Raw genomic sequence first — 57671 nt, forward strand, 5'->3', positions numbered from 1 at the left:
CTCCCACCCGCCGCGCGCCGCGGGGCCCCCCCCCCCCCCCCCACTCCCCCACATCCTCCCCTGTCTCCGCGGCGGGGCGCCCCCGGCCGGGGGGTGGCCGCACGCGCACGCCCCCCCACGCCGGTTGCGTACTGTCCTCGCCGACCGAATCGAGCTCTAGCGGTGGCTCGCGTCCGGCACCGTGGGCGGGCACGGCGCGCCGGGTGCGGTGGCCAGCTCGAAATGCCACCACTCGTTGTCGAAGGTGCGGCAGAGGCCCCAGCGGTTGCCGTTGGCCTCCAGCCACTGCGCACCCTGCTGGGGGCCGACGTCGACGGCATGGCCGGAGACGTGGGTGGACTCTTCGGGCGGGAGGACCCAGCGGCGGGCTTCTTCGGGGGTGCCGTAGGTGGCGAGGCCGTCTTGCCAGAGCCATTGCTGCTGCTCGTAGGTGCGGTAGCCGGAGGTGATCGACAGTGGTACGCCCTCGGCGTGGGCCTGTTGTTCAGCGAGGGTGTAGGCGGCGGCCAGCGGCGGGGCGAGGCCTTCGGTGCCCGCGGCGGATTGGAACTGTTCGAGGGTGTCGGCGTTGGCGGTTCCGAGGCCTAGGGCTGTTACGGCTGCGGCGGCTGTGATCGTGATCAGGATCCGGACGGCCGCGCGGCCGAGCACAGTGTTCATGGACGGAATCCTATCGAGCGGGCCGGTCGCTACTTCCGCCCGCGGTCGCCCGCCACTGCGCGATCGTCGCGCCGATCGCGGTCTGCGGGGGCTCGTCGTAGAGCCATTCGCGGGCGAGTTGGTGCCAGTTGGCGGTGACGCGCAGTTGGCCCAGGGTGGCGAAGGTGAACAGGTCGGCGCGGCGGGAGAACACGTGTTCGGGCGGCAGGAGTTGTTTGTGCATGCCCTGGAAGTCCGACGAGCGCGGGTCGGCGGCGAGAAGCAGTGCGCCGGTGGCGAATTCGGGGGTGATGGTGACTTCTTCGTCGAGCAGGTGCCAGCCGGTCACCGCCCAGACGTAGGCCATGCACTCTTCGACGGTGACCTGCGCGTCCGGGTCGATGATGCCGCGCCCGACCCACGCGTTGTACAGATCCTCGGCCCTCCCTTCGGCGGCCGCCCGCAGGCAGGAACGCTCGAATTCGACGTGGGCAGCGTCCATTTCGTTGTAGAGACCGAAATCGACGAAGGCCAGTTTGCCGTCGGCGGCCAGCAGCACATTGCCCGGGTGGGGGTCGCCGCAGAACTCGTTGTCGGTGAACAGCGAACCGAGGTAGAAGCGGTATATCAGCTCGCCGTAGTGGTCACGCTCGGCGGCGGACAGTGTCTGGAGATGCGAAAAGGGTTGTCCGTCAACATATTCGGTGACCAGCACGTTGTGCGTGCAGTATTCCCCGATGCTGTCGGGCACGGTGATGAGGGGATGGCCGCGATAACGCTGGGCGACGCGATGCTGGGTGCGGGCCTCGCGTTCGTAGTCCAGTTCGCTGCGCAGATTGTCGGCGACTTCGTCGAACACGCCGGTGTCGGCGAGGCTGGGCAGCATGGATTTGCCCATCTTGCTGAGGAATTCGAGGTTGCCGATGTCGGCGTGCACGGCGCGCTCGACCCCCGGATACTTCACTTTGACCGCGACCACGCGCCCGTCGTGCAGTCGCGCCCGATGCACCTGGCCGATCGACGCGGCCGCGATCGACGTTTCGTCGAATTCGACGAAGGTGCGCGCAAGGGGCCCGAGATCGTCCTCGATCACCTTCCGCATGGTCGGAAACGGCATCGCCGGCGCCCGGTCCTGCAGCGCCGCCAACTGCTGACGGAACTGCTCCCGATGCGCTTCGGGCACGAAGTTCAGGTCGAGCACCGAGGCCATCTGCCCCAGCTTCATCGCCGACCCCTTCATGCTCCCCAGCACCGCGACGATCTGCTGCGCTTTCATCATCGCCGACCGCTCGGCCAACACCTGCCGCGCCTCGTCGGTCCGCCCGATCATCGTCAACCGCCGCCCAACCCCCCGAACGGCCTGCCCCGCCGCGTACTGCCCCAACTTGGCACTGCGCGTCACCCGCCCCCGCGGAACCCCACCGGCAGCCATCCACACCCCTATCCAGCCCTGTACACCGTATGTCGCGCGTCACATTACACCCGGACGGTAGATGCCGCCGAGACGGCGAACCCCGGTGCCTGCCGAAGCTGACACCGGGGTTCGGGAGCTGAAACGACTACGCGCGTTCCTTGGAGCGGGTGCGGACGCGCAGGGCGAGGGGCTTGGCGGTTTCGGCGAAGAAGTCGTTGCCTTTGTCGTCGACGACGATGAAGGCGGGGAAGTCTTCTACGTCGATTTTCCAGACGGCTTCCATGCCCAGTTCGGCGTATTCCAGGACCTCGACGTTTTTGATGCAGTCCAGGGCCAGGCGTGCGGCGGGGCCGCCGATGGAGCCGAGGTAGAAGCCGCCGTGTTCGTGGCAGGCCTTGGTGACCTGGGCGGAGCGGTTGCCCTTGGCGAGCATGACCATGGAGCCGCCCGCGGCTTGGAACTGGTCGACGTAGGAGTCCATGCGGCCCGCGGTGGTGGGACCGAAGGAGCCGGATGCGTAACCCTCGGGAGTCTTCGCCGGGCCGGCGTAGTAGACGGCCATGTCGCGCAGGTACTCCGGCATGGGTTCGCCTGCGTCGAGGCGTTCCTTGATCTTGGCGTGGGCGATGTCGCGGGCCACGACCAGGGGGCCGGTCAACGAAAGACGGGTCTTCACCGGGTATTTGGACAGTTCGGCGCGGATCTCGTCCATCGGACGGTTGAGGTCGATCTTGACCACGTCGCCGCCGAGGATGTCGGCGGTCTGCTCCGGAAGGTACTGGGCCGGTTCGGTTTCCAGCTGTTCCAGGAAGATGCCGTCCTTGGTGATCTTGGCCAGGGCCTGACGGTCCGCGGAGCAGGAGACCGCGATCGCGACGGGGCAGGACGCACCGTGGCGGGGCAGCCGGACCACGCGCACGTCGTGGCAGAAGTATTTTCCGCCGAACTGCGCGCCGATGCCGAACTCGCGGGTGAGCTGGAAGACCTCTTCCTCGAGCTCGACGTCACGGAAGGCGTGACCGGTGATCGAACCCTCGGTCGGCAGGTTGTCCAGGTAGTGCGCGGACGCGTATTTCGCTGTCTTCAAGGCGAATTCGGCACTGGTGCCGCCGATGACCACCGCGAGGTGGTACGGCGGGCAGGCCGCGGTGCCCAGCGAACGGATCTTCTCGTCGAGGAACTCGAGCATGCGCTCGGGGTTCAGGACGGCCTTGGTTTCCTGGTACAGGAACGACTTGTTGGCCGAACCGCCGCCCTTGGCCATGAACAGGAACTTGTACACCGGGTTGTCGGCGTCGCCCTCGGTCGAGTACAGCTCGATCTGGGCGGGCAGGTTGGTGCCGGTGTTCTTCTCGTCCCACATGGTGATCGGGGCGAGCTGGGAGTAGCGCAGGTTCAGCTTGGTGTAGGCGTCGAAGATGCCGCGGCTGAGCCATTCGGCGTCGTCGACCCCGGTGAGCACGCCTTCGCTCTTCTTGCCCATCACGATCGCGGTGCCGGTGTCCTGGCACATCGGCAGCACGCCACCGGCGGAGATGTTGAGGTTCTTGAGCAGATCAAGCGCCACGAAGCGGTCGTTACCCGAGGATTCGGGATCGTCGATGATCTTGCGCAGCTGCCGCAGGTGCGCGGGGCGCAGGTAGTGGCTGATGTCGTGGATCGCCGTCTCGGTCAGCAGCCGCAGCGCCTCGGGCTCCACCTGCAGGAAGGTGCGCCCGTTGTGTTCGAAGGTGCTGACTCCCTCGCTGGTGAGCAGGCGGTAGGGGGTCTCGTCCGCGCCGATGGGCAGCAGATCGGAATAGCGGAATTCCGGGGCGGTCACGGATCGCACTCCTTCGGGCAGGGCGGGCACCGCGACGTCGCGGAGCACCAGGCAGGGCTGGTCACAAAGCAGTCCGCAGCCTATCGACCCGTGCACACAGAGCCGGTTGTTAGGCAACCCTATTTTCGCGATCGTCCCCGCAAAACCGCTAGCTCAACCATTATCGAGGTTGCACGTTCAACACAAACGGTGCTACCCATTCTCCCAACGGTGGTGGGCGTGCACCGTTCAATCCGAAGCCTGCACCTTCAGAATCTGGAGCTCGATCGTGACCGATCCACAGTGGCTCGATGATGTCGAAATGCGTGCCTGGCTGGGCTATGTCCGGACCCGCGACTTGATCGCCGCGGCGATCGGACGCGATGCGGGCCGCGCGGCCAACCTGAGCTACATCGAATACTCCGTGCTGGTCCACCTGGCCGACGCGCCGGGCCAGCGCCTGACCTTCGCCGATCTGGCCTGCGCGCTCGAGTGGTCGCAGAGCCGACTGTCGCACCAGATCACCCGCATGCAGAAGCGCGGTCTGGTCTCCCGCGAGACGATGCCGCACGACCAGCGCCGCACCGTGGCCAAACTGACCAGCGCCGGCGGCCAGGTGCTCACCACGGCCGCGCCCGCGCATGTGCGCAGTGTGCGCAGGCACATGATCGATGTGCTGGACCGCGATCAGCTCGCCGCCCTGGCCGAGATCTACGACACGCTGGTGGATCACCATCGCAGCGCGCCAAGGGAATTCAGCCCGCGCGGCTCGGAAGAGCCGGCGGCAGAGGTGTCTTGAACCACGGGAACAGGTCTCGAGCAGCGCCGGGTGTGGTTTTCTACACGCCACGGTCGCGGCCCCCACCGGCGCGACCCGCTCTCTTCTCGCCCGTGTGACAGGATTTTCATGAAGGAATTATCGCCGACGAGCGCAGCTGCGAAAGCTGGGCCGACCGACGGAAGACGGGTCGCCACAGCCAGTTTCATCGGCACCGCGATCGAGTTCTACGACTACTACATCTACGGCACCGCCGCGGCGCTGGTGCTGAACAAGATGTTCTTCCCGACCCTGTCACCGATCGCCGGAACGCTCGCCGCCCTGGCGACTTTCGCTATCGGGTTCATCGCCAGGCCGGTCGGCGCGATCATCTTCGGCCACTACGGCGACCGCATCGGACGCAAACGCACCCTGGTGGTGTCGCTGCTGCTCATGGGCCTGTCCACGGCGTGCATCGGATTGCTGCCGGGTTTCGACGCGATCGGGGTGGCGGCGCCGATTCTGCTGGTCACGCTGCGCGTGCTGCAGGGCATCGGTCTCGGCGGTGAGTGGGGTGGCGCGGCGCTGTTGTCGACCGAGCACGCCCCGGCGAACAAGCGCGGCCTGTTCGCCTCCGCGGCCCAAATGGGTTCGCCGGTGGGCTATTTCGTCGCCACGGCCTCGTTCTGGGCTTTGTCGGCGTGGCTGCCCGACAGCGTGTTCGAGTCGTGGGGGTGGCGCATTCCGTTCCTGTTCTCGTTCGTGCTGGTCGCGGTCGGCTTGCGCATTCGGTTGAAGGTGGCGGAGACTCCCGCTTTCGCCGAATACGTCAGCGCGCAAGAGGCGACGAAGGTGCCGCTGATGACGGTGGTGCGCCGCTACCCGAAGCAGCTGCTGCTGGGCGCGGGCGCCATGGTGGTCATCTACGTGATGTTCTATACCGCCGCCACCTACTGCCTGACCTACACCACGAAAACCCTGGGCATTCCCCGCAATTCGATGCTGGGCCTGACCTTGATCGCGGTGGTGGTGCTCGGTGTGAGCACCTTCCTGGTGGCCCGCCAGTCCGATATCACCGGTCGGCGCAAGCTCATGCTGGGCGGCGCGGCGTTCGGTGTGGTGTGGGGCATGGTGTTGTTCCCGCTGTTGGACACCAAGAACCTGGTGTTGATCGCGATCGCGCTGTCGGGTGCGCTGCTGTGCATGGGCATCGTGTACGGGCCGATCGGGGCGTTTCTGCCCGAGCTGTTCCCCACCGAGGCACGGTATTCCGGTGCCGGACTGGCCTACAACCTGGGCGGTGTGCTCGGCGGTGGCATCGCGCCGCTGCTGGTGGCCAAGATCAGTGAGAGCGCTGGCACCCTGGCGGTCGGGTTGTTCCTCAGCAGCATGGCGTTGATTTCACTGCTGTGCATCATGGCCCTGCCCGAAACCCGGGATCGGAACCTGCAGGACGTCTGAGACGGACCCGCCCGGTGCACGTTCGCACCGGGCGGGTTCGTTCTAGGACCCGCCGCTGCCACCGGAAGAGTCCGGACGGGACTTACCCAGACCACCGCGAGAGATGGTGCCGCCCTTGGTGGGTGCGCCACGGTCGAAGATCTCTCCGCTGGTCGGGCGCAGGAAACTGCCCGCGGCCAACGCGACCGCGACACCGATCGCCGGGTACACGAACGTGTCGGTGTGCTGGTACCAGAAGCGGGTGAACCGAGTATCGGAGCTGTCGCATTGCGCGTCGGCTACCCGGACGTTGGTCGTCTTGTCCACGCACACCGCGACCGACGCCGTTGCCTTGGCCGACGTCGTGGTGGTCGGCCGGGGCGTGGTGGTGGACGTGGGGGCCTTGGCGGTGGTCGTGAGTGTGGCCGAGGCCGCGCGCGGCGCCGGTTTCGGTGTCGCGGTGCCACATCCGGCCGAGACCAACGCCACCGCCACGACAGCGGGCAAGGTGTAGGACACGCTGCGCGACATCATGATCCGACTACGCGAATCCGCTGATTCCGAAACCACATTCACGAAATGCCCCCTTCGACGGTGATGACCAACCGTCGATATTAACCAGCCGCACCCTCGCTGACGAGGGTTCCGTCAATGCTGAAATCCCGGTTGCCAGAATGGTTTTGCCCCGATGGCACCCCCAGTGCCCGTTCGAAACCGGCCGGGATCACGATGTCGTCGCGGGTCAGGTCGGTAATCGAGGTCTTGCGCAGACCCAGCAGGGCGGAGTCGATGCCGCCGCGCATGATGTCGAGAACATTTTCGACGCCGGCCTGGCCGTTGGCGGCAAGACCCCACAGGTAGGCGCGGCCGATCAGCACCGCGCGCGCACCCAGTGCTACGGCCTTCACGACATCGCTGCCGCGCCGGATCCCACCGTCGAGCAGGACCTCGATCTGGTCCCCGACCGCGTCGGCCAGCACCGGCAGGGCGCGGATGGCGGCGGGGGTGCCGTCGAGGTTGTTGCCGCCGTGGTTGGACACCGAGATGCCCGCCACGCCCGCATCGACCGCCTGCAAAGCGTCGTCGACCCGCATGACGCCCTTGAGCAGCACCGGCCCGTCCCACTGCGCGCAGATCCAGGCGACGTCGTCCCAGTCGGGCGCGGGGGTCTGCATCCATTCGCCGTAGGCACCGAAGAAACCGGGGGCCGCGCCGCCACCGACCGCCATATTGGGGGCGGTGAGGTCGGGGATCGACCCCGACCGCAGGTAGGTCGCCAACCAGCGGGGACGGGCGAGGGTCTGCGGCGCGAATTTCATCATCGTGCGCAGGTTCAGCGATTCGGGGATGACCGGGCTGCCCCAGTCGCGGCCGTGCGAGAACGACCAGTCCAGGGTGAGGATGAGCCCGACCGCGCCCGCCGCGCGTGCCCTGGCCATCCGCTCGAGGATCTGGTCCTTGTTGCCGCACCAGTACAGCTGGAACAGGGTCTGCGGGTTGGCCGCGATGACGTCTTCGATCGGCTTGCTCGCAAAAGAGCTCAGGCCCATGGCGATTCCGCGCGCGGCCGCGGCACGGGCGACGGCGACTTCACCGTCGGGGTGCACCGCTTGCACGCCCGTGGGCGAGATCAGCAGCGGCATCGACACCGGTTGTCCCAGAACGGTTGTCGACTGGTCACGTTCGCCGATCGGGCCCGCACAGTGTGGGGCGAAGCCGAGCTCGGTGAACGCGGTCTGATTGTCTTCGATGGTCTGCCCGCGTTCGGATCCCGCGATCAGCGCGCCGTACACCGACTTCGGCAAACGCTTGCGGGCGCGCCGTTGCGCCTCGGCGACGGTTTCGAACCAGGGATTCATCGGGGTCCTTCCTCACGATCCTGCGGCCACCATCGGCCCAGGTCTTCCAGTAGTGCGGTGGTGGCGGCCGTCAGCAGGTCGGCGCCTTCTTCGGCGGTCGATCCGGTGGGGTCGCCCAGGATTCCGTTGGCACTGACCGCGCGCACCCCGCCCGCGCGCAGCAGCGGCAGCAGTTCGGTGAGCGGTCGGGTGTCCCCCGGTTCGGCCAGTTCGGTGCGCACCAGGTCCGGGCGCAGCACGAGTTGGATCGAGGTTTCGGTGCGGCCGGCGTGCGGGTCGCCGCCGTAGCCGGGCGAGAACAACCGCACGTCGCGCGATTCCGAGCGGAGCAGGACCACTGCTCGACGCAGTGCTTCGACATTGCCGCCGTGCCCGTTCACCAGCACGATCCGCGAGAATGTGTCCGTCGCGGATCGGCACAGTTCGACTACCAGGAGTTCGAGCGCGGCCTGTCCGATCGACAAGGTGCCCGCGAACCCGGCGTGCTCACCGCTGGCCCCGTAAGGAACCGCAGGCGCGACGACCACATCGTCACGCAGCGCGGCGACCCGCGCACAGATCGCCGACGCGATGTCGGTATCGGTGGACAGCGGCAGGTGCGGGCCGTGTTGCTCGGTCGCGCCGAGGGCGATGACAAGGATCACTCCCGCAGCGGCACATGCACCCGCCTGCGGCGATGTGAGGTGCGCCACGAACATGTTCCGAACATTAACGTCAGTCACTGACATAATCAAGAGCTCGTGCAGGTCGACGCGCAGTCCCTACGCTGTATCCATGTCCGCCCCGTCTCCGCGCGCCCACCGCGGTCGCCCGCCGCGCACCACGCGCCGCGAACTCGAAGTGATCGCCATGCGGCTGTTCGCCGAACACGGGTTCGACGACATCACCGTCGAGCGCATCGCGGCCGAAGCGGGGGTCAGCGAACGCACCTTCTTCCGCTACTTCCCCACCAAGGCCGAGGTGCTGTGGCACCAGTTCGACAACGAGGTGCACGACCTGCAAGCCGCCTTCGCCGCTGTTCCCGACGACGAGCCGATGATGGCCGCCGTGCGCCGAATCGTGGTGGCGGCCAACAGATATCGCGCCCAGGACATCCCCGAACTGCGCACCAGAATGCGTCTGGTCTCCGGGGTTCCCGCCCTGTCGGCGGGCGCGGGCGCGCACTACGACGCCTGGGAGCGCGCGGTCGGCGAGTTCGCCGCCAAGCGGTTGGGCGCCTCCCCGGAAGACCTCATTCCGCTGGCCATCGGACGCACCACCCTGGCCGCCGCGCGCGCCGCCTTCGACGCCTGGCTGCAACGCGGCGACACCGACCTCACGGCCTATCTGGACCAGGCGCTGAGCGGGTTGGAACGCGGGTTCGCCCCGAATTAGCCGATAGCCGCACGTTTGGGCAGCACCACCAGGGGGGTATGAGTAGGCTCAGGCTCAACGCGCACTGTGCGCACCGAAAACGTTCTCCGTCGAAAGGGGCAGGGGTTTCCATGTCCGAGGTGTCCATGAGTCTTTCGGCGGATTCGCTGCCGGCACGCCAGGTTGACAACCTGCTACCGCAACTGGTCGAGCACCTGCGGCAGAACCGCACCGGGCTGCGTGAAGAGTGGGCACGGCGGATCACCGAAGCCGAGCTGCTCACCGCGATGACCCCGGAGGAGATCTTCTCCGAAGCCACGTCGATGTACGACAACTACGTCGAGGTGCTGGTCACCGGTAGCGTCGAGGCCCTGCAGGCCTACGCCCGCGACCTGTCCGAGCGCATCATTCCCCGAGGCGTGGAAACCGACGAGGTCCTGGGCATCGTGCTGCTGCTGCGCGATGTGCTGGCCCGCTCGCTGTTCGAGAAGTACCAGGCCGACTTCGAAATGCTCAACCAGGTGCTGGACGCCTACGAACCGGCCGCCAACCGCATCGCCAGCACCGTGGCCATCTCGTTCGTGCAGGAACGCGAACGCGTCATCCGCCAGCAGCAGGAAGCCATCCGCGAGCTGTCCACCCCGGTGCTGCAGGTGCGTGAACAGCTGCTCATTCTGCCGATCATCGGCGTGCTGGACTCCCAGCGCGCCCGTCAGCTCACCGAGCAGCTGCTGCGCGCGATCCGCGCCAACCGCGCCAAGGTGGTCGTCATCGACATCACCGGTGTGCCGGCGATCGACTCGGTGGTGGCCAACCACCTCGTGCAGACCGTCGACGCGTCGGGCCTGATGGGCGCCAGCGTCATCATCACCGGCCTGTCCTCGGAGATCGCGCTCACGCTGGTCACGATCGGCTTGGATCTGTCCAAGATGAACGCCGTGGGCGACCTGCAGGGCGGTATCGAAGAGGCCGAGCGCTTGCTGGGATACGAGGTATCCCGGGTCACCGAGCGTTTGAGCGAGCGGGACGGGCGCTGAGCTAGCCACCATGCCGGTACCTATTCTGAAACAGGGCACGTTCCTGATCGCGTCTGTGCAGTCGGCGTTGACCGACGCCGACACCGAGCGATTGCAGGACGACCTGATGAAGCAGGTCAGTCGCTATCGCGCGACCGGCATCATCGTCGACGTCACCGCGATCGACGTGATGGACTCCTTCGCCGCCCGGTCGTTGCGCACCATCGCGCACATGACCCAGTTGCGCGGGGCCGAGACCGTGATCGTGGGACTACAGCCCGAAGTCGCTTTCGCGATGGTGCAATTGGGCCTTACCTTCGAAGACATGCACACCGCGCTGGATCTGGAGGAAGGCCTCTCCTGGCTGAACCGGCACCCGCGTCGACGAGACGGTCGCGACAGTGGCCGCTGAGCAGGTGGCGATCGCGGTCAAGGTGTCGGGTGACATCGTCATCGCTCGCCAGGCCGGCAGTGAACTGGCCGCGGACCTCGGTTTCACCATCACCGACCGCACCATGATCTCCACCGCCATCTCCGAAATCGCCCGCAACATCACCAGTTACGCGGGCAGCGGCGAGATCCGGCTGCTGATCGACGTGCGGGAGGGCCGTCGCGCGCTCATCGTCCAAGCCGAGGATCAGGGCCCCGGCATCCGTGACATTCCGCGCGCGCTCGAGGACGGTTACTCCACCGGCCGTGGCCTCGGCCTCGGCCTGCCCGGTGCGCGTCGGCTGATGGACCGCCTCACCATCGATTCCGCCCCGGGTCGCGGGACGTTGATCGAGATGTGGAAGTGGGTACCCGACGTTGCATGAGGACGGGATCATCGGCCGCACGGAGTGGTCGACCGCGGGTCGGGCACTGCCGGGCCAGGAGGTCTCCGGTGACCGCGCGCTGGTGCTGGACACCGGCGACGGCGGCGTGCTGTTCGGAGTACTCGACGGCCTTGGCCACGGCATGGCAGCGGCCGACGCGGCCGATCGCGCCACCGTGATTCTCACCGAGAACTGCGGTGAACCCCTGGACGTGCTGATGGTGCTGTGCCATCGCGCGATGGTCGAAACCCGTGGCGCGGCAGTATCTTTGGCACTGATCGGGCCCGGCGAGACCATGCAGTGGCTCGGGGTGGGCAATGTGGATTCGCGACTGCTGACGCTGGGCCCCGCGGGTCCGGAACTGCGGGCGACGATGTTGCTCACCGGCGGGATCGTCGGCTACCGACTGCCCTCGCACCTGCAACCGCAGACCCTGCCGATCCGGCCCGGCGACCTGCTGCTGATGGCCACCGACGGGATCGTCGCGGTCGGTCCGGAAGCCCTGGACCTGGCCAAACCCGCCACCATCATCGCGGGCGACCTGCTCGCTCGCGAAGCCAAAGACACCGACGACGCCCTGGTGCTCGCGGCCCGGTTTCGCGGGCCCAGCATATGAGGCATCGATGAGAGGTTGCCGATGAGCGCTGTGCTGGCCGCATTTCTCGACGACTACTCGGTGGCGCTACGCCGCCACGTCGCCGCACCGGGCCAGGCAGGCCTCACCGAGGGCTACGACCTGGGCAGACGGGCCCTGATCGAGGGCATCAGTCTGCTCGATCTCACCGAGAACCACTTCCACGCCGTCGCCGAATACGCCGGTGCCCCAGCGGATCCCCGCAGCGCCGAGGTGGCGCTGGAGTTCCTGCTGCAGACCATGGCCGCGCTGGACATCGCCACCCGCGGGTACCTGGACGGCACCCGCCGGTACGAGCAACAGCGTTCGCGCGCAGAGGATCTCGAAGGCCGCGACGCGTTCCGCACCGCACTGGTGGAGTCGCTGCAGGACGGGTTCTTCGTCGCCGACGACCACGGCACCATCGTGGAGGTGAACTCCGCGTTCGGGGTGCTCACCGGGTACGGCGCCAGCGAAGTGCCGTTTCCGCTGCCGCATCCGTGGGCGCTGTCGGATCGGGACGGGTACCCCCAGATCGGTACGGAGGCTTCACGTTTCGTGATGCCGGTGCGCCACCGTGACGGCCGGGAACGCTGGCTGGCGGTGAGCGCGAGTTCGCTGGTGATCCAGGAGAACGACGAGCGGATCTTCGTCGGGACCGTGCGGGACGTGACCGCCGAGCACGACGCGCAGGCCCGCGATCAGGCCGCCTCCCGCTTGGCGACCGCGGTCGGCGCGGCCACGTCCATGGTGGAGGTGCTCGCGGTCGGATTGGACGAACTGCGCCGGACCATGGGTGCGGAGACCGCGCTGGTGGCGGTGTGGCCGAGTCGGACCGGGCGACCCGATGTGTACTCCTGTGGTGCGCCGCCGTCGCCGCCCACCGACTCCACGCCCGAACTCGCCACCACCGCAACGCATTTCACCGCTGCGCCGATGCAACAGAGCGGTCCGCGTGGGGATGGTCCGGTCGTGCTCGACGATGACATCGCGAACCTGCTCGACCGGTCGCGTCGGCAGTCCGCGCGCGGCCTGTCGGCGATCACCGGCGACGAGGGCGGGGTCGACGCGGTCGTGGCACCGCTGGGCGAGACCGGCGACGCGGCGCTATGGGTGCGGTTCGGGGCGCCGCGCGCGGTCAGCGCCGCGGACTGGGCACTGTATTCGCTGCTGGTCGGGCACCTCAGTGTGGCGCTGCAGCGCGCCCGCAACTTCGATCAGGCGCGCGCCACCTCGCTGACGTTGCAGCGAGCCATGCTGGGTCCGATCGAACTGCCGCCCCGGTTCTCGGTGCATTACGAACCCGCGCTGCCGCCGTTGGAAATCGGTGGCGACTGGTACGACGTGGTGCCGTTGCGCGACGGAACCATCGGCGTCGTCGTCGGCGACTGTGTGGGCCGCGGTCTGTCCGCGGCGGTGGTGATGGGCCAATTGCGGACCGCGGCACGGGCTTTGCTGTTGCGTGGTGCCGGGCCCGCGCAGCTGCTGGCCGAACTCGACGCGGTCGCCTCGCGGATTCCCGGCGCGATGTGCACGACGGTGTGTGCCGCGGTGTTGGATCCCGAGCGCGGGATGGTGCGCTATTCGAACGCGGGTCACATGCCGCCCGTGCTCGCGCCGCCGGGTGGGCCGGGTCGGATCTTGGAAGGTGGGCGCGCGGTCCCCCTGGCCACCTTCGACACGCCCCGCAGACCAGAGGCCACCACGGCGCTGCCACCGGGCGCGACCCTGGTGTTGTTCACCGATGGACTGGTCGAGCAGCGCGGGTACGACATCGCCGAGGGCTTCGTGAAGATCGCCGACGTGCTCAGCGAGACCGGGGAGGCACTGCCGCGCGATGTCGCCGACGCGGTGCTGTCGCGGTTGTGTCCGCCCGCAGGGTACGACGACGACGTCGCGATGGTGGTCTACCGCCAACCGCCCGAACCACTGCACCTCGATATCCCCGCCGCCGCAACGGAATTGGCGGGTTTGCGCCGCAGCCTCTACCGCTGGTTCGCCGCCGCCGCGGTCCCGCACGACGTGGCCGCCGACCTGGTCGCCGCCGCCAACGAGGCCTGCAGCAACAGCGTCGAACACGCCTACCGCGATCGCGAACCGGGCCGCGTGACCCTGACCGCTCGCTGCGACGGCGACCGGGTGGTCCTGGATATCGCCGACCACGGCAGGTGGATCCCTACCCCCACCGATCCCGGTTACCGTGGTCGCGGCGTGGAGATGATGCGGGCGCTCACCGAGGACCTCGCGTTCGACCACGACGACACCGGCACCCGGGTGCGCATGTGGGTCACCCTGCCGTCGATCACCTTCCCCACACCCAATCCCTTGCGCACCGTGTCGCGCCCGCCGGCGGTCAGCTCCCGGCAGAACTCGTTCTGACGGTCAGCGCGCGGCGGTGCCGCCCAGACTGTTCAACACCAGCAGGTCGGGGGCCGTGGCATCCACGGCAGTGGTGGTCAGGCGTTGCGGAGGGTGCAGGGTGGTGCAGCGGCGGGCCAGCACGGTGCCACAGGCGGTGATGGTGGTGGTGATCAGGTCTTCGGCCAGCGGCAGATCGTCGTCGCGGTAGGCGTAGACCGAGAAGCGCACGGTGTCCTGGTCGGACTGGCGGACGGCTTCGGCGGGGCAGCTGGACAGCAGCATGATCGCGGCGGCCAGATCGACGCAAGGGTCGCCGCCGATCAGAGTTCCCGAGGCCAAGGCGGCGAAAAGTGTTCGCAGGCAAGGCTGTTCAGGTCGCTGCTGGGCGTCCTGGATGCGCGACCACCGGCACAGCGCGGGGTGTTGCTCGATGTCGGGCCTGCCCTGCCAGCGCCTGCGGGCGCAGTCGAGCAGGCGGGTGGCGGTGGCGTCCCACACGTGCGGTGTCTCGATCCGGGCCACGATCCGCAGGCGGCGGCATTCGTCGACGACGGGGGTGGACACTGGCGCTTCGATGAGCGGCGTGGCCGCCGGGCGGTGCGTCTGCATAGTCGGCTCCTAGCGGGACGGAGAGGAGGAAACGAGCGGGCGCTGTGCGGCGGTACCGCGCTGCCAGGCCAAACCGAAGGCCCAGGCCGCGGCCAGCACGAGCACGGCGGCGACGGCCGCCAGCGCGCCGAAAACCACCCCGCCCGACCAACCCACCCCGTGATAGCGGGCGATCAGCGCCGAGGCCAGAATCGGTCCCGCGGTGACCAGCACGGGGATCAACAGGATCAACCCGAGCGTCACCAGAGCCGTGGGCGTCATGACTGTTTTCGCTGCGGAGAATCCACCCCGGGAGATCGCTGTTCGCGGCCCCGACGGCTGCGTTACTGTAGCCATTTCCGCCCTCCGTTATCCGATTGGAACCCAGCGAAACTATGGAGACCTAAACGTACAGCCCCGATCCCACCTACCGCGAAGTTCGTCATGAAACAGTGATAACCGCAATTGCCGAATCGGCGGAATGCAACCTATTTACGCAGGTCAACACCACTATTTACGATTGCTATCAGTTTGCTACGAACAGATTTCATTCAGATTGGATAACGATTGACGGCCTCGATCGAGGCAATGTCACGTTTTCGCCGCGCAGGCGGCAATCCCGCAATAATGCGGTCGATAACCGCAGGTATTTCACCGGAGGTTTTACCACTGAGCAATAGCCGGTAATACAACAGTCGATCAGCTATTGAAGCTGCCTTCCAAGCGATTTCGCGAACCCGGATGCAACAGCCGCGCCACGCTGACCAGCCCGCCCGAGGACCAGGTGCGTCGCCGGATCAGCAGGCACGGCTCGTCGGCGTCGATGCCCAGCAGCGCGCACTCCTCCCGTGTGCCCCGCACCGCCTCCACCACGTGCTCGCCGCGCAGCAGCGGGGCGACCTCACTGAGGTAGGTGTTGGGGGTGACGGTGGTGAAATCCTGGGCGAGGTAGTCCGGTGCCTGCGCCGGATTCACGAAACGGTCCTCGAGTTGGATCGCGACGCCGTCCTCGAAATGCACCAGCACCGAGCGGAACACGGTGCCGCCCATGGCATTCGCCAGTTCCGCGTCGCCGGGCACCTCCGCGCGCACGAACACCACCTCGGTGCGATGCCGATGCCCGCGGTCGGCGATCTCGTCGGCGATGTTCCTGACCTCGAACAGCGGTGACGTGGCCTTGGTCGCCGCGACGAAGGTGCCCACACCCATCACCCGCGTGAGCGCACCATCGGCGGTCAGGTCGCGCAGGGCGCGGTTGATCGTCATCCGAGAAAGGCCCAGCGCCGCGACGAACTGGTTCTCCGAGGGGATCTGCTGCCCCGAACTCCACCGCCCGGCCTTGATCTGCGCCATGATCAGCTGCTTGACCCGCTCATACGCCGCGAACTCGCTGCCGAGCTCGCCGTACAACGCGGCCAGCTCCAGCTCGACTACCTCGATCGCCACCGATATCTCCTCCGTCGCCCAGAGAATACGTTGCACCCAACCGTGCGCGGTACTTGTATATACAGGACTATACTGGCTCGCATGAACGACGCGACCACGCCTGTCTCCGGCCCACGCCCCGTGTCCGCCCCGCGCGGCACCCAGTTGCACACCCTCGGGTGGCAGCAGGAGGGCGCGCTGCGGATGCTGATGAACAATCTCGACCCCGAGGTGGCCGAACGCCCCGACGACCTGGTCGTCTACGGCGGGACCGGGCGCGCGGTGCGCAGTTGGGCGGCGTTCGACGCGATCGTGCGCACCCTGGAGACACTGGCCTCGGACGAGACGTTGCTGGTGCAGTCGGGCAAGCCGGTGGGAGTGTTCCGCACCAACGAATGGGCGCCGCGTGTGCTGCTGGCCAACTCCAATCTTGTTGGTGATTGGGCGAATTGGGACGAGTTCCGCAGGCTCGAGCAGTTGGGTCTGATGATGTACGGGCAGATGACGGCGGGGTCGTGGATCTACATCGGCAGCCAGGGCATTCTGCAGGGCACCTATGAGACGTTCGGTGCGGTGGCGCGCAAGCGTTTCGGTGGCACGTTGGCCGGAACCATCACGCTGACAGCGGGTGTCGGCGGTATGGGTGGGGCGCAGCCGCTGGCCGTGACGATGAACGATGGTGTGGCGCTGTGTGTGGACTGTGATCCGGCGCGGATCGACCGGCGGATCGCGCACGGCTATCTCGATGTGAAGGCCGAAACCTTGCAGCAGGCTTTGGATCTGGCGATCGCCGCCCGCGACGAGCGCAAGCCGCTGTCGATCGGTGTCGTGGGCAACGCGGCGGAAGTGTTCCCCGCATTGCTGGCCATGGGCGCGCCGATGGACATCGTCACCGATCAGACGTCGGCGCATGATCCGTTGTCCTACTTGCCGATCGGGGTCGCGCTCGAGGACTGGCACAGTCTCGCGGAGAAGGACCCGGTGTGGTTCACCACCGAAGCGCAGGCGTCGATGGCCAAGCATGTCGAGGCGATGGTCGGGTTCATGGATGCCGGTGCCGAGGTGTTCGACTACGGCAATTCGATTCGCGACGAAGCCCGAAAGGGTGGCTACGACCGGGCTTTCGCGTTCCCCGGCTTCGTGCCCGCCTACATCCGCCCGCTGTTCGAGGAAGGGCTCGGGCCGTTCCGTTGGGCCGCGCTGTCGGGTGATCCGGCCGACATCGCCGCCACCGACCGGGCGATCCTGGAACTGTTCCCCGACAACGAGCACCTGCGCCGGTGGATCACCATGGCCGGGGAGAAGGTGCAGTTCGAGGGTCTGCCGGCGCGGATCTGCTGGCTCGGCTATGGCGATCGTCACCGTGCGGGGCTGAAGTTCAACGAGATGGTCGCGTCGGGTGAGCTGTCCGCTCCCCTGGCCATCGGCCGCGATCACCTGGACTCCGGGTCGGTCGCGTCGCCGTATCGCGAGACCGAGGCGATGGCCGACGGTTCCGACGCGGTCGCGGACTGGCCGTTGCTCAACGCGCTGCTCAATACCGCGTCCGGGGCTACGTGGGTGTCGATTCACCACGGTGGCGGGGTCGGGATGGGGCGGTCCATTCACGCTGGTCAGGTGTGCATTGCCGACGGGACCGACCTCGCAGCGCAGAAGCTGGCGCGGGTGCTCACCAACGATCCGGGTACGGGTGTGATGCGGCATGTGGACGCGGGGTACGAGCACGCGGCGGAGGTGGCGCGCGAGCGTGGGGTGCGCATTCCGATGCAGGAAGGCTGACTCGGGAGGTGGAGGGAAATCCGGCGCCTGCGAGAAGTTCGCGGCGTGGCCGGGTTTCTCCACTTTCAATCTATAGCGCACATGGGGGCTTGCGGCAAGGCCCCGTCCGTACTGCACAATCGTCCGGTCGCGAATCGGAAAAGTACAGTTAGGGGCACATGTCTGCGCACGGGTACGAAGCGGAACGCCAGTCCGAGCAGGGCTATGTCGCCGGGCTCTACGCGCGTCTGGATGCCGAACGGGCGCGAGTGAAGGGCCGGTACAGCGCGGCACTGCGCTCCAAGGGCGAGTCGGCCATGGAGCGCGACAACGAGGTGCGCGCGCTGGGCCGGGAGGTGCAACGCCTCGACGTGGCCGACAACGGACTGTGTTTCGGACGCCTGGACGCGACCTCGGGCGAGCGCACCTACATCGGGCGGATCGGGCTGTTCGACGAGGCCGACGAGTTCGAAACGCTGCTGTTGGACTGGCGTGCGCCTGCCGCGCGTGCGTTCTATGTCGCGACCGCGGCCAACCCGGAGGGGATGCGCAGGCGTCGCCAGTTCCACACCCGCGGACGTCAGGTGGTCGATTTCACCGATGAGGTGCTCGGTCGGCCGGACGGTAGCGCCAGTGGCACCGATGCCGCGCTGCTGGCCGCGGTCGATGCCCCGCGCGGGGAGGGGATGCGCGACATCGTCGCCACGATCCAGTCCGAACAGGACGAGATCATCCGCCTCGAACACCCCGGTGTGACGATCATCGAGGGCGGTCCCGGCACCGGCAAAACCGTGGTCGCACTGCACCGTGTCGCGTATCTGCTCTACACCCAGCGCCGACGGATGGAGCGGCAAGGTGTGCTCGTGGTCGGCCCCAACCCGGCCTTCCTGAACCACATCGCGCACGTGCTGCCGTCGCTGGGCGAGACCAATGTCGTGTTCGCCACCACCGCTGACCTGGTGCCCGGTCTGCACGTGACCGCCGAGGATGTTCCGGAGGTGGCCCGGCTCAAGGGGTCGCTGAAGATCGTCGAGGTGCTGGCGGCGGCGGTCGCGGATCGTCAGCGCCTGCCCGAGGCACCGTTGTCGATCGCGTTGACCGACGTGACAGTGCGGATCGACGCCGCGACCGCGGAGTGGGCCAGGCAGGAGGCGCGCGAGAGCGGGCGGCCGCACAACGAGGCGCGGGCGGTGTTCACCGAGATCGTCACCTATGTGCTCACCGAACGCGCGATCGCCCGCATCGGCGAGGGGTGGCTGACTCGCGACGACACCGAAGCCTGGGAGCAGTTGCGGGCCGATCTGCTGCGCGAACTCGCCGACAACGAGGAGTTCACCGCGGCGCTGGATCAGTGCTGGCCGATCCTGCAGCCGGAAACGCTGCTGGCACAGCTTTATTCGTCGCATGATCGGCTGCGGGCCGCTGGTGCGGACGAGGCGCTGTTCCGGGCTGATGGTGGGGCGTGGACGGTGTCGGACGTGCCATTGCTCGACGAACTGGTCGACCTACTCGGTCGCGACAAGGCCGCCGACGACACCGCGGAGAAAGAACGCAAAGCCGAAGCCGAATACGCGGCCGGCGTGCTCGACACGCTGATCAGCCGCGAAGACCTTATGGACGACGAGGACCACCTCCTGGCTCAGGACATGCTGTTCGGCGAGGACCTGGCCGAACGCTTCCTCGAACGCGATACCCGCGAACTGTCCGAACGTGCTGCGGCGGACCGTGATTGGACGTACGGACACGTGGTGGTCGACGAGGCGCAGGAACTGTCGGAGATGGACTGGCGGGTGCTGATGCGCCGCTGCCCGAGCCGGTCGTTCACGATCGTGGGCGATCTGGCCCAGCGGCGGTCCGCGGCGGGTGCGACGTCGTGGGGCACGATGATGGAGCCTTACGTTCCCGGGCGCTGGGTCTACCGGTCTTTGACGGTGAACTACCGCACGCCCGCGGAGATCATGGCTGTGGCCGCGGATGTGCTGGCCGAGTTCGCGCCTGATGTGCGGCCACCGAATTCCGTGCGGTCGTGCGGGGTGGCGCCGTGGTCGCGGCATGTCACCGCCGATGAATTGCCTTCTGCGATCGAAGAATTCGTTCGGAGCGAAGCCGGGCGTGAGGGCACGAGTGTGGTGATCGGTCCGCCGGGAGTGCCCGGTACGGTGCCCGCGTCGGAGACCAAGGGACTCGAGTTCGACTCCGTGCTGGTCGTCGATCCGCAGCAGATCCTCGCCGACGGTCCTCGTGGTGCCGCTGAACTGTATGTCGCGCTGACTCGCGCCACGCAGCGGCTGGGCGTGTTGCATCGGAGTCCGTTGCCGGAATCACTGCGTGGACTCACCGCGGTCGAATCGGCAGAACAGTTGCAGGCGTAGGGGTTTCACCGCGCTGCCGGTTGCCACAACGGCAATCGGCAGCGCGGTCCACACTCTGTCAGCCGAGCGGGCCGGTGACCGATTCGGCGGCGGCGAGCAGGGTGCCCGAGCTGGCCAAGCGGACCGCTGCTTCGATTTCCGGGGCGAGGTAGCGGTCGGGGCCGGGACCGAGCACCTCGGTGCGCAGCGCCGCAACGACGGCGGCGGTGGCGGGGGCCGGGGTCAGGGGTGCGCGCAGGTCGAGGCCGCGGGCGGCGGTGAGGGCTTCGATGGCCAGGACTCGGGTGAGGCCGTCGATGGCGCGGCGGAGTTTGCGGGCGGCGGACCAGCCCATCGAGACGTGGTCTTCCTGCATCGCCGACGACGGGATCGAGTCGACCGAGGCGGGGGCAGCCAGGCGTTTGAGTTCGGAGACGATGGCGGCCTGGGTGTACTGGGCGATCATGTGGCCACTGTCGACGCCGGGGTCGTCGGCCAGGAACGGGGGCAGGCCGTGGTTGCGAGCCTTGTCCAGGAAGCGGTCGGTGCGGCGCTCACTGATCGAGGCGACATCGGCGATCACGATGGCGAGGAAGTCCAGCACGTAGGCGACGGGGGCACCGTGGAAGTTGCCGTTGGATTCGACGCGACCGTCGAGGGTGACCACGGGGTTGTCCACCGCACTGGCCAATTCGTAGCCCGCGATCCGCTCGGCGTGGTCCAGGGTGTCCCGAGCGCCACCGGCGACCTGAGGTGCGCAGCGCAAGGAGTACGCGTCCTGCACGACGGTGCAGTCAGGGGTGGCGTGGCTGGCGACGATCGGCGAATCCGCCAGCACGCGAACCATATTCGCGGCCGCGACAGCCTGACCCGGCTGCGGCCGCAGCGCCTGCAGATCGGCCGCGAAAACCTTGTCGGTACCGAGCAAGCCCTCCACACTCATCGCCGCGGTCACATCGGCCAGGCGCAGCAGATTCCGCAGGTCGTGGCAGGCAAGCACCAACATCCCGAGCATCCCGTCGGTGCCGTTGATCAGCGCGAGCCCTTCCTTCTCCTCGAGCTCGACCGGGGCGATCCCGGCAGCCGCCATCGCCTCGGCGGCAGGCATCCGCACCCCCTGCGCATCACGCACCTCACCCTCACCGATCACGGCCAGCGCGACATGCGACAGCGGCGCGAGATCCCCCGAACACCCGAGGCTGCCGTACTCGAAGACCACCGGGGTGATCCCCGCCGACAGCAACGCGGCATAGGTCTGGGCCACGACAGGACGAACACCGGTCCGCCCGGTGGCAAGGGTCGACAGCCGCAGCAGCATCAACGCCCGCACCACCTCACGCTCGACCTCAGCCCCCGACCCGGCCGCGTGCGAACGAATCAAACTGCGCTGCAACTGCTTCCGCAACTCCAGGGGAATATGACGCGTAGCCAACGCCCCGAACCCGGTCGACACCCCATACACCGGCTTCGGATCCGCAGCCAGGGCCTCGATCCGAGCCCGGCTGACACCGATGGCGGCGATCGCCTCCGCCGACAGCACCACCGCGGCCCCCTCGCGAGCCACCCGCACGACATCTTCCGGCGAAACCGGGCCCGTGCCGACGACGACGTCGGCCACGACGGTGGAATGCTGGACCGGTTCGATGCTCACTGTGCTGCTCCATTCCGAAAGGATCGCGAGGCCGGGGGGCGATCGGACCGCACCCTACTGCTTGACCTACCTGTCTATACAGGACTATACATACCGGAAGAGACCCGTCACACATGTGCTGACCAGGAGGACCTCCCCCGTGCCCACCACCGCGTTGCGCAATATCGGCACGCTCGTCACCAACGATCCAGCTCTCGGCGAAGGGCCCCTGGGGTTGCGCGACGATGCCGCGATCGTGTTCGAGGACGCGCGGGTGGTGTGGGTCGGCGACAGTCGCGATGTGCCCGCCGCCGACACCGGCTTCGATCTGGGCGGGCGGGCCGTGCTGCCGGGGTTCGTGGAGTCGCATTCGCATCTGGTGTTCGCAGGTGATCGCGCGGAGGAGTTCGCGGCGCGAATGTCGGGGCGGCCGTATACCGCCGGTGGCATCCGCACGACTATCGAGGCAACAAGGGCGGCGACCGACGAGCAACTCGCGGGGAATGTGCGCAGGCTGTTGGACGAGTCCGTGCGGGCGGGCAGTACGACTGTCGAGATCAAGAGTGGGTATGGGCAGACTGTTGACGATGAGCTGCGCAGTGTGCGGATCGCGGGGCGGTTCACCGATGAGGTGACGTTGCTCGCGGCGCATGTGCCGCCGCCCGAATATGCCGGGCGGACGGACGAATACGTGACCATGGTGGTCGAGCAGATGATTCCGGTGTGTGCGCCGCACGTTCGGTGGATCGATGTGTTCTGTGAGCAGGGGGCGTTCGATCGGGATCAGGCGCACGCGGTGCTGCGTGCGGGGATCGCGCACGGGTTGGTGCCGCGGGTGCACGGGAATCAGTTGCATCAGGGGCCGGGGGTGCAGTTGGCTGTGGAGCTCGGGGCTGCTTCGGTTGATCATGTGGCGCATGTGAACCGTGCCGATATCGATGCGCTGGCGGGGAGTGAGACGGTGGCGACGGTGTTGCCGGGGGCCGACTTCTGTACTCGCAACAGCTATCCCGATGCCAGGGCGCTGATCGATGCCGGGGTCACGGTGGCATTGGGGGCGGATTGCAATCCGGGTACCAGTTACACCACGAGCCTGCCGTTTTGCATCGCGCTGGCGGTGCGGGAGTTGCATATGACGCCCGATGAGGCTGTGTGGGCGGCGACCGCAGGTGGCGCTAAAGCGTTGCGCCGCACCGATATCGGCACGCTCTCCCCCGGTTCCCGCGCCGATATCGTCGCGCTGGATGCTCCTTCGCACTTACACCTCGCCTACCGCCCCGGTGTGCCGCTGATCAGTCAGGTCTGGCGTGACGGTGTGCTCGCGGTGACGAATACGGGTGTGGCCCAGTGACTTCCGCGTGGACCGGTCGCGTCGACGGCACAACCCCCGAACATCTGCGTTGGCACCAGGCCATCGCACCGTACGAGCCGGGCAACGATGCCGGGGCGTGCGTGTTCGTCGGTTTCGCCTGTGAGGAGGGGGTCCGTCGTAACAAGGGTCGCCTCGGAGCGGCGCAGGGGCCGGATGCGTTGCGGCGCGCACTGTCGCCGATGGCCCTCGCCACTCCCCTACGGGCTTTCGACGCGGGCACCGTCGCCGTCACCGACGATCGCCTCGAAGACGGCCAGCGGCGCCTCGGCGAAACCGTCTCCGCACTACTGGACGACAGCGCTTTCCCGGTCGTGCTCGGGGGCGGCCACGAGATCGCCTACGGCACCTACCTCGGACTCGCCGGTTCCCACCGAACCAAGGGCCGCACCATCGGAATCCTCAATCTCGACGCACATTTCGACCTGCGCCCCGACCCGATCCCCAGCTCCGGCACCCCGTTCCGGCAGATCCTCGAGTCCGACGACACCGTCCGCTACGCGGTGATCGGGATCAGCCAACCCAGCAACACGAAGATCCTGTTCGACACCGCCGACAGGTTCGGCGTGCGCTACCTGCTCGACGACGAGTGCGAGCCCGCGCGCGTCACGGATTTCGTCGACGATTTCCTGGCCGGGATCGACGTGCTGTACCTGACCATCGACCTCGACGTCCTCCCCGCATCGGTAGCCCCCGGCGTGAGTGCGCCTGCCGCATACGGTGTTCCGCTGTCGACCATTCAAACCGTGTGCGACCGAGTCACTTCCAGCGGCAAGCTCGCGATTGTCGATGTCGCCGAACTCAATCCGAGCCTGGACATCGACAACCGCACCGCCCGCACCGCCGCCCGCCTGATCCACCGGATCGTCACCCGACACGTCCCTATCGGGTGACGATCCAGGTCATTCCGCGAGCGGGTCGACCTTCACACGCTGCTTGCGGTTGACCACCAGCCGCATCACCGGCTCCACGATGCGGGCGCCGATCGGGCCGATGATGGCCATCAGCAGCACGTAGGTGGTGGCAAGGGCCGCGAAACCGTCGGGCACCGCACCCGCGGCCACCGCCAGGCCCGCGATGACGATCGAGAACTCGCCGCGCGCGACCAGGGCGGTGCCCGCGCGCGCACGGCCGAGTTGCGAGGCACCCGCGCGTTTGGCCGCCCACCAGCCGGTGGCGATCTTGGTGGCGGTGGTGACCACCGCGAGCAGTACCGCCCAGCCCAGCACGGGCGGGATGGTCGAGGGGTCGGTGCTCAGACCGAACAGCACGAAGAACATCGCGGCGAACAGGTCGCGCAGGGGTTCGAGGATCTTGGTGGCGTCGTGCGCGGTGGAGTCGGAGATCGCGATGCCGAGCAGGAACGCGCCGACCGCCGCGGACACCTGCACCGCCGAGGCGAGACCTGCCACCAGCAGCGCCGAGCCCAGGAGTTTGAGCAGGAAGATCTCGCGATCCTCGCTGGCCACGATCGCGGAGACATACTTGCCGTACCGCAGGGCGACGACGAGAACCAGGGTCACCGCGACCAGCGCGATACCCACGGTGGTCATGCCTGCCACGAAACCGACACCGGCCAGCACCGCGGTGAGCACCGGCAGATACACCGCCATCGCCAGGTCCTCGAACACCAGGATCGACAGGATCGTCGGCGTCTCCCGGTTACCCAATCGGCCCAGGTCGTTGAGCACCTTGGCGACGATGCCGGAGGAGGAGATATAGGTGACACCGGCCATCGCGATCGCGCCCGTGGGGCCCAGGCCCAGCATGAGCGCCACGATCACGCCCGGTGTCGCGTTGAGCACCAAGTCCAGCAGGCCCGCGGGCCATGACTTGCGCATGCCGGTGACCAATTCACCGGCGGTGTACTCCAGCCCGAGCAGCAACAGCAGCAGCACGACGCCGATCTCGCTGGCGATGTGGATGAAGTCCTCCACCTCGTGCAGCTCGATCAGGCCGCCGGTGCCGAAGACCAGACCACCGAGCAGGTAGAGCGGAATCGGTGACAGGCCGATGCGCGCGGCGATCCGTCCCAGGACGCCGAGTCCGAAGAACACCGCCCCCAGCTGGATCAACGCCAACGCGGACGCACTGATCTCCACGGGCTCAGCCGTCGGACAGGATCGAAGCGGCGGCGTCCAGGCCGGCATTGGTGCCGACCACGACGACCAGATCACCACCGGCGAACACGAATTCCGGTCCCGGCGAAGCGATCACCTTACCTGCGCGCATAACGGCCACGATCGAGGCGCGGGTCTTGGTGCGCAGTTCGGTGTCGCCCAGGCGCCGATCGGCGTAGGGCGAATTCGGCAGCACCGGCATCGAGCGGGTGCTCACGCCGTCGAGGTCGCGGTGTTCCTCGCGCAGCTGCGCGACCAGCTGCGGGGCGCCGAGCAGACTGGCCAGCGTGCGGGCCTCGGCGGTGGACAGCGGAACCTGCACGGTCGAATCGGGATCGCCGACCTTGGTGAAAATCAGGTCGGTGCCGCCGTCGCGATGGTCCACCACGCCGATGCGCCGGTCCACCTTCGACAGCGAAAATTCTTTGCGGACACCGATTCCCGGCAGGGACGTCACTTCTACATTCATGGGATCACCTCACCTCAGCTAGGCGATACCTTACCTGCTCTTTACTATTCGCAGGAATTCTCAACCGGCATTGAGCAGCCGTTCCGCCGCGTCGAGGCCTTTGTCGGTACCGATCACAACGACGAGGTCACCGGCGATGAAGGTGAAATCCGTTCCCGGCGACGGGGTTACCTCGCCCGCGCGCACGACCGCGACCACCGACGCTTTGGTGCGGGTGCGCATCGCGGTGTCGCGCAAGGCCTTACCGTCGAAGGGGCTGCCGCGATCGATGGCCAGCTGCCTGGTCGACAGCTCGTCCGCGCCGTGGGTTTCCCGTTTCTTCTGCACCACCTGCGGGGCGCCCAGCAGTCCGGCGAGTACGCCGATCTCGGTGCCCGACAATGGAATCGAGGTGGTCGAGTCGTAGTCACCGGCGCGCGAGACCACCAGGTCGACGGTGCCGTCACGGTGTTCGATCACGCCGATCCGGCGACGCGCCTGCGCCAACGGAAAGTCCTTGCATACGCCGATTCCCGGTAACGGCGTCACATCGATGTTCACGCCCTCACAGTACGACGACATCGCGAGAACGCCAGCCCCTACCCTGCGCAGCCCGGCGGGCCGACCGCAGGAGGCCGTCGACAGCACCGCGCTCCCCGCCCGGCGGATTTGTGCTGTCAAGGGCGGTGGCTTGCGTATTCGGGCGAAGTTGTGTGTTGTTGAACGGTGACCAACTCTCCCGGAGACGCGTATCCACTCACGGACACGATGACCACCACGACGGCGGTACACGACGGCGTGACGGTGCTGACGGTGACCGGCGAGGTCGACCTGTCCACCGCACCGGCGCTGGACGCCACCATCGAGACCATCCTGGCCGACAAACCGGCGACGCTGGTGATCGACCTGACCGCGGTCGGGTTCCTGGCCTCGGCGGGCATGGCGACCCTGGTCGCGGCGCATCAGCGGGCAGGTGAGACCACCTCGATCGCGGTCGTGGCCGACGGTCCCGCCACCAGCCGTCAGCTGAAGTTGACGAGCCTGGACCAGGTGTTCGCCATGCACACCACGCTGGCGGCCGCCTTGGCGTCGTTCACGTCCTGACAGACGTCGTTCACGTCCTGACAGAACAGAACGCGCCGCCCACCGGACTTCTCCGGTGGGCGGCGCGTTTGTCGTATCAGTAGGTCAGCTTTCAGTGAATCAGCACAGCGTGCGCAGCTGCTCGATCAGCTTGATCCGGCCCGCGGAATCCTCGGCGATCGGCGTGACGTTCAGCGTGGTGACGCCCGCGTCGGCCATCGCCGCGATGCGCTCCTTGACGAAGCTCTCGGGTCCGATCAGCGACACATCGCGCACCAGCTCGTCGGGGACGGCGTTGGCGGCACCCTGCTTGTCGCCGGCCAGGTACAGCTCCTGGATGCGGTCGGCGGCCTCGCCGTAGCCGTACTTGGTGGCCAGGGTGTGATAGAAGTTCTTGCCCTTGGCGCCCATGCCGCCGATGTACAGCGCCAGGTGCGGCTTCACGAATTCGAGCAGCGGGGTGACGTTCTCGCCGATGGCCAGTGCGGGGCCCGCGAAGATGTCGAGCTCGCCCAGTGCCGGATCGCGCTTGGCCTTGCCCGCGGCCACCGCGTCGCCCCACACATCCTTGGCCTTCTCCGGCAGGAAGAAGATCGGCTGCCAGCCGTTGGCGACCTCGGCGGCCAGCTCCACGTTCTTCGGGCCCAGCGCCGCCAGCAGCACCGGAATGTCTTCGCGGACAGGGTGATTGATCAGTTTGAGCTCTTTGCCCAAGCCCGTGCCACGGTCGGCGGGCAGCGGGATCTGGTAGTACTTGCCCTGGTAGTTGAGCTTCTCGCGACGCCACACCTTGCGGCAGATCTCGACCATTTCGCGGGTGCGACCGATCGGGGCGTCATAGGGCACGCCGTGGAAGCCCTCGATCACCTGCGGGCCCGAGGCGCCGATGCCCAGGATGAAACGGCCGTCGGACACGTAGTCCAGGCCCGCCGCGGTCATCGCGGTCAGGCTGGGCGTGCGGGTGTACAGCTGCAGGATGCCCGAGGCCAGCTGCACGCGCTCGGTGCGCGCGGCCAGGTAACCCAGCGCGCTCACGGCGTCGAACGAGTACGCCTCCGGCACGAACACGATGTCCAGGCCCGCGCGTTCCAGGTCGGCGACCTCGGCCGCCGTCTCCTTGAAACCGCCCGAATAGTTGATGCTCAATCCGATCCGCATGGTTTCAACATAGCCTCGGGGTTTCCGCGCACCCCGACCGGTCGGTCTGTACGCACAGGTGCTGGTCGAGCGGGGTGCGTGGACAGGCACGCGGTAGCGTTGAGACCAGGATTTCCCATACCGAAAGGCCCGTCGTGTCGCAGCCCACCGTGTCACCGCAGCAGCTCGCCCCCTCCTTCGGTTCGGTGACCCTGGAGCACTATCTGACGGAACTGGCCGCGAAGGTGCCCGCGCCCGGTGGCGGTGCCGTGGCCGCGCTGCACGCCGCGCAGGCCGCCGCGCTGGTGGCGATGGTTGCCCGGTACACCACGCGCGCCAAGGACGCGGTGAACCGTCCGGTGATCGACCAGCTCATCGTGGCCGCCGATGCGGCGCTGGCCAGGTCGCTGGTACTGGCCGACGCCGACGCCGCCGCGTTCACCGCCGTCGGTGCCGCGTACAAGCTGCCCAAGGACACCGACGACGAGATCGCGGCGCGCACCGCGGCGATCAACGCGGCACTGGTGGAAGCCGCGCGGGTACCCGCCGCGGTGGTCGACGAGGCCGACGAGATCCTGTCGCTGGCCGCGGAACTGCTGCCGATCGGCAACCCCAATGTGGTCACCGATATCGGTGCCGCCGCCGACGCCGCCCGTGCCGCGGCGATGAGTTCGCAGCTCAATATCGAGATCAATGTCGGCTCGCTGCCCGCGGAACTGGGCGACGCGTTCGCCGCCGCGCTGCTGCGGGTGGACACCATCGCCGCGCGTGCGGACGCGCTGCACGGCGATGTGCTGCGGGCCGTGCGCGGCTGAGCCCGCCGGTCTCGAACAGGGAACGATATTTCCTAGTCCTCACCAGCGCGAACGCAAGACGACACACCGCGTTACCCGGTGGCCGTTACCACTTCGATAGGTCGAGTTGATCATGTCGGCCTAGACTTGGTTTCCGCCTACGAGTGAGTGAAGGGGTGGCGTTTATGAGGAACGCAATTCGTTTCCTGTTCGTCGCGATCATGGCAGCGTTGTTGGGCGTGGCTTGGTCGACAACCGCGTCCGCGGACCTGATCGGAGGCCAACGAACCCAGTACGGCGGCGGCACCTATGCCGTGGCTGACCTGTCGAACCACACGTTCACGGTCACCGCGAACGGCGAAACGCGCGTGATGCCCGCCTCGATGGGCAAGCCCGGTTTCGAAACGCCGACCGGCACGTTCAGCGTCCTCGAGAAGGACCGCTCGGTGGTGTTCGATTCGCGCACGATCGGCATCCCGCTGGAAGACCCCGAGGGCTACATCATCGACGGCGAATACGCCGTGCGCCTGACCTGGGGTGGGGTGATGGTGCACTCGGCACCCTGGTCGGTCGACTCGCAGGGCAACGCCAACGTGAGCCACGGCTGCATCAATCTCGCACCCGGCGACGCCGCCTGGTACTTCGACAATGTCGGCATCGGCGACGAGGTGTACGTGCACTGGTAAACATTTTCCCTCGTGGCATTCGGCGAACACGCCGTCAGGGCAGTATCGTGCCCGTAACGAAATCGTTGCGGGACATACCCTGACGGCGACGAGCCTGATGAAGGTGGGGCGATGGATCGACCGGAAGCGCACAGACCGATCGGGGCTAGGCGGCAGGAACCGGGATCGGCCGGTGCACCGCTGGCGGCTGTCACCCCGATCCGGCGCTCGCGCGATATCGGTGCGCCACGGCCCCGCCGACTCAGCGAGCAGCCCGCGGGCGGTGCTCGTCATCGAATCGAAGGCGGGCCGACCACTCCCGCTGGGATTCCGGTGATTTCGGCGGCGGACAGTTACGTCACCGATCGGCTGCCCGTGGTGGGTGGGAAGTTCGATCCCGGTGCGAGGCAGGGTGATTCAGACCGAAATGGTCAGGCTGATCCGGGTCCAGACGGTTGGGACCCAGCCAGTCCGGATATCGCGTTCTCGATCGGCGACAACGGGCCTGATACCGATCAGCTGCCGGTCATCGCCGCTCCGCCGGGATGGAAGGACGCTTCGCGGTCGGCGCGCGGGGCGGCGAATGCCCAGCCGGCTGCCGATCACCGCACCCCCGGCTCCGCACCTGCTTTCCACAGCGCGGACACGTTTCCGCCGCGCCCCGCGCTCGAACTGCCCGGTGCGAACATGCTCAATCTGTCCGGTGCGGACACCTTTCCGGCACACCACGCACTCGACCTTTCCGGTGCGGATACGTTCCCGCCGCGCCCCGCGCCCGCACCTCTGGATGCGGACACGTTCCCGCCTCGACCCACATCTGCACCCCAGGGCGCGGACACGTTCCCGCCACGGGCGGCCGACGGACTCGGTGCGGGCGCTGCCCCGTCTCGACCCAGCGCGAACGGCAACGAACCCTCGCGTCCCGCACCTGATTACAACGGTGACGACGCGGTTTTCGCTCGGATGATCGACCGTTCGAAGCGGCGGCGCGTGCCTCGCTGGGTGGGGCCGCTGGCGGCCTCGGTGGCGGGGGCCGTGCTGCTGGGGGGCACCTATCTCCAATTGCGGGAGCCCTCACCGACATCCACGTCGACGAGCACTCCGCTGGTGCCGACCTCGGCCGGTCCGGTGACCGCCGCGTGCCCCACCGAGCAGATCGGCACCATGGTGCGCGGCAAGGGCGAAGGCGGCACCGATTCCGGCATTGCCGCGATTCTGGCCTTCCAGCACGCGTATTACGTTGCGCGGTCCGGTGATCAGGCGCGCACATTGGTGGCCGCCGAAGCGGTTGCCCCGTCGGCGGCCGCGATCCAGGCCGGGATCGACTCCACGCCGGTGGGGACCACGCACTGTGTGGAGATCACGCCGGGTGCGTTCGCCGGGCAGTACCTGGTGAAGGTGACCGCGTTCCGGCCCGATGCCGCGCCGAGCACGTACACGCCGCAACTGGTGGGCACGGCCGAGGTCGGCGGCAAGACGTTGATCAGCTCGTTCGGGTCAGCTCCGCGCTGAACCCGAACGAGGTTTCGCGGCTGACACTCGAAAGCTGGTCAGCCGCAGCCGTTCTCGGCAACAAGACGTTGACGGACCTTTGAGGTCAGCTCCGCGCCCGAGCTGAACGGGGTTACACCGCTACCCCGAAAGCTGGTCGGCCGCCGCCGTTCTCGATCGCGACGACCGCACAACTGTTCGGCCTCAGACCTTTTCGCCTGTCGCCGCCGTGCAGTTGTTCAGCCGCGGGCTTTTTCGGCCGCGACCACCACGTGGCGCATGAGCAGCGCTGTGGTCACGGGGCCGACGCCGCCGGGGACGGGGCTCAGGGCTGAGGCCTTGCCCAGGACCGAGGCGGCGTCGACGTCGCCGACGATCTTGCCGTCTTCGGCTTCGTTGGTGCCCACGTCGATCACGACGGCACCTTCATTGATGTGCTTGCCGGTGACCAGGCCGATGCGGCCTGCCGCGGCGACCACGATGTCGGCGGGGGCGGTGACCGCGGCCAGGTCGGTGGTGCGGGAGTGGGCGACGGTGACGGTGGCGTTCTCGGCGAGCAGCAGCTGGGCCAGGGGCTTGCCGACGATGTTGGAGCGCCCGACCACGGTGACCAGGCGGCCCTGCAGGGCGATGCCGTGATGCTTCAACAGTTCGACCACAGCTTCGGAGGTGGCGGGTACGAAGCCGTCCAGGCCCGAGGCGAGCAGGCCCAGTGACAGCGGGCTGACGCCGTCGACGTCCTTGGTCGCGGCGATCTCGGAGCTCACGTCGTCGAGGTTCACGCCCAGCGGCAGCGGGGTCTGCAGCATGATCGCGTCGGTGGCGGGGTCGGCGCTGCGGGCGCGCAGTTCGGCGCGGATCGTCTCGGCACTGGCGTCAGCGCCCAGATCGATGCGTTCGCAGGCGATGCCGAGACGTTCGGCGGCCTTGCGCAGCGAGTTCACGTACCAGGTGCTGGCCGGGTCGTCGTTGGCCACGATCAGGGCCAGCGTCGGCGCGGTGCCCGCGGCGGTGAGCGCGGCCGCGCGCTGTTTCGAGTCGGCGTTGATGGCGGCGGCGAGTTCCTTGCCGGTCAGCGAAGCGGTATCCACGGTGAGACACCTTATCCGCCGCCGCGTCCACGATCCGCCGCCGGGCCGCGACGCGCGCAAGCTGGTCGAGGTCGACCACGGGCCGCACGTGCGGTCGTACGGTGTCGGCAGCTCTGCCAGCACGTACCGAAGTTCTGCCAGCACGTACCGAACCGTTCGCGGGAAGGGTTGCGACTGCCGTGAAGATCTCGAGGCACTGGAAACAACTGGCCGCCGCTGTCGTCACCGCGGCCGCATTGACGGGCACCACTGTCGGACCCGCCATCGCGGAATCGAATGTGACCGCGCTCTACAACTCCGCGCAACAGCACTTCACCGACGGTGACGATGTCGCGGGTCGCGCGGACCTGCGCGCTCTCATCGCCGCGGACCCCCATGACGCCGAAGCGCTTGCGCTGCACGCGATTTGGTCGCATTATGCGGGCGATCAGGCTGCAGTCGGTGACGCGCTCGGACGACTCGGCGCGATCGACCCCGCCAAAGCCGCAGGCACCAACCATGTCCTGCACGCCGTGACCGCCGCCGCGTCCACCCTGCCAAATCCCCTACCCGCGCTTGTCGGCCCGCAGACCGGCATCGTGGTTCTGGGCTACGGCCTGCTGCCCGACGGAGCCCTGCGTCCCGAGCTGGAGAACCGTCTGACCGCGGCCTGGTTGCAAGCGGTCGCGGCGCCGTTCTCGCCGGTGGTCGTGACCGGCGGCAACCCGCAGAACGGGATCTCCGAAGCCGAGGCGATGCGACGCTGGCTGGTCGCGCGCGGGTTGCCCGGCGACCGCATCCACGTCGAAGATCGGGCCGGGTCGACCGTGCAGAACGCACTGTTCAGCACTCGTCTGCTGCGCGATCTCGGTGTGCACAGCGCCGTGGTGGTGACCTCGCCGAACCATATTCGGCGCGCGGTCGCCGATTTCATCGTGGCCGGCACGCATGTGGTCGGGGCGATGACGTCCCTCGAGCAGTTGGTTTCCCAGCTGCCGCCGCCCGCGCGCAGCGCCCAGCGCGGGATCTACCTCGACGCGACCCGCACCTTCGAACTCGACAGCTCCCGCTAGACCCCGCGTCACTGTGCCAGGGGCGCAAGACTGTCCAGTGCCCCTATTCGGTGCCAATGCCGAAAATCAGGTTGTCCGACAGGGGACAATCACACGATGGGTCCCCCGCTGCTCACCGACGTGACCGTCGCGTTGCGGCGCGCGGGGTGCGTGTTCGCCGAGGACGAGGCCGCGCTGCTGCTCGAGGCGGCGGCGCACGACCCGGTGCGACTGGAAGCCTTGGTCGGACAGCGCATGTCGGGGACACCCCTGGAATATCTGCTCGGCTGGGTGGAATTTCGCGGCGTTCGGGTGGGTGTACATCCCGGAGTGTTCGTGCCACGGCAACGCACAGCACTGTTGGTCGAACAAGCTGTGGACTGTGTGGCACCGGGGACGACACAGGCGTGCGTAGTCGACTTGTGTTGCGGCTGCGGAGCTCTCGGCCTGACCGCCGCGACGGAGCTCACCGCCGGTGGTTGCGAGGTCGAACTGGTCGCCGCCGATATCGACCCTGTGGCGGTGGCGTGCGCGCGGGAGAATCTGGCGCCGTTGAGCGCACCGGTGTTCGGCGGTGATCTGTTCGACGCGCTGCCCGGCGACCTGCGCGGGCGCATCGACATCCTGCTCGCGAACACTCCCTACGTGCCCAGCGACCAGGTCGCGCGGTTGCCGCCGGAAGCGCGCGAATACGAGCCGCTGACCGCGTTGGACGGTGGTGTGGATGGTCTCGATGTGCTGCGTCGAGTCGCCGAAGGTGCCGCGCAGTGGCTGGCGCCGGGCGGCACGGTGCTGGTGGAAACCGGTGCGGGACAAGTGGATACGGCCTGCGAAGTGCTCGCGTCGCACGGTCTCGCGGCCGGTGTCGTCCAGTCCGACGAGTACTACGCCACAGTGGTCGTGGGCACCCGTGACACAGGAATGCCCCCGTCCACCCGGTCGCGACGACGACCGGCGGACGGGGGCAACCGACGGCCTACTTGCGGCCGGTGAACTGATCCATCGAGTGGTACACGCCCACCGCGTTCAGGTACAGGTCACGGATCTTGATCGGCAGCAAACCGGTCAGCGCCCGGTTCATCCGCGAGGTCCACGGCAGAACCACCAGTGCCCCACCGTTTTTCATCTCCCGCCACGACGTGTCGACCACATCGTTCTGCTCGAGCATCGGCGTGAAGAGAATGCCCTTGGCACCGTCGAACATGCCGGTGTTGATGTAGGTCGGGCAGACCGTGGTGACCTTCACGTGGTCGTGGCCGGCCTGCTCGAGCTCGAGGCGCACCGAGTCCGACCAGCCCAGCGCCGCCCACTTCGACGCCGCGTACACGGCCATGCGCGGGTTGGCGACCAGTCCGGCCGAGGACGCGATATTGAGCACGCGCGCCTGTCCGGCACCGGCGACCATGCCGGGCAGGAACTCCAGGGTGGTGTACATCGGGGCCAGCGAGTTGATCGCCATCGTCTTGTCGATGTCGGCGCGGTTCTCGGTTTCCCAGAAGTAGGTGTTGCCACGCACGATGCCGGCGTTGTTGACCAGGATGTCGATGCCGCCGACCTCCTTGCGCACGGCTTCGCCCGCCTCACGGATCGAGTCCTGCGACGACACGTCCACCACGTAGTAGTGCACCTTGCCGCCCGCGGCGGTCAACTGCGCGGCGGTCTCGCGCAACGCCAACTCGTTGATATCCCACAGCACCACCGCGTCGGCACCCTCGGCCACCGCACGCTCGGCGAACAGTTTGCCCAGACCCATGGCGGCGCCGGTGACCAGCACCCGCTTGCCCGCGACCGTTTCCAGCTTCATTTCCAGTACCCCTGCTCGGTGTTCACAACACTACTTCTGGCGCAGCGACTTCAAGATGCTGAAGGTCAGCGTCATCGTCTTGGCCCACATCTGCTCCGACATGCCGGGCAGCGGCGCGATCGGCAGCAGTCGCTGCACCGCGATGGTCTGGGTGTCGATGTACTTCAGCAGACCCTCGGGGCCGTGGCGACGACCCTGACCGGAGATGCCGAGGCCACCCGACGGCGCGTCGACGCTGCCCCACGCGGCGCTGAAGCCTTCGTTGACGTTGACCGAGCCCGCGTTGATCCGGGCGGCAACGGCCTTGCCGCGGTTGACATCGCGGCTCCACACGCTGGCGTTGAGGCCGTAGGCGGTGTCGTTGGCGGCCTCGACGGCGGCGTCGTCGGAGTCGACCTTGTAGACCGACACGACCGGGCCGAAGGTCTCCTCGCGGTAGACCGTCATGCCGGGCGCGACGTCGGCGAGCACGGTGGGCTCGTAGAAGTACGGGCCCAGATCCGGGCGGGCCCGGCCACCGGCGAGCACCTTGGCGCCCTTGGCGACCGCGTCGTTCACGTGCGCGGACACGGTGTCCAGCTGACGTTGGAAGGTCAGCGAGCCCATGTCGCGGCTGTAGTCCAGCTCGCCACCCAGCGACATGTTCTTGACGTTGCCCACGAATTCGGCGACGAACTGGTCGTAGACCGAGGCGTCGACGTAGATGCGTTCCATCGACTCGCACAGCTGGCCCGCGGACGAGAAGCATGCGCGCACAGCCAGTTTCGCGGCCTTGGAGACGTCGGCGTCGGCCAGCACGAGCAGCGGGTTCTTGCCGCCGAGCTCGAGCGAGTAGCCGATCAGACGCTCACCGGCCTGCTGGGCGATGGTGCGGCCGGTGGCGCTGGAACCGGTGTAGTCGACGTAGTCCGCGCGGGCGATCACATCGCCGCCGATCTCGCGACCACGGCCCAGCACGGCCTGCCACAGGCCACGGGGCAGGCCCGCGCGCTCGGCGGCGTCGATGGCCCACAGCGCCGACAGGGCGGTCTGGTTGTCGGGGCGCGCGATGACCGCGTTGCCCGCGATCAGGGCGGGCAGCGCGTCGGACGCCGACAGCGCGAGGGGGTAGTTCCACGGCGAGATGACCGCGACGACGCCCTTGGGACGGTGGTGCACCTCCACCGAGGTGAGCACCGGCAGCACACCGCGCGGCTTGCGGTCGGCCAACAGCTTGGGCGCGACGGTGGCGTAGTAGCGCGAGTTCAGCGCGACGTCGGCGATCTCGTCGAAGGCGTGCGGGCGGGACTTGCCGGTCTCGGTCTGAATGATGTCCAGCACGGTGTCCTGCTCGGCGAGCACGATGTCGTGGAAGCGGCGCACGATCTCCGCGCGCTGCTTGACCGGCACCTTGGCCCAGTCGCGCTGCGCGTGCCTGGCCACGGCGAAGGCGCGTTCGATATCGGCGACCGAGGACTGCGGCAGGTCACCGATCTTGTGGCCGGTGGCGGGGGCGAAGACCGGTACCGACGGTGCGCCACCGGCGACTCCGCGCTCGTACAGGGGCTTGACCAGCGCGGTGGGCAGCGCGGTGGGTTCGGCGGTCAGCTCGGGGGCTGTCGTCATCGTCGGCCCTACTTCCTCGAGATCGTTCACGCGCAACTGCTCGCGCATGTTCAGGCTATTTGCTGAACACTAGTGTTAGATTAATCCGTGCGACCTGGTTCGTGTCAAGCTTTCAGTGTGTGTGCGCCGATGGTGAGGGTGGTGCGATGACCGAGGAATCGACGGCGGTGCGTCGCGGGCGCCCGCCGCAAACGCGGGAACAGGCCGATGAGGTCCGGGCCAGGATCGTCGAGGCGACCGCCGCGGTGTTCGCGCGCAATGGCTCTCGCGGGCTGAGCGTCGCACAGATCATCGAGCAGGCCGGGCTGGCCAGGCCGACGTTCTACCGCTATTTCGGCAATGCGTCCGAGCCGCTGCACGCGGTGCTGGACGTGTCCAACGAGGGTCTTGTCGGTGGCATTCGGGATGCCCTGGTCGGCACCGACGAGCCCGTTCGGCTGGGTATTCGGCTGATCGACGCGTATGTGGACTGGGCGCGCGGGCACGGTCCGATGCTGCGGCCGTTGTTCGCGGAACTGCACGATCCGGGCTCGCCGGTGTCGGCGTATCGCGAGCGGGCCCTGGACGATATTCGCGATCTGGTGCGCAAGACGTTCGTCGAACTCGGCCGTCCGGTGCCAACGCCCCTTGACCTGGATGCGGCGCTGCACGTGTGCGAATACATCGTCTACCGGCTCACCATGGGCGCGGAACCGGGCAGCGATCCCGATCCGGCGCTGACATCGGAGGCGCGGGTGACCATGATCCGGGTGCTGCTGGTGACCCTGGGTACGCGCGACGATCTCGCCTACGCGATGGAACTGCCCGGTCTGTTCCCGGATCCGTAGGTCCGCGCTGCACACACAATCTCCACATTTGACTCAGGATCCCTCCACACCGGCTCGCTAGGGTCGCACCATGGAAAACAGTGGGTCCGCGCAACGCCGGATTCTGGTCGTGGACGACGAGGTGACCATCGCCGAGTCGATCGCGGCACGATTGCGGGCCGAAGGGTTCGCGGTGGAGTTGGCGCACGACGGGCCGGGGGCGGTGGCCGCGGCTGCGGCGAGGGAACCGGATCTGGTGGTGTTGGATGTGATGCTGCCGGGGTTCGACGGCCTCGAAGTGTGCCGTCGCATCCAGGCCGAGCGGCACGTGCCCGTTCTCATGCTCACCGCGCGCACCGACGAGACCGATCAGCTGGTGGGCCTGGGGGTCGGTGCCGATGACTATCTCACTAAACCGTTTTCGATGCGGGTGCTGGCCGCGCGGGTGCACGCGCTGTTGCGGCGGGTGGACCGGGCGCTCGAGCGGGGCGACAACAGCATCGTCGTGGGTGATCTGCGGATCGATCTCGCCGAGCGACGGGTGTGGCGTGGGGACATCGAAGCCCGGCTCACCCCACTGGAATTCGATCTGTTGACCCGGCTGGCGCAACGTCCGCGGGCGGTGTTGGCGCGCGAGCGGCTGCTCGAGGACATCTGGGACTGGTCCGATGCGGCGGGGACACGGGCGGTGGATTCGCACGTGAAAGCGTTGCGGCGCAAGCTCGGTGCCGATCTCATCCGCACCGTGCACGGTGTCGGTTACGCCTTGGACGCGCGATGACCGCGACGCTGCTGGACCGGATCGCCGATGTGCTGCCGCGGCCGTTGGACCGGTTGCGGTCGATCAAGCTCAAGCTGGCGGTGTTGATGTTGTGCTCGGGTGGGGTGGCGTTCGGGTACTTCCGGGTGAAGATCGGGTGGTTGCCGCCGCTGACCACCATGGCCGCGTTCGGGATCGCGTTGATCACCTCGCAGTTCCTCGCGCACGGAATCACCCGACCGTTGCGGGAGATGACGTCGGCTGCACGGCGAATGGCGCACGGCGACTACAGCTTTCGGGTACGTGCTACCTCGCAGGATGAAGTCGGTCAGCTCGCTGTCGCGTTCAACCAGATGGCCGCTGATCTGGCCGCGGCGGATCGGCAGCGGCGCGATCTCATCGCCAATGTGTCGCATGAGCTGCGTACGCCGGTGACGGCGTTGCGGGCAGTGCTCGAGAATTTGGTGGACGGGGTGAGCGAACCCGATCCGGCGACGTTGCGGACCGCACTGGCGCAGACCGAGCGGCTCGGGTTGCTGGTGTCGGAGCTGTTGGATCTGTCCAGCATCGAAGCGGGGGTTTTCACGCTGGATCGCGAAACCTTGCCGGTGGCAACACTGTTGGCCGATGTGATCGCGGAGGCGGAGGTGATGACGGCTGCGCTCGGGCGTGGGGTGCGGTTCACGACCTCGATCGAGCCTGCCGATGCGACCGTGTTCGCGGACCGGGCTCGGTTGCATCAGGTGCTGTTCAATCTGCTCGACAATGCTGCTCGACACGGGCCTTCCGGGGGTGAAGTGCTTGTGGCGGTGTCTGATTCGGCAGAGGGGACGGTGCTCGAGATTGTGGATGACGGGCCCGGTATTCCAGAAGCTGAGCGCGCCACTGTGTTCGACCGATTCACCCGCGGGGGGCGCACCGACGGGGGCGGGACGGGGCTCGGCCTTGCCATTGCTCGCTGGGTGATCGACCTACACGGGGGCAGCATCGCTGTCGCCGATCCCGGTTCACGTATTCGCGTCGTCCTGCCCAGGGACTGACTTTCCGTTTTGAGACCACTTTCCCGGTACTTCGGCCCCGGGATGATTTCGCATACCTATCGGAGGAAAAACAATGTCTGAGAAGTCGAATTCCGAATCACCTACGCCCGACCGGGGGGATGGGTTGAGCGCCGCGAGTGATGGTCCGAGCACGGAGAGTGACGGCCCGCGCACCGCGGGTGATGACCAGATCGGCGCGGGCGACGGACGGCCTGGTGACGAGTCCGCGGTGGCGTCTGCCGGTGGCGATGTCGCCGTGAGTAGGTCGGCCGCAACGGCCGCCTCGGCCGGATCCGATGCGAAGGCGACAGCGGTGCTGACCAAGGAGCCCGCCGCGGGCACATCAGCCGCGGCGTCGAGCTCGGATGCGTCGGTTCCCGTCGCGGCCTTGCTTGCCGCGAGTCGCACAGCAGACCAGACCGATGCCGCCGCCTCGCGAACCGGGGCACGGCCCGGAGTACCTGCGATGCCGCCGCCGATACCGCCGGTCCCGAAACGTTGGCAGTGTGTAGCGCGCCCGGCTGGCGTGCTTCCGGCTGCTGCCTTGGCGGGAATTGTTGGGGCGACGGTGATTCCGGTTGACCGGCCCGGCATCGGCTGGCTCATCGCCGGTGGGGGCATCACCGGCGCGCTGTGTCTGGTCGACTACCGTGCGCGGTCTCGCGGCGTCGACGAGGTGACCCCGGACGGTTCCTCGAGCGACACCGACTCCGAACCTGTTGCGGCTTCGGCATCTCCCACACCGGCGCTTCGCGATCGACTCTGGTGGGCAGTTGCCGCGCTGGCGTTGCTCGGGGTCGGGACGTTTCGGGCGGCGGGGTGGTTGTTCGTGCTGTGTGTGATCGCGGCGTGTGTGGCGGGGTCGTTGGCGGTGTTGGGGCGGCGCAGTGTGCGAGGGATCGCGCATGACATGTTCGCGGTGCCGTTGGCGACGTTCGGGGCTGTGCCGTGGGCGTTTTCGGGGTTGCGGGAGGCGCGGCCGGTGCAGCCGACGACCGTGCGCAAGTACGGGGTTTCGGTGGCGGCGACGGCGGCGTTGCTGGTGGTGTTCGTGCCACTGTTGGGTGGGGCTGACGCGACGTTCGCGGGGCTGTTGAACGGGCTGGTGCCCACCGTGGACGCGGCGGCGGCCTGGCAATGGCTTCTGCTGTTCGGCGTGGTGGGGATCGGGGCGCTGGGTGCGCTGTACGTGCTCGCCGGACCGCCTTCGCGCGCAACGGATTCGGGGCGGCCGGTGCGGTTGTGGTCGCGCAGTGAGTGGATGCTGCCGGTGGGGGCGTTGACCGTGCTGTTCGCGGTGTTCCTCGGGGCCCAGTTCGTGGCGTTGTTCGGTGGCGACGATTACGTGCAGCGCACGGCGGGTCTGACCTATGCGGAGTACGCGCGCAGCGGGTTCTGGCAGTTGTCGGCGGTCAGCATTCTGACCCTGGCCGTGATTCTGGCTGTGCTGCACTGGTCGGCGCAGGACACCGCTGCCGACCGCACCTCGTTGCGTGTCATGCTCGGCGCGGTGAGTGTGTTGGCGCTGGTCATCGTGTGCTCCGCGCTGGGCCGCATGTGGACCTACCAGCAGGCCTACGGGTTCACCGTGCTGCGCCTGCTGGTCACGATGTGCGAGCTATGGGTGGGCGTGGTGTACGTTCTCGTGCTGATCGCGATCGCCCGGCTGCGGTGGAGTTGGGTGCCGCGTGCGGCGGTCGGCACCGCACTGGGCACTCTGCTCGCGCTGGCGGTGTTGAATCCGGAATACCTTGTCGCCGAACGCAATATCGACCGGTGGGAAACCAGCACGCGACTCGATACCGACTATCTGGGCCGCCTCTCCCCCGATATCCTGCCCGCACTGGGTCCGCTGCCGGAGAGCCTGCGCACGGAAATCGAAGCGCCGATCCTGCACGACCTCGAGCCCGACCCGTGGTGGGCGTGGAACCTGTCCCGCAGCTCCGCCCGATAGTCCTGGTGCGCAGCCACTTCGGTAGCTGCGCGCCGGTTATGCCTGTGGCGCAACGGTTCTGGACAGGCCGCTGGCTCGCAGGACGCGGCGGTCGATGGCGGCGCGGATGGAGTCTTCGGTGCCGATGATGCGGACGTGGGTGCGGGCTCGGGTGATGGCGGTGTAGAGCAGTTCTCGGGTGAGCAACGTGGATTCTGGTTCGGGTAGGACCACCGAGACGGTGTCGTACTGGCTGCCTTGGCTGCGGTGGATGGTCATCGCGAAAACGGTGACCACGGCGGGGAATTGGGTGGGGTGGACCAGGTAGGGTTCGCTGCCGCGTTGCAGGGCCGCGCGCAGGGAGCCGTCGGGGCGGCGGATGATGACGCCGGTGTCGCCGTTGTAGATGCGGGCTTCGTGGTCATTGGCGGTGACCAGCAGGGGCTGGCCGGGGTACCAAGTCGTTTGGGGCCCTTCGGGTCCCGCACCACCGGCGGCCGCCCACTCCGCGGCCATCCGGTCCCACCGTTCGACGCCGAAGGGGCCCTGGCGGTGCGCGCACAGCAGGCGGTGCGATTCCAGTGCGGTCAGTGCGCCGATGGCGTCGCCGGCCTCGGCGGCGGCGGTGACGGCGAGGGCGGCGGTGGTCACGTCCGCCCGGACGGCGCGGATCTCGTCGGGGGCGCACAGTGACACGTCGTCGCCGCCCGCGCGCAGAATGGCCAGGGCCGCGTCGGCATCACCCGCGCGGACCGCGACAGCGAGGTCGGCGATGTGCCCGCCGAACCTTCTGCCCCTGGTCAAGCGGACGATTCCGCCCTGTAGACGGCGCTGCTCGAGCGCGGACAGTGCGAGTGCGTGGCCGGTGCCGACGCTGGGTACGTCGCCCGAGACCTCGGCAGCACCGGGATCCGCATCCACCGCGGCGTCTGTTCTGCCGGGTGACGGGCTCGGTTCACCGAGGTCGAGCACTTCGCGCAGGGCCGGGTTGGGGGCGCCGGTGACCGGGCCTGCGACCAGGTCTGCCAGTACCGCGCCCGCGTCGACCGAGGCGAGTTGGTCGGGGTCGCCGACCAGGACGAGGCGGGTGTCGGGGCGCAGGGCGGAGAACAGGTGGCTCATCATCGTCAGCGACACCATCGAGGTCTCGTCGACCACGACCACGTCGTAGGGCAGCCGGTTGTGTTCGTGGTGGCGGAAGCGGGTGGTGCGGCCCCGTTGCCAGCCCAGCAGGCGGTGCAGGGTCGAGGCGGTGAGTTCGGGCAGGCCGAGGGTGGCGGCTTGTTCGCGGACCGCTTCCTGCAGGCGGGCGGCGGCTTTGCCGGTGGGGGCGGCCAGGGCGATGCGCAGGGCGGGCAGTTTCGGGGTGGCGGCGCGGTGGGCGGTGAGCAGGGCCAGGATGCGGGCGATGGTGTGGGTTTTGCCGGTGCCGGGCCCGCCTGCCACGACGGTGGTCCAGTGGGTGGCGGCCAGCGCTGCGGCCAGGCGTTGCCGGTCGGGGCCGTCTCCCAGCGGGTCGGCGAACAGGCGATCCAGTTGTGCGCGAACGAGTTCGGTGTCGATGACGGGGTGATCGGTGCTGCGTTCGGTGAGTACCCGCCGCAGGGTCTGTTCCTGCTGGTAGTACCGGTCGAGGTACAGCAGCGCACCACCCTCGGCATCAGCTTCGACGATCCGCAGGGGTCGCAACGGACCGGCCTGTCCGCCGCAGATCAGCGGGCTGCGTCGCAGTGCAGTCAGCACGCGATCGACATCGGGCCACGGCAGGGTCGCCGGGTCGATTCCCGTTGCGCTGTCCCGGGTTTCGTCGGCGTCGATGCCGATCTCCCGCATCCGCGACAGTTCCAGACACACTGATCCCGAGCGCACCGCGCGCACCGCCAGGGCCGCCACCAACAGCACGTCCTCGTCGTCCTCGCGCCCCATCCGACCGAGCCGCACCGCGACATGCACGTCCGCGGCCGACAGCACGCCCGCTTCGTTGAACACCCGCAGCAGCCCGGTCCCCCGCTGCGCCACCTGAATAGACGTCACGATCGGCGCTCCTGGCCTGCACGGCAACCACATTCACAGCAAAGGTGATGGGCGCGGGCAAGGCGCTTCCCTGTCCGTACCTGTGCATTCCGGCAGCGCGCATGTCCGCCCGCTGATCGCCGAGTTCGAGACATCATCGCCCTCCCGCGAGCAGATCAGACAGTGCGACAACGAGTTCCGCAGAAGGGTGCCAGTCGAAAACGCCATATCCCGGTGGCGTGGACTCCCCGATCATGCCGCGCACGAACAGGTACCTGGCACCACCCAGGTTCCGGGCCGGGTCGTAATCGGGCAGCCGCCACCGCAGATACCGGTGCAGCGCAACGGCATACAGCAGCGCCTGCAGCGGATAGTGCGAGCGGATCATCTCCGCGACCATGTGTTCGCGACGGTAATGCTCGACGGTGAGATCGCCGGTACCCAGACGGTTGGTCTTGTAGTCGACAATGAGATAGCGGTGTGTGCCCGCCTCGCCCGGCACCCGCAGAACGGCATCGATACTGCCGGTGAGATACCCGCGCAGCGCCGTATCGGGCAGTGCGGCAACATGATCGGGGTAGTCGGCGAGGTCGTCGTCGGCGGGCAGGTGGGTGCGCAGCAGCGCGGCGATGGCGTGCATTCCCGCCGACCGCGGACCGGGCGTGTCACCGCCGCCCAGTGGCAGTTCGAATTCCAGCTCGTTGAGCCGGTCACGGGTGGGAATCGCCGCCAGCGAACCGAAATCCGCCGGCGTGCGCATGACTTCGAGCAGCGCGTTCGACAACAGGTCGACGTCGAGCTCGGCCATCGTGTGCTCGACCGCCTCGACACAGCGCGCGTGAACCTCGGCGGCGAGGTCGGGCACCGAGGTGTCGACCGTTTCCAGGACACTGTGCACCAGCGTGCCGAACTCGGCGCCGTAGGGCAGGGCGTTCATCAACGAAGGCGCCGCGCCGCTGTGCACGAGGGCGTCCAGGGGCGCTTCGGCGGGCTCGTCGTCGGGACCGGGGCCGTCCTCGGGTTCCTCCGCGCTCACCCCGGGGGCGTCGTGGGCGCCCGCGGTCAGCGCCGAGTACGAGGTGCGCCGCCACTGCTGGTCGAGCGCGCGCGTGAACCCGGCGGCCGCCAGTTCACCGGTGGGCAGTTCGGTGCGCACGCGGCGCGGTGCCACATCCTCGGGCCGGTCCACCATCGTCACCGAGATCACGTCGGCGGCGGGCGCAGCCCATTCGGTAATCCGTTGCCCCGCAGCAGCATCGGCGGGAATGTCCGCCCGTCGCGGCACCTGCGCCGAACCGGGCCGTCGACCCAGGATCATCCGGTGCAGCGGTGCCGCACCCGTGGTCACCGCGGGCGCCCACCACACCACGGCCTGACACATCGCCCTGGTCAGCGCCACGTACAGCAGCCGCAGCTCCTCCCCCGATTCCTCTGCCTCGCACCGCAATTGACGCTCCGAGTAGCCAGGTGCCTCCTTACCGCCGATGTCGAGCACACGGGTGCCGTTGTCGTCGTGGAACAGCAGGGTCGCCGGGTACGGGTTCTTGGCGCTGTCCCACGTGAAAGGCAGGTAGACGATGGGGAATTCGAGACCCTTGCTGGCGTGCACGGTGGCGATCTGCACGGCCGCCGCGTCGCGATCGAGCCGGCGACTGCGACCGCTGACGCTACCCGCCTCCGGTTCGCGCACGCGATCGGCGAGCCAGCGGGTGAGCGCGGTCAGCCCCAAACCCTCTGCGAGCGCGACCTCGTCGAGCAACTGCGCGATATGGCGCAGGTCGGTGAGTTCGCGTTCACCGTTGTCCACCGCGAGCAGGCGCGGCGCGAGATCGGTTTCGGTGGCGAGCTTGTCGAACACCGCCGCGAAACCCGCGCGCGCGAACAGTCGGGCCGCGTCGCGCAACTGGGTGGACACCCGCCCCACGAGATCCGCACCGCCTGAGTCGATTTCGGCGGCGGTCACGCCAAGGATCGGGGTGCACGCCGCGAGCCGAACCCGGTCGCCGCGGTGCGGCTGTTCCAGTGCCCGCAACACCCACAGCCAGTCCGTGGCCGCGACGGTCGCGAACACGCTGGTGCCACCGGCCAGCACCGACGCGACCCCGACTCGATCCAAGGCCGCTCGCACCACATCGATTTGCGACCGCGTGCGCACCAATACCGCGATGTCGCCGGGCCCGATCGGCCTGCGCACCCGCCCGTCGCCGACCTCGTGCAGCGAATGTTCACCGCCCCGTACGGGTTTGGCGTCGATGGTGGTCCCGGATTCGAGCAGGGTGACGATATCGGCGGCCAGGTCATCGGCGACTTTGGCCCGCTGCCGACCCACCGACGGGAACCCCGATCGGTTGCGCGGCCCGGCCCCGGTGCGCGGAAGCACCCGCAAACGCAGCGGAGTGATCATGTCCGGCTCGCCGTGCAATCGGGTCGCCGGACGGGTCGGCGCGACCGGGTACACAGTGATCTCGGGATGCCCCAATTCCGCACCGCCACAGAGGTGGTCGACCGCGCGCAGCAACCCGGCGTCGCTGCGCCAGTTGCGGGTGAGTTCGCTGCGACGATCTGCCAGGGCGACCGCGTCGAGGTAGCTGAGCACTTCGGCGCCACGGAAGGCGTAGATGGCCTGTTTCGGGTCGCCGACCAGCACGAGGGTGGCGTGCTGGTGGAAGGCCAGGCGCAGGATGTCCCACTGCAGCGGGTCGGTGTCCTGGAACTCGTCGACCAGCGCCACCCGATACCGCTGCCGAATCCGGGCGCAGGCACGCGGCCCGTGTTCGGGGTCGGCCAACACGTCGTGCAGCAGGACCAGCAGATCGTCGAAATCGCGTAGTCCCGCACGGCGTTTGCGGCGTTCGGTCTCCGCGCGCACAGCGGTGGCGAAGGCGACGCGTTCGCCCGCGGCGCCGTCGGTGCGGGGTGCGAGGTCGGCGTGCCGGTCGTGAACCGCCGCCAGGGCGAGGGTGTGCGCGTCGCGCAGGGTGAACGGGGCGCGGTCGCGGGCGTAGCGGGCCAGGTACAGGTCGTCGGCGACCGTGGCGACGAGTTCGTCCACGGATTCGACCAGGCGGGCGCCGGGATCGTGTTCGCCGGCCAGGCCGAGTTCGTCGAGCATCCGCTGACAGAAGGAGTGCGTGGTGGCAATGGTGCCCGCGTCGAAATCGGCAAGGGCAGTGAGCAATCGGTGCCTGCGCAGGCGCACGGTGGCAGGGTCGGCATCGGCCATCGCGCGCACGAGTTCGTCCTCGTGGTGGCGCGCGGTGTCGGGTTCGGCCAGGGCGGCGGCCACGGTGACGAAGCGCTCCCTGGTGCGTTCGCGCAGCTCCTGGGTGGCGGCGCGGCTGAACGTGACCAGCAGCAGTTCGGTGATCGCGATGCCCGCCTCGGCGACATAGCGCACCGCCAGCCCGACGATGGCGTGCGTTTTGCCCGTGCCCGCGCTGGCTTCGAGCACGGTGGTGCCCTCGGGTAGCGGTCCGGCGGCGTCGAAGGCGGTCAGCGCCGAGATCGTGCCCGTCACGACTGCCCCTGACTTTCCGCGGCCAGCAGCGGCGCCCACCAGCGGCGCGCGAGACCGCCGAAGCGGGTGCTCTCCGGTTCGCCCGGTCGGCCGGGTTGTGTTGCGAGACTGTCGAATCGGGGCGCGCGACCCCAGACGTAGCGCAGGTAGCGGTCGGTGTTGTCGCCGTATTTGTCGTCGAAGGCGTGCTCGGCGGCGAGCAGCGCGTCGGCGACACTGTCACCGCGGAAACGGCGCTCGGCATAGGCGGCGGTGGCCTCGTGCGCGCACGGCAGCGGTTCGCACAGCCCTTCGTCGCGCAAGCGGACCAGGTCACGCAGGATCGCCAGGGCGGCAGGCGCTTCCGGTGCGGTGATCACCGATCGCGCTACGGGCCTTCGGTATTGGCCGCGCCCGGTGCTGATCGCACGCCACGAACGGTCTTCGGTGGCGGCCAGTGCCAGCAGCGAAACCCACGATGCGAGACGGTGTTTCGGGGCCAGGCGGGAGTAAGTGGTGCGCACCAGCGTTTCGCCACGGACCTCGGGCACGGTACCAGCGAGGGTGCGGCCGTTGCCGAGGTCGATCGCGATGTCGACCGCACGCGCCGGGGCTTGGTAATCGGCTTGTGCGGTGCGAACGAGGGTGTCCACCGTGCCTTCCACTTCGTCGAGCACCTTCGCGCCGAAACCGAAGGGCGGCAACGTGCCTCGTCGCCATTCGGCGGCGCGCAGGCCGGCCGGGTCGGCGCCGGTGAGGCGCGCGGTCAGCATCCGTTCGCCGAGATCCCATTTCGCCAGGCCGTCGAGTTCGATCGGGAGTTGATCGGCGATGTCCTCGGACTCTTCGGGCACCCGCAAGCCCAGTCGCTGCCACAGGAACGCGCGCACCGGATGTTCGGCGAACGAGATCAGTTCCGCCAGCGCGACATCCGCGAGCGGGGCGGGCGGCAGCGGCTCGGCCAGCAGCGGCGAGCGCGGCCGTGACGGGCGGGCGGCGGCGCGCGCACCGGCCAGGGCGACGGTGTCGAAACTGCGCGGTGTGTCGGGGGCGAAATTGCGGCGGTCGAAGGCCTGCAGGGGGTGGCGGACGTGAACGGAGCCCATCGCGGAGGAGCCCACGTGGGCGGCGAGCACGTCGAGCAGCTCCGCGACCGGGACGGCGGGTGGGCGGGTGGCGCCGGTGACAGGGTCGGCGCCGGTGTGCAGGACCAGCAGCTTGTCCCCGGCGGCCATGATCGCGTCCAGCAGCAGCTGACGGTCCTCGCTGCGGGCGTCGCGTTCACCGATGAGCGGGTCGCGGGCCAGCAGGTCGTCGCCGTCGACGCTGCCGGGGCGGGGGAACACGTCGTCGTCGAGACCGAGCAGCACCACCACGCGGTGCGGCACCGAACGCATCGGGACCAGCGTGCACACGGTGAGTTCGCCGGTGCGAAAGTTTGCACGTCCCGGACCGCCCGCGAGGCGGCTGGTCAGCAGCACGGCCACGTCGGCCAGGCGCAGCGGCGTGGTGTCGGCGTGTTCGGTGGCGGCGACGATCTCGCGGCGCGCTTCGGTGCGGATCCAGGAGTGTGCGTCGGGCACGTCGGTGAGCAGGTCGACCGCGCGCAACAGCACCGCGGTCCATTCGGCGGCGGGGCGCGGACCGCGCAGGTCGCGCAGGCAGACCGCGAGCCGGTCGATGAACTCGGCGAACCGGCCGGCCAGGTCCACGTCGTTGGAGTCGACGTCGTCCAGGGGCAGCGCGAGATCGAGCCAGTCGTCGCCGGATTCGTCGGCGGTGACCCCGAGCAGGATCCGGTCCACGGCGGCGTTGAGGGTGTTCTGCGCGAAATCGGCGAGTCCGAACGCCTCGCGCTGCCGCTGCCCGATCCCCCATCGCGCGCCCGACTCCGCGGCCCATTCGCGCAGTCGTTCGATGTCGTCATCGTCGAAACCGCAGCGGCGGCGCACGGTTTCGCTCGCCGCCAGGTCCAGCACCTGTGTCACCGTGACGCGGCCGTCGGCCAGTTCCAGCAGTTCGATCACCACCGCCAGCATCGGGTTGGTCACCGCCCGCCCACGATCGGCCAGGCGCACGCGCAGTTGGTGTGCGGGATGCTCGCCCTCCACCGGCAGGTCGATCCCGCTGCCGCGCTGGCCGAATGCCGCGCGTACCAGCGGCGCGAACGCCTCGACGTCGGGGCACATGATCAGCACGTCGCGCGGTTCGAGGGTCGGGTCCGCCGCGAAGGTCGTCAACAGCAGATCTCGCAACACCTCCACCTGGCGTGCGGCTCCGTGACACGCGTGGACCTCGACGCTGCCATCCGGGATCGACCCGGATTCGGGTGCCCGGTTGTCTCGAATCGCGGATTGCACGGCGCCGAGAAGCGAGCCTGGCTCGAGGTGACTCGACACGTGAGTATCGGTGTCCAGCAACGGTTTCAGACGAAGCTGCAGCTCCCGGACGTCTCTGGCCAGGCCGGAAAGCAAGGGGTGCGAAGTCGCCTCGGTCGAGTCGTCCGCGCCGCGCGACAGGACCCGGACGCGGGACGGATCCTCCGCTGCACCGACACCTGCGCGTTGATCGGCGTACAGACCCGGTGCGATGTCGCTCAGCGCACCCCACATCGCCGGGCTGGGGTGCGACATCCACAGGTGAACGTCACGGTGAGCGGCCAACGCAGCCAGCACGGCCAGCTGATCCGCGGGCAGGCGAGTCAGGCCGAACACCGACAGACGTTCGGGCAGATCGATCGAATCCGGTTCGGCGCGCAAGTGCTCGCAGGCCGCGGCCAGCCGTTCCGCCGGACTCGGGGTGCCGACCGCAGTGCGCAGCGCCCGCCACAACGGCGGCTGCCAGGCGAGATCGTCGGGCACCGGGCCACCCGCGCCATCGGAGTCGACACCAGCGGTCCAGTCCAACAGGACCTGCGGGCGTTGCGCGGCATAGGAATCGAACAGTGCGGCGAGGTGCGCGGCCGTGGCATAACGCCTACCGATGCGGTGCCCCGAACCGGGCAGTCCGAGGTGCCGGGCCAGTACCACCGCCCACGGCTGATCAGCAACCTCATCGATGACCCCCAGCAACGTCCACACCAGGCGTTGACCGGCCCACGGATCGTCGGCGGGCGCTATCGCACTTGCCCCGGCCAACACCTGCGCGACAAGCGCGGCAGGCGCTGGGAACGAAATATTCGCGGCAATCCCATCCCCGACGACGCGACTTCGACTACCAATCCGACCGGCATCGGCATCGAACGCGCCCTGTACACCCAGCACCCCCGACAACCGCTGAGCCAACCACCGCTCCACCCCTTTGGCCGGAACCGCCACCACCTCGGTCACGAACGGATCCCCCGGAACCTCCCCCAGCAAACGCCCCAACCCGTCGGCCAGCACGTCGGCGCGTTCGGCGCGATGGAGGTGCAACGGCATCCGTTGTTTATACGCCCAGCGACCGACCCGCAATCGCGCGGCCCCGCCACCATCACTGAACCGGGTTAGTGAAATACGCCACACCGCAAGGTGTCCCGGCCGCGCCTGCACGGCCTCGCGGACCGCCCGTGGGATTGTTGCGGTTCGGGTGGGACAGTACGGCCGCGGGCGAAAGGCTGGTTTCGTTTCATGATCGCGCAGGTGCATGCCTTGGTTCCCGGTGACGGCTTCATCGTCCGCCGCGCAGGCACACGCTGGGAGTTGATCAATTCCCGGCGCTACGGCCCCGATCAGGTGCTGCATTCGTGGCCGCTGGACCGGCACGGCGAAGCGTTCGAACACTGCCATCGGCTCAACGGCTGCACCATCGCCACCCCGCACGCCGCGCACCACTGAACGCAATTGCCGTGCGCCACAACAGTGCTGTGACCGGGGCCTGTTTGCAGGGAATTAGTGCGCTCGAGCGTTCGGTGTGCGAGTGTGGTCCATCGTGCGTGACCGTTCTCCCTCCACCCGTGTTGTCTCTCGAGTCGCAGCAACTGCTTGCCTGCTCGCCGCCGCGGCCGTCCTCACTCCGGGCGTGCCCGTTCTCGTCGGTCCGGCCCATGCCGCGCCACCGGCGTTGACCCAGGCCGCCGTGCCCGGTTTCGACGCCGATCTCAGCGCCAGGATCGCGCGCGCCGACGCCTATCTCGCCGGTCGACCGGGCGTGGTGGGCTATGTGATCCGCGACCGCCAGACCGGTGGCCTGTACGCCAACGAGCACGCCGAGAACCAGGTGTGGACCGCGTCCACGATCAAACTGGCCATCGCCGCGGACCTGCTCAACCGGGCCAGGGTCGGCGCCATCGGGCTGGGCCCCGACGACCGGTTCAATATCGAGGCGATGCTGGCCACCTCCAACGATCACGCCGCCGACGTGCTGTGGCACAAGTTCATCGGCTTCGACCGGATGGCCTACAACAACGCGTTCCGCGCCTACGGCATGGTCAGCCTGATCCCGCAGCCGACCACCACCGCGCTGTTCCCGGACTGGTCGTTCCAGAAGTGCACCGCCGCGGACCTGGACCGGCTGATGAACACCATCCTCGACACCATGCACCCCGACGACCTGGGCTACCTGCTGAGCCGGATGCGTTCGGTGGACTCCAACCAGCACTGGGGTGTGTGGGGTGCGGGTTCGCGGATGCGTCCCGGCCTGAAGAACGGCTGGTCGGCCGAGGCCGACGGCTGGGTGGTCAACTCGGTAGGCGTGGCAGGCGACAACGAGCGCTACACCCTGGCGATCATGAACGCGCTGGGTGCCGCCGGTGGTTACACCGATGGCGCCGAGACCGACACCCGGGTTGCCGAGATTCTTCTTGCCGGTCGCTAGCTCGCGATTCCCGTATTGTCGACACCAAGATCGGTTTCTCGTAGCGACGTCGCGACCTGAGCCGACTACGGTTGAACCTGTCACCACCACCGCGGGGCCAGCCCCTGTCTGTCGAGGAGTGCGACGATGAGCAGTCAGTCTGTCGGGAACCGTCGGCACCATGTCGTGGTCATCGGTTCCGGGTTCGGCGGTTTGTTCGGTACCCGGCATCTGCGCAGAGCCGATGTCGACATCACCCTGATCTCCAAGACGTCGACCCACCTGTTCCAGCCGTTGCTCTACCAGGTGGCCACCGGCATCCTGTCCACCGGCGAGATCGCCCCGGCCACCCGCCTGGTGCTGCGCAAACAGAAGAACGCGCAGGTGCTGCTCGGCGACGTGATCGACGTGGACCTGGCCAACAAACAAGTCACCTCGCGACTGCTCAACCGCGACACCGTCACCGGCTACGACAGCCTGATCGTGGCCACCGGCGCGCAGCAGTCGTACTTCGGCAACGACCAGTTCGCCACCTACGCGCCGGGCATGAAGACCATCGACGACGCCCTGGAACTGCGCGCGCGCATCCTCGGCTCGTTCGAACAGGCCGAACTGGCCACCACGCAGGAAGAACGCGACCGGCTGATGACGTTCATCGTCGTGGGCGCGGGCCCCACCGGTGTCGAATTGGCCGGGCAGATCGCCGAATTGGCCGACCGCACCCTGGACGGCACCTTCCGCACCATCGACCCCCGCGACGCGCGAGTGATCCTGCTCGAAGGCGCGGGCGCGGTACTGGGCCCGATGGGTCCGAAGCTGGGCGCCAAGGCCGCCAAGCGGCTGGAGAAGATGGGCGTGGAGATCCAGCTCAACGCCATGGTCACCGATGTCGACGCGTTCGGCGTCATCGTCAAGGACGCCGACGGCACCACCCGCCGGATCGAAGCGGTGTGCAAGGTGTGGTCGGCCGGCGTGCAGGCCAGCCCGCTGGGCAAGATGATCGCCGAACGCTCCGACGGCACCGAGTGCGACCGGGCCGGGCGCGTGATCGTGCAGCCCGACCTCACCGTCAAGGGCCACCCGAACGTGTTCGTGGTCGGCGACCTCATGTCGGTGCCCGGCGTGCCCGGACAGGCGCAGGGCGCCATTCAGGGCGCCACCTACGCGGCCAAGGCGATCAAGGCCGAGCTCAAGGGCCACACCCCCGAAGAGCGCAAGCCGTTCAAGTACTTCAACAAGGGCTCGATGGCCACGATCTCGCGGTTCGACGCGGTCTGCCAGGTCGGCAAGCTCGAGTTCAGCGGGTTCCTGGCGTGGCTGGCGTGGCTGGCGCTGCACCTGTATTACCTGGTCGGCTACCGCAACCGCATCGTCACCGTGATCGGCTGGTTCGTGTCGTTCCTGGGCCGCAACCGCGGTCAGATGGCGGCCACGGAGCAGTGGATCTTCGCGCGATTGGCGATCGAGGAGGTCAACGCCGATCAGGCCGAGGCCAAGGAACTCGCCGCCGACGTCGGCGCGCCGCCCGCGCCCAAGGACAAACTCACCCAAGAAGCGCGCAAGTTCGGTTAGCACTTTCCGTCACGAAGGCCGGGTGGTTCCCTCGAACCATCCGGCCTTCGTCGTTCCAGTTACCTTTCAGCACACCCCGATTCAGGGTCGGTCCTGTTTCGGACCCATCCGAGCCGAGCACCGATCCGAATGTCGGAGGTCATATATGTGACCAATCCCCACCGATGAAAGGTGATCTATGGCGACGGGGAAACACAGGGCGCAAAGCCTGCAGCGGCAGAAGGTCGGATCGGTCGTCGCAGCCGGAGCGGTACCCCTGGTCATGGCCCTGATCGGCACGGGCACCGCGAATGCCGATCCCGCGCAGGCGGCGGTGACCCAGCCCGAACACCAGGCCGGACCGGAATTCGACGCGGTGGCACCCAATGCCACCCCGTACGTGGTCCAGCCCATGCCCGCGAACACCCGCAGTTCACTGGCCTGGTCGCGGACCGGGCCGGAAATGGACTACCTTTCCCCCGTCGGCCCGCTGCACGCACCCACCGCGGTCGCGCCGGTGCCGCCGATCCTGCCGCCGCCGGGCCAGTTCCGCTTCGGTGACCAGCAGATTCCGGTGCCGGACTTCGTGCCGGTGGACACCTCGATCCAGATCAACGACGCCTCGGCCAACACCGAAGCCAACCTGGCCACGTTCCTGGACTCGGTCGGCCTGGAACGCAGCCGTTCGGACCGGATCGCCGCGGAGACACTGGGTTCGGCCGCCCGCGGCGCGGCCGTGGGTTCCACCGTGGCGATCCCGTTCGCGATGATGGCCAGCACCGGCGGTGCGGTGGCCGGACTGGTGGCCGGACTGCCGTTCCTGCCGATCGGCTTGGTCGCGGGCCCGATCCTGGGCGGCATGGCCGCGTACATGGCGGTGTCGGTGCCCGTCACGATCGTGGGCGCCGGTATCGGTGCGGCAGTGGGCGCGGCCAGCGGCTTCCTCGCGCCGCCGCGTGGGGTGACCCCCGAGGCCGCTGAATCCGAAGCCGAGCTCGTCAACGCTTGATCGACTTGCCAGTGGTGGGAGTCGGACTTTCTGTCCGGCTCCCACCGCCATGTCCAGCAGCTATCAGACCGCTATCGCGTGCAGGCGTGCGCTGGTGCGCGTTGCCAGGGAACCGCCCGCGGCCAACGGCAGCCGGACCTGGTCGACACTGCCCGACCAGGCCGGACGGTCGTCCGGGTAGACCAGTTCGCTGTCCAGCGCCCGCGGCGCGCTGAGCCGGTCGTCGGCCCACGAATCAGCCCCGAGTTCGAGCCGGTGTCGCAGCAGCGGGATCTCACCGAGGTCAGCGATCAGGTCGCCGCGCCAACCGCCGCCGTCCTCATTGCTTCGACCCAGTTGCACCCGCTCGCGCAGCCGCAGCCGCGCATCCGGGGCGACCTGCACCGTGGTGACCGCGTGATGGATCGCGCCACCGGCCACGATCGTGGGCTCGGGATCGAAATCCAGTTCGGCGCCCGCACCGACGTCGAAACGCCAATGCGCGTGCGACAGCATCGTTTCCGCACCGGGCAGCGCGATCGTGGCCGCCACCGAACGGACCACCAGTCGCGCACCGGGGCGCACGACGATGGTGATGTCGAGAACGTCGCCGCCCAGCGGGGTGGCCGCGGTGCCGATCAGGTGCACGGTGTCGATGCCGGTGTGCCGCCCGGCCAGGCCGCCGACCGCGTCGATGCGCGGCAACCTACCCGGTGCGGCGACGATGCTCAGTTCAGTGCGCAACGCCGGTGGCCGCGTCCTGCTCGGCGGCGATCCGCAGTTGTTCGCGCACCCAGGCCAGCACCGGGGTGGCCGCGGGGTCCTCGGTCAGCGAGACCAGCGCGGTGGGGCGGGAGTCGCGGACCTTGGCGGCGTCGCGTTCCATCACGCCCAGGTCGGCGCCGACCATCGGGGCCAGGTCGGTCTTGTTGACCACGAGCAGGTCGGAGAAGGTGACGCCGGGGCCGCCCTTGCGCGGCACCTTGTCGCCGCCGGCCACGTCCACGACGAAGATCTGCACGTCGATCAGGCCCGACGAGAAGGTGGCGGTGAGGTTGTCGCCGCCGGATTCGACCAGGATCAGATCCAGGGGCGGGTTGGCCGCTACCAGGTCGTCGATGGCGTCGAGGTTGGCGGTGATGTCGTCGCGGATGGCGGTGTGCGGGCAGCCGCCGGTCTGCACGGCGGTGATCCGCTCGTCGGGCAGCACGGCGTGGCGGCGCAGGAAGTCCGCGTCCTCGGTGGTGTAGATGTCGTTGGTCAGTACCGCCAGGGACAGTTCGTCGCGCAGCTGACGGCACAGGGCGGCGACCAGCGCGGTCTTGCCGGAACCGACCGGGCCGCCGATGCCGATGCGCAGTGCCTCGCCGGGTACGCGGTCGCGCTTGGGGCGGTCGTGGCTGTGGTCGTGCGGTTCGCCATCGATGAGATGGGGAGGCATGGGGTGCTCCTTGCTTCGGGGGATTTCGGGGTCAGGACGCGAACAGCGGCATGCCGCGGTCGAGGTGTCGCTGGGCCAGTGCGTCCTGCAGTGGGTCGGACAGGGCGGCCAGGCCGGTGGCGGCGTCGGCGGCGATGCGGTCGCACAGCGGGGCCAGGCGCATGGTGCTCGCGGCGATCGCGGCGGGGTCCAGGGCGAGCAGGCGTTGGGCGGCGGTGGCGGCGCCGGTGAGCGTGGTGTACACGACTACGCCCGCGAGCTGTTCGGTGTCCGCCGCACAGGCCGCGCCGACCATGCCGAACACTGTCGACAGGTGTGGGCGCAGGCCTGCCGGGGCCCAATCATGCTGGGGCCACAGCTGTTTCGCCAGGCGCAGCAGGCCGCGGCCTTGCGCGCGCGATGCCGCTCTCGCCGCCGGTGAGGGGGTGCGGGCGTCGGCTTCGAGTTCGGCGCGTTCGGGGGTGAGCGTGCCGCCGCAGACCGCGGCGGCCAGCGATGCGGTGACCAGTCCCGAGGTCGCGATGCGGCGGCGCAGATACAGTTCGACGCTCGCGTTATCGCGCAGCAGCCCCGACGACACCGCTTCCTCGACGCCGCCCGAATGCACGTGCCCGCCGATGGGCAGGCGGGAATCAGCCAGGGCGAGCAATGTCGCCAAGCCCGCCGCACCCTCGTTTCGCATCCGACGATCCTATGCAACGGGACTGGACGTCCGCCCGGTGAGGCCGGGCATCGGCACGCGCAGTGGTGGCGGTCACGTCACCGGGCGGTCGTGCACGACGCGGCTCGTCAGCGGGCGGTGCGGGCGGAGCGCCACGCCAGCGCCGCCATCACGATCAGCAAGGCCGCACCGATGGTGGTCGCCAGGTGCATTCCGCTGACGAAGGATTCGCGGGCGGCGTGGATCAGTGCGTTGTCGCCACCGGAGTGCAGCAGGGTGTCGCCCAGGGTCTCACCGAAGTCGCCGCCGGAGCGGAACACCAGTGCCGCGACCGAGCCGAGCAGGGCCAGGCCCAGTGCGTTGCCCAGTTCGAAACTGGTTTCGGAGATCCCGACCGCGGAACCCGCCCGCTCGGGCGGCACCGCCGACACCGCGACATCGGACACCAGGGTGAACGAGAAGCCGTACCCGATACCGGCGATCACCGAGCCCGCGATGTACCAGCCGACCCCGCCGTCGACACCAACTCCCAGCAGCATCAGGTTGCCGATCGCCGACAGCAGCAGCGCGAGGGTGAACGTCGCGCGCACACCCAGCCGCAGACTCAACCGGGCGCCGCTCATCGAGCAGCCGAACACCGCGATCGCCATCGGAACGCCCAGCAGCGCGGCGGCCAGGGCATCACGGCCGGTCACCGATTGCAGGTAGATGCTGGTCAGGTAGCTCAGCGCTGCCAGGGACATCATGCCGACCAGGCACGCGCCGATCGCCACCCGGAACAGCGGCCGGGCGAACAATGTCAGGTCCAGCAGCGGTTCGGTCAGATGACGTTGCCTGCGCACGAACACCACCAGCAGTGCCACACCGATCACCGCGATCACCAACGACACGATGTCGAAGCCCTCGGCAGCCATGTGCTTGACCCCGTAGATCAACGGCAGGATGCCGCCGATCGACAGTGCGACGCTGGGAATATCGATCGGGCCCAGCGCGGTGGAGCGGTGTTCGGGCAGCAGGATCGGCCCGAAGATCAGCAGGATCGCCAGCACCGGAATGTTGATCAGGAACACCGAACCCCACCAGAAGTGGTGCAGCAGCAGCCCGCCGATGATCGGCCCGACCGCGGAACCACCGGCGAAGAACGCGGTCCACACGCCGATCGCGGTCGCGCGTTGGCGGGCGTCGGGGAACAGGTTGGAGATCAGCGCCAGGCTCGACGGCAGCAGCGTCGCGCCACCCACACCCATCAGCACACGCGCGGCGATCAGGATCGGCGCGGTGGGCGCGAACGCGGCGAACACCGAGGCGATGCCGAAGATGGCCGCGCCCACGAGCAGGATGTTGCGCCGACCGATCCGGTCGCCGAGGTTGCCCATGGTGATGAGCAGGCCCGCCAGCATGAACCCGTAGATGTCCAGGATCCAGAGCTGTTGGGAGGCAGTGGGATCCAGGTCGGCCGTGAGGGTCGGCATGGCGAGGAAGAGCACCGAGATGTCCATCGACACCAGCAGCACCGGCAGCAGCAGCACGCCCAGTCCGAGCCATGCGCGGCGTCCACCGGCGACTGCGGTGGGCGCCGCCGGTTCCAGCTTCGTCATTCCGACTTCCTTCCACGGTTGTGCGTACACCGTACGCGGGTATTGGGTACAGTGTACGCATGAAGGTCGTATTAAGAAAGCGAGTCATGGGATGACCGAGGCGAAGCTGACCCGCACCGCGATCGTCGACGCCGCGATCACCCTGGCCGGCGC

General features: G+C 68.2%; 50 protein-coding genes and 1 pseudogene (1 of these 51 cut by a window edge). 27 read left to right on the forward strand and 24 right to left on the reverse strand.

All coding sequences use genetic code 11. From position 1 onward, the window contains the following. Nucleotides 1-156: 156 nt before the first annotated feature. From ACFWU5_RS15555 to ACFWU5_RS15565, 3 genes are all read right to left on the reverse strand, one after another. The gene (locus tag ACFWU5_RS15555; protein ID WP_379267634.1) at nucleotides 157-660 is read right to left on the reverse strand and encodes a M15 family metallopeptidase; all 504 of its coding nucleotides are present in this window, start codon (nucleotides 658-660) and stop codon (nucleotides 157-159) included. 10 nt (nucleotides 661-670) lie between these two features. Beyond that, a complete protein-coding gene (locus tag ACFWU5_RS15560) occupies nucleotides 671-2071 on the reverse strand; it encodes an ABC1 kinase family protein (protein WP_379267635.1) in 1401 nt (466 codons plus the stop codon). 127 nt (nucleotides 2072-2198) lie between these two features. Continuing rightward, entirely contained in the window at nucleotides 2199-3875 is a 1677-nt protein-coding gene (locus ACFWU5_RS15565; protein WP_379242018.1) for a fumarate hydratase, read from the reverse strand. A 268-nt stretch (nucleotides 3876-4143) separates the two neighbouring features. Between ACFWU5_RS15565 and ACFWU5_RS15570 the strand changes: the two genes are divergently transcribed. Together ACFWU5_RS15570 and ACFWU5_RS15575 are read left to right on the forward strand one after the other, a co-directional pair. Beyond that, entirely contained in the window at nucleotides 4144-4653 is a 510-nt protein-coding gene (locus ACFWU5_RS15570; RefSeq protein WP_379242019.1) for a MarR family winged helix-turn-helix transcriptional regulator, read from the forward strand. 108 nt (nucleotides 4654-4761) lie between these two features. Next, complete coding sequence (locus tag ACFWU5_RS15575; protein WP_379242020.1) at nucleotides 4762-6072, forward strand: MFS transporter; 1311 nt, start codon at nucleotides 4762-4764, stop codon at nucleotides 6070-6072. A gap of 42 nt (nucleotides 6073-6114) precedes the next feature. Here the strand turns inward: ACFWU5_RS15575 and ACFWU5_RS15580 are convergent, their stop codons facing one another. Genes ACFWU5_RS15580 through mftE form a run of 3 tightly spaced genes read right to left on the reverse strand, consistent with a single transcriptional unit; the run spans nucleotide 6115 to nucleotide 8608 of the window. Beyond that, nucleotides 6115-6627 (reverse strand): hypothetical protein, encoded by a 513-nt coding sequence (locus ACFWU5_RS15580; protein WP_379267636.1) that lies wholly within the window; start codon nucleotides 6625-6627, stop codon nucleotides 6115-6117. 38 nt (nucleotides 6628-6665) lie between these two features. Further along, nucleotides 6666-7910: a pre-mycofactocin synthase MftD gene (gene mftD, locus ACFWU5_RS15585; protein WP_379242022.1), complete on the reverse strand. Its 1245-nt coding sequence runs from the start codon at nucleotides 7908-7910 to the stop codon at nucleotides 6666-6668. Then, nucleotides 7907-8608 carry a mycofactocin biosynthesis peptidyl-dipeptidase MftE gene (gene mftE, locus ACFWU5_RS15590; RefSeq protein ID WP_379267637.1) on the reverse strand — a complete coding sequence of 234 codons (702 nt, stop codon included), beginning with the start codon at nucleotides 8606-8608 and terminating at the stop codon, nucleotides 7907-7909. The genes mftD and mftE overlap by 4 nt, the downstream gene beginning before the upstream one ends. Nucleotides 8609-8684: 76 nt before the next feature. On the opposite strand from mftE, the gene mftR reads away from it, so the two are divergent. The 6 genes from mftR (at nucleotide 8685) to ACFWU5_RS15620 (ending at nucleotide 14086) form a co-directional block, all read left to right on the forward strand. Next, nucleotides 8685-9284 (forward strand): mycofactocin system transcriptional regulator, encoded by a 600-nt coding sequence (gene mftR / locus ACFWU5_RS15595; protein WP_379242024.1) that lies wholly within the window; start codon nucleotides 8685-8687, stop codon nucleotides 9282-9284. Nucleotides 9285-9394: 110 nt separating this feature from the next. After that, on the forward strand, nucleotides 9395-10300 hold the full coding sequence (locus ACFWU5_RS15600; RefSeq protein WP_379242025.1) for an STAS domain-containing protein: 906 nt from the start codon (nucleotides 9395-9397) through the stop codon (nucleotides 10298-10300). 10 nt (nucleotides 10301-10310) lie between these two features. Further along, nucleotides 10311-10691, forward strand: coding sequence for an STAS domain-containing protein (locus ACFWU5_RS15605; RefSeq protein WP_379242026.1), 381 nt, complete (start codon nucleotides 10311-10313; stop codon nucleotides 10689-10691). Further along, nucleotides 10681-11094 (forward strand): ATP-binding protein, encoded by a 414-nt coding sequence (locus tag ACFWU5_RS15610; protein ID WP_379242027.1) that lies wholly within the window; start codon nucleotides 10681-10683, stop codon nucleotides 11092-11094. Before ACFWU5_RS15605 ends, ACFWU5_RS15610 begins: the two co-directional genes overlap by 11 nt. Further along, entirely contained in the window at nucleotides 11087-11710 is a 624-nt protein-coding gene (locus ACFWU5_RS15615; protein WP_379242028.1) for a stage II sporulation protein M, read from the forward strand. The genes ACFWU5_RS15610 and ACFWU5_RS15615 overlap by 8 nt, the downstream gene beginning before the upstream one ends. A gap of 21 nt (nucleotides 11711-11731) precedes the next feature. Next, nucleotides 11732-14086, forward strand: a complete 2355-nt coding sequence (locus ACFWU5_RS15620) for a SpoIIE family protein phosphatase (RefSeq protein WP_379267638.1) — start codon at nucleotides 11732-11734, stop codon at nucleotides 14084-14086. Nucleotides 14087-14089: 3 nt separating this feature from the next. Here the strand turns inward: ACFWU5_RS15620 and ACFWU5_RS15625 are convergent, their stop codons facing one another. From ACFWU5_RS15625 to hutC, 3 genes are all read right to left on the reverse strand, one after another. Further along, entirely contained in the window at nucleotides 14090-14677 is a 588-nt protein-coding gene (locus ACFWU5_RS15625; protein WP_379267639.1) for a hypothetical protein, read from the reverse strand. 9 nt (nucleotides 14678-14686) lie between these two features. Continuing rightward, nucleotides 14687-14938 carry a hypothetical protein gene (locus ACFWU5_RS15630; protein ID WP_379242031.1) on the reverse strand — a complete coding sequence of 84 codons (252 nt, stop codon included), beginning with the start codon at nucleotides 14936-14938 and terminating at the stop codon, nucleotides 14687-14689. Between the two features lie 417 nt (nucleotides 14939-15355). Beyond that, nucleotides 15356-16102 carry a histidine utilization repressor gene (gene hutC, locus ACFWU5_RS15635; protein WP_379242032.1) on the reverse strand — a complete coding sequence of 249 codons (747 nt, stop codon included), beginning with the start codon at nucleotides 16100-16102 and terminating at the stop codon, nucleotides 15356-15358. Nucleotides 16103-16183: 81 nt separating this feature from the next. Here hutC and hutU point away from each other — a divergent pair, with 81 nt between their 5' ends. Continuing rightward, complete coding sequence (gene hutU / locus ACFWU5_RS15640) at nucleotides 16184-17860, forward strand: urocanate hydratase (protein WP_379267640.1); 1677 nt, start codon at nucleotides 16184-16186, stop codon at nucleotides 17858-17860. A gap of 158 nt (nucleotides 17861-18018) precedes the next feature. Continuing rightward, a complete protein-coding gene (helR, locus tag ACFWU5_RS15645; protein WP_379267641.1) occupies nucleotides 18019-20211 on the forward strand; it encodes an RNA polymerase recycling motor ATPase HelR in 2193 nt (730 codons plus the stop codon). Nucleotides 20212-20269: 58 nt separating this feature from the next. Here helR and hutH read toward each other — a convergent pair whose 3' ends face one another. Continuing rightward, on the reverse strand, nucleotides 20270-21835 hold the full coding sequence (gene hutH, locus ACFWU5_RS15650; RefSeq protein ID WP_379267682.1) for a histidine ammonia-lyase: 1566 nt from the start codon (nucleotides 21833-21835) through the stop codon (nucleotides 20270-20272). Between the two features lie 145 nt (nucleotides 21836-21980). Here hutH and hutI point away from each other — a divergent pair, with 145 nt between their 5' ends. Continuing rightward, nucleotides 21981-23171: an imidazolonepropionase gene (hutI, locus tag ACFWU5_RS15655; protein ID WP_379267642.1), complete on the forward strand. Its 1191-nt coding sequence runs from the start codon at nucleotides 21981-21983 to the stop codon at nucleotides 23169-23171. Further along, nucleotides 23168-24082: a formimidoylglutamase gene (gene hutG / locus ACFWU5_RS15660; RefSeq protein ID WP_379267643.1), complete on the forward strand. Its 915-nt coding sequence runs from the start codon at nucleotides 23168-23170 to the stop codon at nucleotides 24080-24082. The genes hutI and hutG overlap by 4 nt, the downstream gene beginning before the upstream one ends. A gap of 9 nt (nucleotides 24083-24091) precedes the next feature. On the opposite strand, the gene ACFWU5_RS15665 is transcribed toward hutG, so the two are convergent. Genes ACFWU5_RS15665 through ACFWU5_RS15675 form a run of 3 tightly spaced genes read right to left on the reverse strand, consistent with a single transcriptional unit; the run spans nucleotide 24092 to nucleotide 26318 of the window. Next, nucleotides 24092-25285 (reverse strand): cation:proton antiporter, encoded by a 1194-nt coding sequence (locus ACFWU5_RS15665; RefSeq protein ID WP_379267683.1) that lies wholly within the window; start codon nucleotides 25283-25285, stop codon nucleotides 24092-24094. Between the two features lie 10 nt (nucleotides 25286-25295). Further along, nucleotides 25296-25778 (reverse strand): cation:proton antiporter regulatory subunit, encoded by a 483-nt coding sequence (locus tag ACFWU5_RS15670; protein WP_379242037.1) that lies wholly within the window; start codon nucleotides 25776-25778, stop codon nucleotides 25296-25298. 60 nt (nucleotides 25779-25838) lie between these two features. Continuing rightward, a complete protein-coding gene (locus tag ACFWU5_RS15675) occupies nucleotides 25839-26318 on the reverse strand; it encodes a cation:proton antiporter regulatory subunit (protein WP_379242038.1) in 480 nt (159 codons plus the stop codon). 207 nt (nucleotides 26319-26525) lie between these two features. On the opposite strand from ACFWU5_RS15675, the gene ACFWU5_RS15680 reads away from it, so the two are divergent. After that, complete coding sequence (locus ACFWU5_RS15680) at nucleotides 26526-26861, forward strand: STAS domain-containing protein (RefSeq protein WP_379242039.1); 336 nt, start codon at nucleotides 26526-26528, stop codon at nucleotides 26859-26861. 99 nt (nucleotides 26862-26960) lie between these two features. Here ACFWU5_RS15680 and ACFWU5_RS15685 read toward each other — a convergent pair whose 3' ends face one another. Beyond that, nucleotides 26961-27998, reverse strand: coding sequence for an LLM class F420-dependent oxidoreductase (locus ACFWU5_RS15685; protein ID WP_379242040.1), 1038 nt, complete (start codon nucleotides 27996-27998; stop codon nucleotides 26961-26963). Nucleotides 27999-28132: 134 nt separating this feature from the next. Here ACFWU5_RS15685 and ACFWU5_RS15690 point away from each other — a divergent pair, with 134 nt between their 5' ends. The 3 genes and pseudogenes from ACFWU5_RS15690 to ACFWU5_RS15700 all read left to right on the forward strand — a co-directional run bounded on the left by ACFWU5_RS15690 (nucleotide 28133) and on the right by ACFWU5_RS15700 (nucleotide 30948). After that, nucleotides 28133-28792, forward strand: coding sequence for a cyclodeaminase/cyclohydrolase family protein (locus ACFWU5_RS15690; RefSeq protein WP_379242041.1), 660 nt, complete (start codon nucleotides 28133-28135; stop codon nucleotides 28790-28792). A gap of 251 nt (nucleotides 28793-29043) precedes the next feature. After that, nucleotides 29044-29457: pseudogene (locus tag ACFWU5_RS15695) on the forward strand (L,D-transpeptidase); the annotation flags it as partial. A 111-nt stretch (nucleotides 29458-29568) separates the two neighbouring features. Continuing rightward, nucleotides 29569-30948 carry a hypothetical protein gene (locus ACFWU5_RS15700; RefSeq protein ID WP_379242042.1) on the forward strand — a complete coding sequence of 460 codons (1380 nt, stop codon included), beginning with the start codon at nucleotides 29569-29571 and terminating at the stop codon, nucleotides 30946-30948. A gap of 218 nt (nucleotides 30949-31166) precedes the next feature. Here ACFWU5_RS15700 and ACFWU5_RS15705 read toward each other — a convergent pair whose 3' ends face one another. After that, nucleotides 31167-32018, reverse strand: a complete 852-nt coding sequence (locus ACFWU5_RS15705) for a bifunctional 5,10-methylenetetrahydrofolate dehydrogenase/5,10-methenyltetrahydrofolate cyclohydrolase (RefSeq protein ID WP_379242043.1) — start codon at nucleotides 32016-32018, stop codon at nucleotides 31167-31169. A 179-nt stretch (nucleotides 32019-32197) separates the two neighbouring features. Here ACFWU5_RS15705 and ACFWU5_RS15710 point away from each other — a divergent pair, with 179 nt between their 5' ends. Both ACFWU5_RS15710 and ACFWU5_RS15715 read left to right on the forward strand, forming a co-directional pair. Next, nucleotides 32198-33070 (forward strand): ElyC/SanA/YdcF family protein, encoded by an 873-nt coding sequence (locus tag ACFWU5_RS15710; RefSeq protein ID WP_379267644.1) that lies wholly within the window; start codon nucleotides 32198-32200, stop codon nucleotides 33068-33070. 96 nt (nucleotides 33071-33166) lie between these two features. Beyond that, complete coding sequence (locus ACFWU5_RS15715; RefSeq protein WP_379242044.1) at nucleotides 33167-34042, forward strand: putative protein N(5)-glutamine methyltransferase; 876 nt, start codon at nucleotides 33167-33169, stop codon at nucleotides 34040-34042. Here the strand turns inward: ACFWU5_RS15715 and ACFWU5_RS15720 are convergent. Together ACFWU5_RS15720 and ACFWU5_RS15725 are read right to left on the reverse strand one after the other, a co-directional pair. Continuing rightward, the gene (locus ACFWU5_RS15720) at nucleotides 34026-34853 is read right to left on the reverse strand and encodes an SDR family oxidoreductase (RefSeq protein ID WP_379267645.1); all 828 of its coding nucleotides are present in this window, start codon (nucleotides 34851-34853) and stop codon (nucleotides 34026-34028) included. The two genes, ACFWU5_RS15715 and ACFWU5_RS15720, sit on opposite strands and share 17 nt — an antisense overlap. Before the next feature lie 30 nt (nucleotides 34854-34883). Further along, a complete protein-coding gene (locus ACFWU5_RS15725; RefSeq protein WP_379267684.1) occupies nucleotides 34884-36458 on the reverse strand; it encodes a succinic semialdehyde dehydrogenase in 1575 nt (524 codons plus the stop codon). A 146-nt stretch (nucleotides 36459-36604) separates the two neighbouring features. On the opposite strand from ACFWU5_RS15725, the gene ACFWU5_RS15730 reads away from it, so the two are divergent. From ACFWU5_RS15730 to ACFWU5_RS15745, 4 genes are all read left to right on the forward strand, one after another. Further along, nucleotides 36605-37285, forward strand: coding sequence for a TetR/AcrR family transcriptional regulator (locus ACFWU5_RS15730; RefSeq protein ID WP_379242046.1), 681 nt, complete (start codon nucleotides 36605-36607; stop codon nucleotides 37283-37285). A gap of 70 nt (nucleotides 37286-37355) precedes the next feature. Next, nucleotides 37356-38045, forward strand: coding sequence for a response regulator (locus ACFWU5_RS15735; RefSeq protein ID WP_379242047.1), 690 nt, complete (start codon nucleotides 37356-37358; stop codon nucleotides 38043-38045). An 11-nt stretch (nucleotides 38046-38056) separates the two neighbouring features. Then, nucleotides 38057-39064, forward strand: a complete 1008-nt coding sequence (locus ACFWU5_RS15740) for an ATP-binding protein (RefSeq protein WP_379267685.1) — start codon at nucleotides 38057-38059, stop codon at nucleotides 39062-39064. A 73-nt stretch (nucleotides 39065-39137) separates the two neighbouring features. Next, nucleotides 39138-41018 carry a DUF4153 domain-containing protein gene (locus ACFWU5_RS15745; protein WP_379267646.1) on the forward strand — a complete coding sequence of 627 codons (1881 nt, stop codon included), beginning with the start codon at nucleotides 39138-39140 and terminating at the stop codon, nucleotides 41016-41018. A gap of 36 nt (nucleotides 41019-41054) precedes the next feature. On the opposite strand, the gene recD is transcribed toward ACFWU5_RS15745, so the two are convergent. The 3 genes from recD to recC form a co-directional block, all read right to left on the reverse strand. Then, the gene (recD, locus tag ACFWU5_RS15750) at nucleotides 41055-43031 is read right to left on the reverse strand and encodes an exodeoxyribonuclease V subunit alpha (RefSeq protein WP_379267647.1); all 1977 of its coding nucleotides are present in this window, start codon (nucleotides 43029-43031) and stop codon (nucleotides 41055-41057) included. Between the two features lie 133 nt (nucleotides 43032-43164). Further along, a complete protein-coding gene (locus tag ACFWU5_RS15755) occupies nucleotides 43165-46527 on the reverse strand; it encodes a UvrD-helicase domain-containing protein (RefSeq protein ID WP_379267648.1) in 3363 nt (1120 codons plus the stop codon). Further along, nucleotides 46524-49925: an exodeoxyribonuclease V subunit gamma gene (recC, locus tag ACFWU5_RS15760; RefSeq protein ID WP_379267649.1), complete on the reverse strand. Its 3402-nt coding sequence runs from the start codon at nucleotides 49923-49925 to the stop codon at nucleotides 46524-46526. The genes ACFWU5_RS15755 and recC overlap by 4 nt, the downstream gene beginning before the upstream one ends. Nucleotides 49926-50126: 201 nt before the next feature. Here recC and ACFWU5_RS15765 point away from each other — a divergent pair, with 201 nt between their 5' ends. From ACFWU5_RS15765 to ACFWU5_RS15780, 4 genes are all read left to right on the forward strand, one after another. Next, nucleotides 50127-50321, forward strand: coding sequence for a hypothetical protein (locus ACFWU5_RS15765; RefSeq protein WP_379267650.1), 195 nt, complete (start codon nucleotides 50127-50129; stop codon nucleotides 50319-50321). A gap of 94 nt (nucleotides 50322-50415) precedes the next feature. After that, nucleotides 50416-51300, forward strand: a complete 885-nt coding sequence (locus ACFWU5_RS15770) for a tat pathway signal sequence (protein ID WP_379267651.1) — start codon at nucleotides 50416-50418, stop codon at nucleotides 51298-51300. A 126-nt stretch (nucleotides 51301-51426) separates the two neighbouring features. Then, nucleotides 51427-52851, forward strand: coding sequence for an NAD(P)/FAD-dependent oxidoreductase (locus tag ACFWU5_RS15775; RefSeq protein WP_379242054.1), 1425 nt, complete (start codon nucleotides 51427-51429; stop codon nucleotides 52849-52851). Between the two features lie 178 nt (nucleotides 52852-53029). Further along, nucleotides 53030-53839 (forward strand): hypothetical protein, encoded by an 810-nt coding sequence (locus tag ACFWU5_RS15780; RefSeq protein WP_379267652.1) that lies wholly within the window; start codon nucleotides 53030-53032, stop codon nucleotides 53837-53839. A 63-nt stretch (nucleotides 53840-53902) separates the two neighbouring features. Here the strand turns inward: ACFWU5_RS15780 and ACFWU5_RS15785 are convergent, their stop codons facing one another. From ACFWU5_RS15785 to ACFWU5_RS15800, 4 genes are all read right to left on the reverse strand, one after another. Next, nucleotides 53903-54562: an urease accessory protein UreD gene (locus tag ACFWU5_RS15785; RefSeq protein WP_379267653.1), complete on the reverse strand. Its 660-nt coding sequence runs from the start codon at nucleotides 54560-54562 to the stop codon at nucleotides 53903-53905. Further along, nucleotides 54552-55259, reverse strand: a complete 708-nt coding sequence (gene ureG, locus ACFWU5_RS15790; protein ID WP_379242057.1) for an urease accessory protein UreG — start codon at nucleotides 55257-55259, stop codon at nucleotides 54552-54554. Before ureG ends, ACFWU5_RS15785 begins: the two co-directional genes overlap by 11 nt. 31 nt (nucleotides 55260-55290) lie before the next feature. Continuing rightward, nucleotides 55291-55941: an urease accessory protein UreF gene (locus ACFWU5_RS15795; RefSeq protein WP_379267654.1), complete on the reverse strand. Its 651-nt coding sequence runs from the start codon at nucleotides 55939-55941 to the stop codon at nucleotides 55291-55293. Between the two features lie 107 nt (nucleotides 55942-56048). Further along, a complete protein-coding gene (locus ACFWU5_RS15800) occupies nucleotides 56049-57518 on the reverse strand; it encodes an MFS transporter (RefSeq protein WP_379267655.1) in 1470 nt (489 codons plus the stop codon). A gap of 91 nt (nucleotides 57519-57609) precedes the next feature. Between ACFWU5_RS15800 and ACFWU5_RS15805 the strand changes: the two genes are divergently transcribed. Beyond that, on the forward strand, nucleotides 57610-57671 hold the 5' portion of the coding sequence (locus ACFWU5_RS15805; protein ID WP_379267656.1) for a TetR/AcrR family transcriptional regulator. 628 nt of this gene lie beyond the right edge of the window; only the first 62 of its 690 coding nucleotides appear in the window; its start codon is at nucleotides 57610-57612; its stop codon lies beyond the right edge, outside the window.

Origin of the sequence: Nocardia sp. NPDC058640, assembly GCF_042716995.1 — a bacterium.
Classification (GTDB): Bacteria; Actinomycetota; Actinomycetes; order Mycobacteriales; family Mycobacteriaceae; genus Nocardia.

What these genes read in the sequence shown, in the direction of transcription:
- helR (WP_379267641.1), top strand. Translation starts at nt 18,019, where the DNA reads ATGTCTGCGCACGGGTACGAAGCGGAACGCCAGTCCGAGCAGGGCTAT.
- ACFWU5_RS15730 (WP_379242046.1), top strand. Translation starts at nt 36,605, where the DNA reads ATGACCGAGGAATCGACGGCGGTGCGTCGCGGGCGCCCGCCGCAAACG.
- ACFWU5_RS15680 (WP_379242039.1), top strand. Translation starts at nt 26,526, where the DNA reads ATGACCACCACGACGGCGGTACACGACGGCGTGACGGTGCTGACGGTG.
- ACFWU5_RS15575 (WP_379242020.1), top strand. Translation starts at nt 4,762, where the DNA reads ATGAAGGAATTATCGCCGACGAGCGCAGCTGCGAAAGCTGGGCCGACC.
- ACFWU5_RS15720 (WP_379267645.1), bottom strand. Translation starts at nt 34,853, where the DNA reads ATGAAGCTGGAAACGGTCGCGGGCAAGCGGGTGCTGGTCACCGGCGCC.
- ACFWU5_RS15725 (WP_379267684.1), bottom strand. Translation starts at nt 36,458, where the DNA reads ATGACGACAGCCCCCGAGCTGACCGCCGAACCCACCGCGCTGCCCACC.
- mftD (WP_379242022.1), bottom strand. Translation starts at nt 7,910, where the DNA reads ATGAATCCCTGGTTCGAAACCGTCGCCGAGGCGCAACGGCGCGCCCGC.
- ureG (WP_379242057.1), bottom strand. Translation starts at nt 55,259, where the DNA reads ATGCCTCCCCATCTCATCGATGGCGAACCGCACGACCACAGCCACGAC.
- ACFWU5_RS15685 (WP_379242040.1), bottom strand. Translation starts at nt 27,998, where the DNA reads ATGCGGATCGGATTGAGCATCAACTATTCGGGCGGTTTCAAGGAGACG.
- ACFWU5_RS15630 (WP_379242031.1), bottom strand. Translation starts at nt 14,938, where the DNA reads ATGACGCCCACGGCTCTGGTGACGCTCGGGTTGATCCTGTTGATCCCC.
- ACFWU5_RS15745 (WP_379267646.1), top strand. Translation starts at nt 39,138, where the DNA reads ATGTCTGAGAAGTCGAATTCCGAATCACCTACGCCCGACCGGGGGGAT.
- ACFWU5_RS15795 (WP_379267654.1), bottom strand. Translation starts at nt 55,941, where the DNA reads ATGCGAAACGAGGGTGCGGCGGGCTTGGCGACATTGCTCGCCCTGGCT.
- hutU (WP_379267640.1), top strand. Translation starts at nt 16,184, where the DNA reads ATGAACGACGCGACCACGCCTGTCTCCGGCCCACGCCCCGTGTCCGCC.
- ACFWU5_RS15775 (WP_379242054.1), top strand. Translation starts at nt 51,427, where the DNA reads ATGAGCAGTCAGTCTGTCGGGAACCGTCGGCACCATGTCGTGGTCATC.
- ACFWU5_RS15560 (WP_379267635.1), bottom strand. Translation starts at nt 2,071, where the DNA reads ATGGCTGCCGGTGGGGTTCCGCGGGGGCGGGTGACGCGCAGTGCCAAG.
- ACFWU5_RS15780 (WP_379267652.1), top strand. Translation starts at nt 53,030, where the DNA reads ATGGCGACGGGGAAACACAGGGCGCAAAGCCTGCAGCGGCAGAAGGTC.
- ACFWU5_RS15555 (WP_379267634.1), bottom strand. Translation starts at nt 660, where the DNA reads ATGAACACTGTGCTCGGCCGCGCGGCCGTCCGGATCCTGATCACGATC.
- mftE (WP_379267637.1), bottom strand. Translation starts at nt 8,608, where the DNA reads ATGTTCGTGGCGCACCTCACATCGCCGCAGGCGGGTGCATGTGCCGCT.
- ACFWU5_RS15700 (WP_379242042.1), top strand. Translation starts at nt 29,569, where the DNA reads ATGGATCGACCGGAAGCGCACAGACCGATCGGGGCTAGGCGGCAGGAA.
- ACFWU5_RS15715 (WP_379242044.1), top strand. Translation starts at nt 33,167, where the DNA reads ATGGGTCCCCCGCTGCTCACCGACGTGACCGTCGCGTTGCGGCGCGCG.
- ACFWU5_RS15600 (WP_379242025.1), top strand. Translation starts at nt 9,395, where the DNA reads ATGTCCGAGGTGTCCATGAGTCTTTCGGCGGATTCGCTGCCGGCACGC.
- recC (WP_379267649.1), bottom strand. Translation starts at nt 49,925, where the DNA reads ATGCCGTTGCACCTCCATCGCGCCGAACGCGCCGACGTGCTGGCCGAC.
- ACFWU5_RS15625 (WP_379267639.1), bottom strand. Translation starts at nt 14,677, where the DNA reads ATGCAGACGCACCGCCCGGCGGCCACGCCGCTCATCGAAGCGCCAGTG.
- ACFWU5_RS15735 (WP_379242047.1), top strand. Translation starts at nt 37,356, where the DNA reads ATGGAAAACAGTGGGTCCGCGCAACGCCGGATTCTGGTCGTGGACGAC.
- mftR (WP_379242024.1), top strand. Translation starts at nt 8,685, where the DNA reads ATGTCCGCCCCGTCTCCGCGCGCCCACCGCGGTCGCCCGCCGCGCACC.
- ACFWU5_RS15620 (WP_379267638.1), top strand. Translation starts at nt 11,732, where the DNA reads ATGAGCGCTGTGCTGGCCGCATTTCTCGACGACTACTCGGTGGCGCTA.
- ACFWU5_RS15605 (WP_379242026.1), top strand. Translation starts at nt 10,311, where the DNA reads ATGCCGGTACCTATTCTGAAACAGGGCACGTTCCTGATCGCGTCTGTG.
- ACFWU5_RS15800 (WP_379267655.1), bottom strand. Translation starts at nt 57,518, where the DNA reads ATGACGAAGCTGGAACCGGCGGCGCCCACCGCAGTCGCCGGTGGACGC.
- ACFWU5_RS15670 (WP_379242037.1), bottom strand. Translation starts at nt 25,778, where the DNA reads ATGAATGTAGAAGTGACGTCCCTGCCGGGAATCGGTGTCCGCAAAGAA.